This window comes from Okeania sp. SIO2B3 (assembly GCF_010672525.1).
Classification (GTDB): domain Bacteria; phylum Cyanobacteriota; class Cyanobacteriia; order Cyanobacteriales; family Microcoleaceae; genus Okeania.
Genome location: NZ_JAAHGH010000031.1, coordinates 22,670 through 68,760, shown reverse-complemented (window position 1 = coordinate 68,760; position 46,091 = coordinate 22,670). Strand labels below are relative to the sequence as shown.

Below are 46,091 nucleotides of genomic sequence, written 5' to 3'. Positions count from 1 at the left end.
CACGGGAAGACTACCCGTTTATAGGTGTTCGGTGGAAATGCAGCAATGTATGCAGCCTAGACACACTAACAGACCGAGGACTTGACCTCATCATTTCACTTCTTACTTCTGACTATGCAGCCTTCTTTGATTCTTTTTTTATTCCTGGTGTTTCTAGGGCTATGGCTCCACTCCAACTCCATCTCGAACTTGGTAGTGAAACGTAGTACCGGCGAAGATACTTTAGGGGAAGCCCTACGGGAAAATAGCTCGATGCCAGGATGATAATTAGCAAAACCCTCTTTCCAATTTATGGGAAGGGGGTTTTGTTGTTTCCTGAAAAAAAATATAAGCAATTTTTTACTAGGGCGTGTCATCAATTAAGAAGGTTGACAAAATTAGTATTTTATGATGTATGGAGATCGTGGCGATCGCTATGCTAGTAAAATGACTGAGGCTACCTGTAGGAATTCCCCTCAGGAAGTTAACCGAACGTTTATCATATCTAGTCGCGATATAGCTGCCGCTAGGCTCCGCCAACGCGAGGGTACTGTTTGAGTTTAGCGAAGAAATTTTCGATTCATAGACGTGCTTTGTACAATATCTCATTTCCTGTGACGGCTTTCTTTCCGGTTTTTCGTAAGGTGGAATCACTACCTCTATTCCTCTGTTGGTTAAAGGTCCAATTACTCGCTCCTGAGCATCATAAGCGTAATTCAGCCAAAACTGCTTGAGCTTCTACAACTGGTAAGAGAATATCTGCTCCATCTAAGTCGCATGCTTGACCCGGAGTTAAAAAAAATGGGTGGGATTACCCAGAGCATCTACTACTCCATGTATCTTGGGAAATGCCTCTTTTATTTTTTGAAATTCCTATAACTTATGATACAATATCTAAGTATACTTTAAGCTGTTAATTAATTTCTGAGTTTTAATTATGACTCTGACATTTAAGGATGTAAAAGTAGTCGGCTTTAGTGCTAACAACCCAACTGTTAGTTCTTCAGCAACGTTTTCTGGAACTGTTAGCCAAGCAACTGTTGCGATTAAGTCATTTTCTTTGACTAATGACAGAGATCGTGAAGCAAAGTTTATAAAAGTTGGGATTGATTCTACGAGTGTTAATGGTAGTACTGTCAATTTTGTGGCTTCTATGTCCTACCAAAATGCAGGTATCGGAGATAATGATTGCCTAGAGAGTGGAATAATGGATGTAGTTGTTATCGCCGATATTGGTGGGCTTCCATAGGTCAGTAACATCGAGGTAACCTTAAAATGAGCAACCCTAGGTTTCAAACCTTGCTCGTTATCACCCACATTAGGTTGTTCTAATTTTTTTGACCACAATAGAGTCTTTCTAACCAAGGAAAGACCTATTGATAAGTAGAGCAGAAATCTCTGTAGGCTACTTACACTGTCGATATATTCCTACTAGAGAATTCCACAATCTTTCGGCTCCATTTCTAGTGCGATCGCCTAGCCTCCTGGAGGAAAATCGCCAATATCAGCTCCAACAATTGTTTTAGTAACCAACTTTGTTTTTAGTCAATTAGGACTTACGCAGCAATCATACCTGTAGGACACCTGCAACTACCTTACACAACAGTTAGCATATAACACGAGGATTTTGCGTAAGTCCTGCCAATAAAACCACAAAAAATTAATTAGCCTTTTACACAAACAACTTGTTTAAGACTTGCCACAACTTCTACTAAATCAGTTTGTTGATTCATCACTTCTTCAATAGACTTATAAGCACCAGGAATTTCATCAATAACACCTCCATCTTTCCGACATTCTACTCCCTCAGTTTGCTTAACTAGATCATCAACAGAAAAACTCTTTTTAGCTTTAGTTCGAGACATTAATCTGCCAGCTCCATGACTACAGCTACAATAACTTTCATGGTTTCCTTTTCCTTTGACAATGAAAGATTTTGCTCCCATTGAACCAGGTATAATTCCATAATCTTCTTCCTGTGCTCGCACAGCACCTTTACGAGTTACATAAACTTCCTCGCCAAAATGTACTTCTTTTTCCGCATAATTGTGATGACAGTTCACATTTAATAGTGGTTTTGTTGGTTTACCTCCTACTAAATGCTTTTCAACAATTCGCTTAAAACGAGCCATCATTACATCTCGATTAAACCGAGCATAATTTTGCGCCCATTGTAGATCGCGCCAGTAAGCTGCAAATTCTGGTGTTCCAGTGACAAAATAGGCTAAATCTAAATCTGGCAATTTTGTATCTGCCAGTTTTGCTAATTCCTTGGCAGTGTTAATATGACATTGAGCTAATTTATTTCCAATGTGACGAGAACCAGAGTGTAGCATTAACCAAACATTGTTCTCTGTATCCAGACAAAGTTCAATGAAGTGGTTGCCTCCACCAAGAGAACCCATTTGTTTGAGAGCTTTACTTTCTAAATTTTTTACTCCTGGATGTAACTCTTTGAAGTTTTTCCAGCGCTGCCAGTTGGTGACAGATTTTTCGATTTCTTTGTTGTCAGAAAATCCTACAGGAATAGCTGCTTCAATATCTTGTCGGATTTTTTTGAGTTTGCCTTCTAGTTGGTCGGCAACAAAAGGCATTTTTATTGCGCACATTCCGCAACCAATATCTACGCCTACAGCAGCAGGAATAATTGCTTCTTTTGTGGCAATGACAGAACCTACTAATGCACCTTTGCCTAGATGCACGTCTGGCATTAGGGCAACGTGCTTGAAGACAAATGGCAAGGATGCTACATTTTTGGCCATTTGGTGTTCTTGATTTTCTAGGGGATGATTTGCCCAAGATAATACTGGTTTTGGGGTTGAGAGTTTAAGTTTTTCGTATGGCATATTTGATTTTAAGTTACTATTGCTTGTTAATCTATACTACATACTACAATGTAGCATAAAAAAACGGAATGTAGTTCAACAATTAATAATTAATAATTGAAAACGCTCAAAATACTAGCTTTTTGAGCTGACTATGGCAGAAAAATCTTGGCACAATTCTTACTCCTACCCCTCGCTCATTCCCCGTTCCTCCTGTCTCCTGTCTCCTGTCTCCTACTCCTACTAAAAGACTTTTGAGCGCAAACCCTAATGAGTTAGACAAAGCGATGAGGAGATAATTGCTTGATAATTTCATCATTTTCTCCGACTATATAATTAGCGAATCTTTTAGCTAGGGGAGGCACAAATGCAAAGGGACTACTGAACCCAGAAAAAATATGTATCCCTTCTTGATTAGGAATAGCTCCGATGAGGGGTAAGTTATCAGCACTGTATGCTATTAAGCAGTGATGCCAGGTGGCGGTTAAATGTTCTAATGCAGGTAAAATTTTCCCGATCTCCGATCGCATAGCAACTTCACTTTGAACAGGATCAATTTTAGCGTGAGGGTCAGTGAGTACGCGAGAAATTTGACCTATTCTGATGCAACCGTTGTTAAATTGAATTGCGCCAGCATCTAAGCTAAATGGTACAAACTCGTGACCAGGTTCATCCCACATTTGTTCAAACTCAGCTGTACTTGTAGTAGCTTCACATTGAAAACGTTCTTGTACTGCTGGCATTACATTAGTATGTAGTTGTAAGTCTGTAGGAGGAATTTCTAACATCTCGGCATGGGTGAAATAAATACGGGTATGGATACCTACTGATTTTAGGAAATGACGAGAAATTCCACCTGCGCAAATAACAACATTAGCAGCGTGATGAGTTTTGCCTGTGGTGTAAACTCCGGTTATGCGTTCGTGATAGCGAGGGGTTGCATTATCCCCAGTTTTGACTAACCCAGTTACCTCTGCAATTTCAATTTGACCTCCTAACCTCGTAAATGCTTGAGAGTACGCCAAAGTCGTTGCTTCTGGAGAAACATGACCGTTACGAACAGTTAAAGCTCCTGCGATCGCCTCTTTATTGAGTAAGGGTTCCATTTCACAGGCTTCTTGGACACTTATTAGGTGGGGTATGGTATTGTAGTGGTTGAAGGTAGCAGCTATTTTTTCTGGGTCATCTTTGAGGGCGATAGTTAGTAATAAATCTAACTCTCTAAATTGGGTACTTGTTTCTAATTCTTCAGATAGGCAATGATAACGTTCTTTTGCTTCCTGAAAAAGTTGATTGGTCAAATCTGTAGTACTAGACCAGTAGGGTAAAATAGCATAACTATAACGGGTTGCACCTTTTAAAGTAGGGTATTTTTCCAACAGGAGTACGGTAAAACCTTTTTTTGCTAATTCATAACTGACAGCTGCTCCTGTTATTCCGCCACCAACTACAATCCAATCGTAACTTTTCATAAACGATTTACTCTAACATTTTCCTGATATAATAATAGGTATTTAACTAATAACAAAATATTTAGATTATTTAGGCAAATAATTATGCAGTTTTTGAATCAGTTATTCAGCATAAATACTAGACTAAAGAAGCAAATTTATGGGCTGATAATTATATTGCTATCAAGTATAACTTTACCTAGTCTTAGCCTAGCACAATTGCCTCGTTTTGATTCTCAACCTTTAAAACAACCTTCACCAGAAAAACCTTCTTCGACCATATCACCATCAAATACTGTTCAAACTCAGCCTAGTCAACCCTCAAAACAACCTTCACCAGAAAAACCTTCTTCGACCGTATCACCATCAAACACTGTTCAAACTCAGCCTAGTCAACCTCCAAAACAATTAATTGTTAATGACTCTACAGCTCCTTTACCTGGAACCAGACAATTGCCTATTGGAATTATTCAACCTGTAAATGGTTTGGTCAATATCAAACTTGCAAATAATACTGCTGCTACAATTTCTTATGAGATAATTGGAGATACTACACAACGCCAGTTGTCAGGAAAGTCTGAAGTGATTTTAAGGAAATTAAAAGTTCCTATCAATATTACTTTTTATCGGGATAAGGGAGGTTTTTTATTGATACAACCCCAGTTTATTGTTGAAAATGGTCTTTTAAAGTTAACTATGACTGAGACTAATAATTTTAATTTGGATAAATCTAGTTTGTTAATTGAAGAAACTGGAAGTGTCTTTTTAAATTAGATAAGGTTTAAATTTTGGCTTTTTTCAATTATTTTGTTTCTTGAATAAGTTTAATGATAAAAATCCTCAATGATTTTTTATAAAAAATAAACATAAAATTACTAGATATTGATTAGTCTCTTGTATTCATATTTATAATCTGAAACTTCCAGATTAAGTAAATTATTGATGATAATTATCAATTATTTGACCTAGATAAATTAAATTTTTATCAATTAATAGAATTGCCAAAAATATTTGACTTTTTGTCTATAATTATAGACAATACCATAAGTGGTAGATAAACGGCTTTAGGCTTTCAAGCGCGATGTCTGCTTGAATTTCGTCCCTTATCTAGGTATTTAGTTAATATGTATAGCAATGATAGAGAAGATAAAGTTCGGATCGATTTTAAATTAGCTCGCGATAAATGGCAACGCTTCCAAGCAAAATGTAAGGAGAATGATTCTACAGCTTTTGAAGTTTTAAATTTGTTTATAGACCTTTATTTAGGAGAAGAAATAGATGGCGATCGAGGTATGTTGTCGCTTAGTTTGGAAACTAAAATTAATGTGGCAATAGGAAAGTATATTGGAAATAAATTGGATAGTTATATAGACAAATATATAGAAAATAAATTGATTCAAGAAGTTAAAAAAATAGATGATGCTGAAGATTTAGTAACTCCTAAAGAAAATCATAAATTACACAGTATAGAAAAAGAAGACCTTGCATTCAAAGATCGATATGAATATGAACAATCATCAATGACAACAGTTATCGAACAAAAAGAAATGACAAAAAACTTGTTGAATAATGGTGTTGAAGAATTAAAAACTGCGCGGGAATTAGGGAAAGTTTTAGGTTGTTCTCCTGCGTATATAACTACTCTTAATAGATTAGGCGATCTGGAACAAAGAGGGTGGAAAGATTCTGGAAAAAGACAAGGTAAGGCTATTCTTTATCAACGGATAACAACCTAATTAGGGTTTGCTGAAAAAGTATGAGTAGTAGGGCTTAGGAGACAGGAGACAGGAGACAGGAGACAGGAGGAATGGGAATGAGCGAGGAGGTAGAAGTAAGAATTGCCCCTCAATTTTTCTGTCATAATCATCCCAAAATACTAGCATGCATGAGCCTTCTTAGCCGAAAACATAGTACTTTTTTTCAACCTAATAGGGCTGAAACTTTTATATGTGAATACTTTGATAGTTAATCAGCAAGTCCTAATTATTTTCTTGAGCAGGGGAGTGTGGGAGTGGGGGAGTAAGGGAGTAGTGGAGTGGGGGAGAGGGGGAGTAGGGAAGTAGTAAAAATAAGAATAATTCACAATAACTGGCGTGCTAATTATCAAAAAAGTAAAGTTATTCAGCCTGGGTTAATTACTTAATAGTTGAAGTATCACTTAAGCATAGCATTCTTTTTTCACATTGGTATAAGACATGAAGTGGCGTGTCGAAGACTATCCTTCATTAATGGATAATGGATAATGGATAATTACCTCTGGTTAAAACCGTTACGGAATTGAACATAAGGAAATATTATTTCTTTATTTTCCCTTTGTAGAGCGACAGCTCGCGACGCAGCCAAGGGGAGGCAGAGTAAGCTAAATTATTTAATTAATAATGATTAATTATACCAATTCCCATGCATTATTGCTATACTTGGGCAAGACTTCAGTTGTGAACTGATCGGTACAAGCAAAACCACTTTTTTTGCTAATTTCAGCTTGCGTTAATGTTAATTATTCTTATGTTTGTTTCCCCTCCTGGGAGGGGTTAGGGGTGGGTCCACTCCCCCACTCCCCTATTTCCCCTCCTGGGAGGGGTTAGGGGTGGGTCCCCTACTCAACAAAATGTAGAAAAGTTTTTGAGAAATGGTATTATTCGGTAAGCAATTTTTCCTTCTGCCTTCTGCCTTCTGCCTTCTGCCTTCTTCAAGAAATACCTTGGGGAATAAAACCTGCCCAGTAGTAAGGATGAGTAAATGGAAGACTCTGTTGACAAAACCATGATAAGAGTTCTTTTTTTTGTTGTATTTTTTCTGAATTTTCGTGTTTCATGTATTGTTCTAGATATCTTTCTAGCTGCTTTTTATAACTACTAAGCTGAGTTCCTGTTAAATAACGAAGTTGATTTTGTGCTTTTTTAAATGCTTCCGAACGGCTATATTTTTGGCGATGTTGATAGTAGAAAATGCAAAATAATGCTGTGGCTAAATCTTCTACTAACCATAATGAACTAATTACATGACGGGCACCTGCACTAATAAAAGCACTGGCCAATGTGAGAATTTCGTCATAAATTTTAGTTTGATAGAGATTAATTTCGCAACTGGAAAGAAATACATCAAATAATTCTGGTAAACGCCAAGCAAAAACTTTACTAAGAACTATATCTCCATCAAATAATTTTAGTTTTGATGCTAAGGGATTGACAATATTTAGTTGAGAAGTATGACTGGAATGCAGCATTTGTACTTGCTGAATAAAGTTGTGGTAATTATTAATTTTTGCCTGACTATATTGCAGACGCTTTTGGGGAGAAATTAAGTACATATTTGCTAGAGTTTCACATTCATATCTTGTATAAAACTTATTTGTTATAGGAGTTTCCACAATTCCTATTTTGCGGGGATTATTAATTAGCGTTCGCTCTGAGCAATAATTGAGAATTTGACAACTAGGTAAAATTCTTAAACGGAAATAATCACACAAATACTTTGTTTCTTTTTCTCTAGTAACTGGTAAAGCAGCGTAAGGTATTTGATGTAGATATAAATGGGGAATAATAATTAATTCTTTTATCTCATTCAGTTGTTCTATCGGTTGATTTAATTCTAATTTTTCTGATAATTTTGAAAGAAAATCCTCCATTTGATTCTGCCATTCACTGCTATTTTCTGCATGGAGTTTCAACCAATTATCATGTATCCAAGTTTGTAATTTATCAATTCCCTCCCCTTGACAAATATGAACAGTAAGTTGCTGCTGAGTCAGAAGGAATATATAGGTATTATTTCTGGTTGAATAAAAATCTATAATTGCAGTTTGTCCATCCTTTACGAACTGCTGAATATCTGAAAAACTCAGATATGTAACTTGTAATTGTTCTGCTAGTATGCGATCGCTATTCCAAATTTTTTGCCAAATTTTTTGCTGTTTTTCTTTCAGTAAATAAATTTTTTCTTGATTCTCTGATTTAATTTCTTTGATGCTAAACTGACTTCCCACTGTAATTGGTTTATTAATTCTAGTAGTATCAAAATTGAGCTGATTAATTTGTTGTTGTAAATCATAATATTCTTCTAGTTCTGCTGGCTTTTCTTCATTTTTATAAATGTCGTTTATCATCATTAACTCTACTAAACGACGAGAGCGAGAAGCTTCTACATATTCTAATGCTTGTTCATATTCCTCAATTTTGACATAACATTCTACTATGTTGCCATACATATAAATTGATTCAACTAACATCTCTTTGTAAGATATTTCGGTATTTACCAAACTTTGAGTTATTTCTAGCAACTTAATTGCTACTTGATAACTTTCAATAGCAAGTTGCCAATTTTCCTTTTGAAATCCTAAATCGCCTAATTTACGATAAATTTGTAGACATTCAAGTGGAAAATTTTCTACAGTAAAAATATTTAATGCTTGTTGATATGCTGTAATTGCTAATTCAATATTTTGATAAAAATCAGCAATATTTTCTATATTTTCTCTGACTTGATAACTATAAGCATCACCAAGATTTTTGTGAATAATTCCCCACCATAAAGCAAATTTTTCTGGATTAATAACTTGCAGCACTTGTTGATAAACTGCAATTGATAATTCAATATTTTCCACTCTTTCTGCTGTGTCTCGGTGGAGGTAAGCAGTGCCAAGATTTATGGAAATTATTACCCAATCTAATAGAGAATCAATAGGAGTAATTTCTGTTAATGCTTGTTGATAAGCTGTAATAGCTAATTCAATATTTTTGCTTTTTTTTCCTATGAATCTATTTAAGTAAGCAGTACCTAGATTTTTTTGAATATTTGCCCACTGGTAAGGTTGATTTTCCCTATTAATAATTTTTAATGCTTGCTGATAAGTTGTAATTGCTTGCTCAATATTTTTCTCTACATTTTCTGTCATTCTATTTAGATAGGCATTACCAAGATTGCTTTGAGTTACTGCCCAGTCTAGAGAATTTTCTTCCCGATCGATAATTTGTAATGCTTTTTGGTAAGCATCTATTGCTAATTCAATATTATCGCCGACTTTTCCTGCAATTCGCGTTAAGTAGGTATTAGCTAAATTATTTTGAATAGTTGCCCATTGTTGGGGAAATTTTTCTTTGGTAATAATTTCCAATGCTCTTTGATAAGCGACTATTGATTGTTCAATATTTTTGGCTTTATCTCCTTCAATTCTACGACTATAAGCATTGCCTAAGTTATTTTGAATTATTGCCCAATCTTGGGGACTATCTTTTCTATCTATTACTTTTAATGCTGGTTGATAAATTTCTATTGCTTTCTCAATATTTACAGATTTATCTCCATAAATTCTGTTGAGATAAGCAGTACCAAGATTGTTAATAATACTTACCCAATGATGAGTTTTTGAAGCATTATTGTATACAGTTAATGCTGTTTTATATCCCGTAATTGCTATTTCTAAATTATTTGCTTTATCCCCAAGAGTAAACTCTTGTATCTGGTTACTGAAGTTAACTATATCCGCAGCAATACTATGAGCTTCTTCTGGTTTAATTTCTACTAAGGTTGAGGTCGCCCAAGTTTGTAAGATTTCTACTAAACCTTGGTCTAGTTTGTTGAGGTTTTCTTGCAAAATAGGGTGAATAATTTGAGGATTGTTTTTGCTTTCGTGGGTTGCTTGTAATACCTGGGTTAAGAATTCTAAATATTCTAAAGGGGTTGCTGTTGCTGAGGTGTTTTCTGTAATTGAAATGTCTAATTTTTCTGATAGTTCTACTGCAAAGGTGAGTAATAGTTCTTGAGCTTCCTGCTTCCCTTTTTCTGCTGATGTCTGTGCCATCATTATTATTGTTTGGAGTAATCCTTTATCTAGTAATTTTTGGTTAGTTGCTAGGATTTTATCTTTTCTTTCTGTGGGGCTATTTAATAGTTGTTGAATTAGATTTATATAGGCTTGGATGCGGTTTTGATTCATCTTTATATATACTTTTTGTCTACCTACTAATACTTAGGTAGTACAGTTAAGTGACTCTAAAATCCGTAGAATCTATTGTCATGCTTAAAACTTTTGGTTTGGGTTGACCTAGTTGGTGTATTAATATTGAATAAAAAGTCAAGTGTATAGGCGTAGTTACCCTTATAGAATAACTATATCATTATTTTCTGATTTTTCAGCAGATTACGATTTTTGTCGATTTTTTTAAAATTAAAAATAAAAAACATATCAATATTATATTTGTTTGAATAATTATGAGAGGATCATTGTTCTGATCGTAATATCAAGTCTGGGGAAATAAGTAGGAATATTGTTCAATTAACTCAAATCAACTGTTTATCTGTTCATCTTTTGAGTCATCAGCTGTATGTCGTTTCAGTTATCAGTTATCAGTTATCAGCAGCTCGATTTTTCGGTAAAGACCATAACCAGATCCGATTGGTAAAGCAATTATTTCTGGTATTTCATCAGAATGTAATTCTTTCAATTTTGATTCTAGAGTTTCAAATTTATCTAAATCTGTCTTAATCAATAAGTTATATTATGTCCAGTTGAACAGTGATAAATAAATAACTACGGAGGAGTCAGGAGGGAAGAAAAAAGAAGGAAGAGGAAGAACTGGAGTTGAAGGAGAAAGTTTTTTTATAACTAATTATCCGGACATGATATTATAGAAATCTTTCTGAATATACCTCTCATTTTAAATTAGAAATTGAACGAACTGGAAATACAGCAGATTACAGGTAAAATGTTTGTAGTGCGGGCATCTTGCCCGCGACTGGTGTACCTTACTAATATGAAATACGCTGTATATTTACCAAATAATTAAGGTTTAAAGCCTCTCCTTTAAAGGAGAAACAAAAAAAATTTTCATTATTAGTCAATCCTCTTCTTTTCAAGGAGAGGTAATTGTTAATTGTTAATTATTAATTGTTGAAGCAAGGCACTTTTACCTCTATTAAAGATTTGGCAATTTACTTAGCTTTATCTAGATAAATAAATTTACTAAAACAACGCCTCAATTGCTTGTAGTTATAACTAGGGTTTGCTGATTAAATATCAAAGCATTGACTGATAATGGTTTCAGCTTTTTTTGCTCGAAAAAAGTGCAAGCTTTTCGGTCGCTCAAGCTCAAAAAGCAAGTATAGCGCTGTGCGCAGGCAACAGCTCATCTGGGGGAATAAATTACTGATAATATAAGACTTTTAGCTATTTGGCCTCTCCTGCAATTTGTAAATATACCAGCGCTCATTGCTATATTTCGGAATGATTATGGCATAACAATCTTGGGACGATTCTTCTGACTACCTCCTCTATAATTCCCATTCTTCCTAACTCCTGTCTCCTGTCTCCTGTCTCCTACCCCAGCAAAAAGACTTTTTCAGCAAACCCTAACTATATTTTTAACTATTTAACCTGTATATCTATCTTGTCAGTTAATCTTTCAACTCAAGAAAAATTGAGATTAATTAAAAGCTGAATTATCTGGCAGTAGCAAAACTAAAATATAACCTTGTTGATTCTGGTAATGTTGTATTTACGAACTTTACTTTTTCTAGATTTGCTCCGATAAATGTTGCTCCATCCAAATTAGCTTCACTGAAATTAGCTTCATAAAGTTTACTCCAATTCAAATTTGCTCTGACTAAATAAGCTTGTGTTAAATTTGCTTTTGTTAAATCTGCACTATTTAATTTAATACTACGCATTAGAGCATTGCTGAAGTTGGCTGTGATTAAATTTGCTCCTTCTAAATTTGCCCCATTTAACTTAGCTTCACTAAAGTTAACTCCATTCAAGTCTGCTCCACTCAAATCTATTCCATTCAGGTAAGCTTTTCTAAAGTTAACTCCTGTCATTTGAGCTGCAAATAGTTTAGCTGCCATTAATTTTGCGTCGTACATATTAGCCCAATTAAGGTTAACACCCGTGAGATTAGATTCTCGTAAATTAGTAGATTCTAAAGTAGAACTACATAGGTTGGCACTCCATAAATTAGCTCCTGTCAAATTAGCTCCTGTTAAATTAGCTCCTGTTAGATTAGCTCTAGGAAGTTTTGATTTTATTAAAAAAGTTCCACTGAGATTAGCTTTTATCAGGTTAGCATCGGCCATTTTAGTTTCAGCCATTTTGGCAAAGCTGAGGTTAGCTCTGTGTAATAATGCCTGATTGAGTTGAGTTTTTGTGAGGAATGCTCTACTTAGATTTGCTCCTGTTAAATTAGCTTTGGAGAGATTAACGCCTATTAGAATTACTCCTCTCAAGTCAGCTCCCGCTAAATTCAGGCCACTAAAGTTTCTTTCTCCTTGTTCGTATCGCTGGATCAGTTCTTGTTCTTTCATGGCTCTATATTTTCTGACTTTAATGATAAGTTATTCAGTCTTTACTTAATATTTTATTATAGCTTTCTTAATTTTAGAAATAGGTTAATTGTATGAATAGGATAAAATTAACTATAAACTATAGATTGAGTCATTTTTTAAGTATCTTTCTATCAAAATTATCGCGACAATATCATCTACTGGTTTAGGTGGAATTCTCATTCCTAGAGGAATTAGACGAAAAATACCTTGAGGAGGATACATTTGCCAATAGCGATCGCGAGCTTCTAAGCTAGAATAACGTTCATCTATTTTGATTATTGGTACTGTTTTTGAAATTATTTTTGTTAGGTTTTGTTTCCAAGTTTTTGAGGTGGTTTGGTCGCCAATAACTATTAAATCAATGTCAAACTTTTGATGTAAGTTTTTGATTGTTGTGACAACTTCTAGAGATTCTATAACTTGGTGGTAGTGTAGTTGTTTTTCTCTATCCATCAGTGCAATACCACACTTTTGGCTACCTGGATCAAATCCTAAAATCATGTTTGGATATCTTTAATTTGCTGACTAGATTAATCTTTTTTATTGAGATTTTACTTTTTGTTGTAACTTTTCTCAGTTGCATAAATTAAGCAATTAATAATTAACAGTTAATAATTACTTCTCCTGAAAATTCTCGGATTGACGAACGGCTTTTTTATACTAAATGTGATTACCGAATAATTAAGGTAAAAATCCTCTCCTTTCAAGGAGAAACAATGAATTAATTTTCCTTTTATTCAATCCTATCCGTTTTAGGGAGAGGTAATTATCAATTATCCATTATCAATTATCAATTGAAAATTCTCGGATTGACGAACGGCTTTTTTATACTAAATGTGATTACCGAATAATTAAGGTAAAAATCCTCTCCTTTCAAGGAGAAACAATGAATTAATTTTCCTTTTATTCAATCCTATCCGTTTTATACCAAATTAAAATGAAGCTGCATAGAATAATATTTAAAGCATAATTGACCATAGGTAAGCGTAGATAAATATAGATCGATTTAATGAATTTCATCATTCTATGCAACCTCATATAAAACTGGTATTAGGGAGAGGTAATTATCAATTATCCATTATCAATTATCAATTATTGAAAACAACCCCTTGATCGTAGTTAACTCTATTCCATATTATATAAAAAATTTTGTCTACTAAAATAAGGGTGGTATGTTCAACAATTAATAATGAATAATGAATAATTAATAATTACCTCTTTCTCCTTGAAAGGAGAGGCTTTAAACTTTAATTATTTGGTAACCGGATTTAATATTATTTATTCTATAAAAAAAATGCTTTAAACCTTAATTATTGATTAATTCGGTAAAAAAATGTAATTTTAGGGAGTAGATATAAAGGTAAGGTATAGCAGTCGAAGGAAAGGTTAGGACAGTTCAAAAGTTTAACACTCAGACAAAGTAATACTTTTCCTTCTTCCTTCTTCCTTCTGCTATAAAATGCTATATTTTTAATCTTTTAATATTTTTTGACGCTCTATTTGCAATTGTTCAATTTCTTGTCTCAGGGTTTCTTTTTGTTGTATTATACTATTCAATTGATTTTGAGTTAAATTAAGTTCGGCTTCAGTTCTAGCTTTTGCTTTTTGAACTTGCTTTAGTTCTTCTTGAGTACGGGTTTTTACTACTTGAACTTGATTTAATTGCTCTTTGGTTATTTGTAGTTGGAATTCTGTTTCTGATTTTTGGACTAAAGCTTTATCCAAAGACTGATTAACTTGATTCAATTGCTTTAGAGCTAATTCTAAATCAGCTCTTGCTTTTTGTAATTCATTTTTGATTCGAGTTGTTTCAAATTCAGCTTTTGTCACTTCCTTGCGAGTTTCATTAAGTTTGGTTTGGATTTCATCTATTCTGAAAACACCCTTTCTTAATGGTTTGCTCGTTGCAAATAGGATAGTTAAAGTTAAAGCTGAAAGAATACTGCCAGTGACCATGGTCACCAATGCGGCAGTATCGCGGGGCCTAAGATTAAAAAGTCGTAGTCTTGCTTTACCTACTTTTGTACCTAGGCGATCGCTAATAGTAGCGATGACACCGCCTAAAACCAGAATTGCTAATACTAAGATAATACCGGCGGTCATTAATGGCTGCTGGTAGTAGTTTGATTTTGAGGTTGCCTTTAGTTTATTGTCTCAGGCTATATGCCTAATATTAAAAATTATAGACAGTAATTATTTATTTGGCTAATAAATATCATATTTTCTGGTTTTTATAAGGCAATCTTTGTGACTTAATTAATACTTTAAGAGAAAATAATGTTATTTTCTCAGATTGCCATTATAAAACTATTGGAGTTTACCTCAAAAGTTATTTCATTATTTGTGTCTGTAAATCAGGTAAATTGTTGACTTAAAGCCACTGGGTTATGTACTGTAATTTTCTTCTTGTGAATAGATATCATTCCATCTTGCCGCAGGTCTCCGAGCAGACGAGTAACTGTCACCCTTGTTGACCCAATTGCTTCTGCAATTGCTTGGTGAGACAATTTCAGGTCTATAGTAATCCCATCCTTGCTAGGAACTCCAAAATCTCGACAAAGAATTAACAAAAAGCTAACCAGTCTAGACCCCATATCCCGGTGTGCCAAGGTTTCAATCATCATCTCTGTCTGTAAGATTCGAGATGAAAGTCCACGCAATAAAACAACTGACAAATCTGGATCTTCTCTGAGAGCTTTCTCCACCTGGTCAATTGGCACAGATATTAATTCTACAGCGGTAAAAGCTACTGCATGGTAAAAACGGTCAGACTTATGGCCTGTAATTAGAGACAATACTCCAAATACACTATTTTCCCGAAGTAAGGCCACTGTGATTTCATCTCCTGCTTCATACACCCTCGATAGCTTCACTGCGCCTTTAATGAGAACGTAGACGCGCTCTGCAGGGTCTCCTGGAAAAAATATTGTCTTGCCCCGTTCAAAAGTTTCTACAACTGGTGGATATGACCCACCAGATATATTACGGAAAACTGCTGCTAGCGGTCTATCATGCGTCACGACCAATTTCCTTACTCTCTAATAACTAACTAAACGTCTCTTAAACCTTAATAGCTCAGTTTCTGAAATATACTATTAAGTTTCTACATATTGCTATATATCTGTTAATACTTACTTTACCTTTATATTCGTATAGATTAGGGCAGTGAAACTGAGAAATTTAATTTCTAAATTATGGCCATAGGTGCTAATATTATCTATAAATTTGCCTAATGTCAAAGATGCTATGTATTATAGCGTCATAGTATGAAATTAAATTTTAGACTTTTTATTTGATTGAAAATTTTACTATAGTTTCTCTATAAATCAAGGTATTATGTTAGATTTAACAGGAAAAAATGCTCTAGTAACAGGTATTGCGAATAATCGTTCTATTGCGTGGGGAATTGCTCAACAACTCCACAAAGCTGGAGCAAATTTGGGGGTTACTTTTTTGCCGGACGATAAGGGTAGATTTGAAAAGAAGGTTTGGGAATTGGTAGAACCTTTGAGTCCTTCTTTATATTTACCTTGTAATGTTCAGGACGACGAACAGGTGAAGGCTACTTTTGCCCAAGCAGGGGAAAAGTGGGGTAAGTTGGATATTTTGATTCATTGTTTGGCCTTTGCAGGTAAGGATGAATTGTCTGGGGATTTTAGTAATACTACTCGTGAAGGTTTTACTCGTGCTTTGGAGATTAGTTCTTATTCTCTGATTGATTTGAGTTCTGAGGCGAAGGAACTGATGACCGAGGGAGGAAGTATTGTCACTCTGACTTATTTGGGGGGCGTGCGGGTAGTTCCTAATTATAATGTGATGGGTATTGCTAAGTCTGCTTTGGAAATGAATGTTCGTTATTTGGCAGCGGAACTTGGCCAGAAAAATATTCGGGTCAATGCTATTTCTGCTGGTCCAATTAAAACTTTGGCTTCTTCGGCAGTGGGTGGTATTAAGGATATGATTCATCATGTGGAACAAATAGCTCCATTGCGTCGGACTGTTACTCAAATTGAAGTTGGTAATACTGCTGCTTTTCTATGTAGCGATCTGGCGAGTGGCATTACTGGTCAGGTTATCTATGTGGATGCTGGTTATGAAATTATGGGAATGTAGATATTGAACTCAGAACTCAGAACTCAGAAGTGAAGAAAGTATAAATTTCATTAATGGATAATTGATAATGGATAATTGATAATTACCTCTCCCTAAAAGGGAGAGGATTGACGCTTAAGGAAAAGATTTATTTTTTTCCCCTTTATTGGGGAGGCTTCAAGGCGCGAATTATCTAATTATTTAATTGTTTAATTATTAATTATTTCGGTAAGTCAAAAGTCAGAAGTCAGAAGTGAAGAAAGTAAGTAGATAGTAGTAGAGTTTCCTAAATGACTTACAGCAGATTCGATTAAAAAAAGTACAGATAGCAACTGAGTGTCTACAGTGCGTACATCTTGCCCGCTATGGACGCACCTCACGCCTGATGGAATTTGCTGTAAGTTAAAGTTGGGTTTGGTAAGTTGAGGTTAGAATTTGATATTTTGGTAGTCCTGCTTGTGTAATAGTATACAGGAAAAAGGAATATCTGGCACGGGAGCAAGATACTCCCACTGTTCTGGTAACAAAAATAATGACAATGCACGACCATTACAATGCACCATCACCGATATTTTTCATCATTCTCAACCTACCTTCCTTTTAAAAATCAAAATTCAAAATAAAAATCTATATTTATATTATGCAAATAAGCGATCGCCTTTCTCAATCTACTCCGATAAAATTGGATTTACCTGCTAGAGTGGCTTCGGTAAAACGAACTACTGGAGAAACTGATGTAACTGTTAATCTTAATCTTGATGGTGTGGGCAATTGTAAGGCTAATACTGGGATTCCTTTTCTGGACCATATGTTGCATCAAATTTCTTCTCATGGACTAATTGATTTGGATGTCCATGCTGTGGGGGATATTGAAATTGATGACCATCATACTAATGAGGATGTGGGGATTACTTTGGGCCAGGCTTTAAAACAGGCGTTGGGCGATCGCAAGGGTATTGTCCGTTTTGGTCATTTTCTGGCTCCTTTGGATGAGGCATTGGTTCAGGTGGCCTTGGATTTTTCTGGTCGTCCACATTTGAGTTATGGTTTGGAAATGCCTACTCAACGGGTTGGTACTTATGATACTCAGTTGGTGCGGGAATTTTTTGTGGCTGTGGCTAATAATAGTTTGATGACTTTGCATATTCGCCAGTTGGCTGGAATTAATTCTCATCATATTATTGAGGCAGGGTTTAAAGCTTTTGCTCGTTCTCTACGGATGGCTACGGAAATTGACCCCAGGCGAGTTGGGGAAATTCCTAGTTCTAAGGGAGTTTTGTAAGAAAGGAGTCAGGAGTCAGGAGTCAGGAGTCAGGAGTCGGGAGTCGGGAGTCGAGAGAATCATAAAACCGTTGTAGTGTGGGCATCTTGCCCACGAAGTTAGGGGTCAGGAGTTAGGGGTCAGGAGTTAGGGGTTAGGAGTTAGGAGTCAGTTAGTTAGAAGTCAGTTAGTTAGGGCGAATGCCATTCGCCCCTACAAGTCTGGGTGGAGTTGTTAATATTAATGAATTTAAAAAGGAGTACCATTCTAAAATGTTAGATAATATCTTGTTTTAATTTAGGAAGGTATATCAAATGAAATTTAATAGAAAAAGACGATATAGATAATTTACTCATCTTAAAAGATGATTTAAGCTATTAGCCAAGGATTTCAATTCTTGGTGAGCCAGAGGAAAAAGCTACGAATAGATTAATTACTCTATATGTTCTGAAAAGTTTTTTGATACTGAATTTTGCCCCCTAGCCCCCCAACTTTGGGGGGAACAAGAATTAATTTGCTTCTAAAAGTCCCCCAATTTTGGGGGATGCGCGGGGGCTTGGATGTAGCAAATGGGACTTCTCAGACAACCTCTAACTACAATCGATAAAGTTACTGCTCTGATTAATTTCCTTTCGGAAGAGAAACGGGTGGAACTCTTAAACTTTGCTCTAGGTCTAATTGAAAAATTCTAGAAAAAACTTTCTGCGTTCGATTTGCTATTCCTAACTTGAGGTTTAATTTATGTTAGATAATATTGTTAAAACGATTATTAATACTGCTAAATCTGCTGTTCCTCAAGCGATCGATGCAGCTCAACGAAATGAACTTGTTGTTAATACTTTAAAAAAATTAAAGCTTGACCCCACACAACCTCCGAAAGATGTTGATGGGGTTTATGTTTATGCTTTGGTGGAATATGGTGTGGATAAAAATGAGCCTATTTTGAAGCTTTTTCGGGAAAAGGAAATAAAAAATGCTTTTTGGAGTGCCTATACTTCTAATAATCCAATGGGTTTTTATAATAAAGTTGAGGAATTTCTAGACTGGAATATTTTAGGGGATGAAATACGAGAATTGGGGGTTGATGTTCGGTCAGAATTAGAAGAGTTTGGTCGAAAATTTATTGATGTGGCGAAGCGGACTAAATCTCCAGAATTTCGCCCTTATCCAGATTGGAATTTTGACGAATATCCGGCAGAATTTAAGTCTTTAATTATGGAAAAAATTAAGGGTTTTTGTGGTCGGGAATTTGTGTTTAAGGAATTTGGGAATTTTATCAATAAAAATTCTAATGGTTATTTTACTGTGGTTGGGGATGCGGGGATGGGGAAAAGTGCTATTGCTGCTAAATATGTTTATGACCATAAGTCTCCCTGTCATTTTAATATTCGTGCTGATGGTCGCAATAAACCTGAACTTTTTCTAGAGAGTATCCGCAAACAATTAATTAGACGCTACGAGTTGCAAAATACGGATAAGGTGAATTTGTCTGCTTTGCTGCAAAACGTTAGTGAAAATCTTGGGGGGCAAAAGTTGGTTATTGTGGTTGATGCTTTGGATGAGGTGGAGCAAAGTGGAGGCGGTAATATTCTCGATTTTCCGACGACGCTGCCTGATGGGGTTTATTTTTTCTTGACTAGGCGACCTTATGAACGTGATAACAAACGTTTGAGTGTTTCTCCAGGGGTGGGGATGACAGAATTAGATTTGAGGGGGAGTGAATATCGGGGTTTGAGTCGGGATGATGTGAAAGAATATATCGGTTTTATGTTGAATGCAGATCCAGACTATGGGGTTAAGTTGCAAAAGTGGGTGGAAGAGCAGAAGATTAAAAAGGAAGATTTTATTGAGCAGGTGGCAGACAAGAGTGAAAATAATTTCATGTATCTGCGTTATGTGTTACCGGATATTGCTAAAGATATTTATCGAGATTTGAGTTTGAGGGAATTGCCTGATGGTCTGCAAGATTATTATCAAGACCATTGGAAGCGGATGGGAATGGAGGATAGACCCCAGAAGGATAAGGTTATTGTTTTGTTTATTTTGGTGGAAAGTCGGACGTTGCCTAGTCTGGAAGTGATTGCTGAGTGGGCCCGACAGGATGAGTCTGATGTGGAAGATGTTCTGAAGGAGTGGGTGGAATTTTTGAGTAAGCAGGAAGTTGAGGGGGAGGTTTGCTACAGCATCTATCATGCTAGTTTTCTTGATTTTCTCAAGGGGAAAAGGAAGTTGGATAGTGCTCGCAAGTTGTTTGAGGAAGTGAATGCACGGATGGCTGATGATTTGTATTCGGATGTTTAGAGGTTGTTCTGGAAGTGCTACATGGAACTGAATTATACGCCATCTGTAGGGGCGAATGGCATTCGCCCTAACTAGATATAGTGCTTCTGTATAAGTCTTGAGTTTCTTAGAAAGGAGTAATATTATGGGGAAATTTGCTGAAAAATTAGCTTCTGCAACGCCTGCGCGTCAACGTGCGATGTTGGGTAATATTCATACTCTGGTGGAGTCAAAGCAATTAGAGAAGTATTGCAAACTCCTGACTAATTTTGATTTCCTGGCAGCAAAAATTAAGCATCCTGACTTTGGCGTGCAGGGGTTAATTGAAGATTACGATCTGGTTAAGGATAACAATGAGAAAGTTAAAACTTTGAAATTAATTCAAGGAGCGTTGCGACTGTCTGCTCATGTTTTGGCAAGGAATGAGAAACAACTGGCGGGTCAGCTATTGGGGCGGATGCAGCATTTAGCAGGGCTAGAAATTCAGGAGTTACTGTTAGAAACAAAACAGAACAAACAAAATATTTGGTTGCGACCTTTGAAAACAAGCTTAACGCCTCCCGGTGGTCCGTTAATTCGTACTCTCCAAATTCATATTGGCTATGTAAATGCTGTACCAGTAACCCCCGATGGCAAGCAACTGATTTGTTCAGAGGACAATACTATCAAAGTCTGGAGCTTGGAAACCGGGGCAGAAATTCATTCCCTTACTGGTCATAGCAACTGGGTAATGGCTGTAGCAGAAACCCCCGATGGCAAACAAGTTATTTTCCGTTCAAGAGACAATACGATCAAAGTCTGGAGCTTGGAAACCGGGGCAGAAATTCATTCCCTTACTGGTCATAGCGACGAGGTAAATGCTGTAGTAGTAACCCCCGATGGCAAGCAAGTTATTTCCGGTTCAAGAGACAATACGATCAAAGTCTGGAGCCTGGAAACCAGGGCAGAAATTCATTCCCTTACTGGTCATGGCGACTCGGTAAATTCTGTAGTAGTAACCCCCGATGGCAAGCAAGTTATTTCCGGTTCAAGAGACAATACGATCAAAGTCTGGAGCCTGGAAACCGGGGCAGAAATTCATTCCCTTACTGGTCATGGCGACTCGGTAAATTCTGTAGCAGTTACCCCCGATGGCAAGCAAGTTATTTCCGGTTCAAGAGACAATACGATCAAAGTCTGGAGCCTGGAAACCGGGGCAGAAATTCATTCCCTTACTGGTCATCACAATGTGGTAATAGCTGTAGCAGTTACCCCTGATAGCAAGCAAGTTATTTCCGGTTCACATGACAATACGATCAAAGTCTGGACCCTGGAAACCGGGGCAAAAATTCATACCATTTCTGGTCATAGCGACCAGGTAAATGCTGTAGTAGTAACCCCCGATGGCAAGCAAGTTATTTCCGGTTCAGATGACGGTACTATCAAAGTCTGGAGCCTCGAAAGCCTGGAAACCGGGGCAGAAATTCATACCATTTCTGGTCATAGCGACTCGGTAAATTCTGTAGCAGTTACCCCCGATGGCAAACAAGTTATTTCCATTTCAGATGGCAATACTATCAAAGTCTGGAGTCTCGAAACTGGGGCAGAAATTCATACCCTTTCTGGTCATAGCGACTGGGTAATGGCTGTAGCAGTAACCCCTGATGGCAAGCAAGTTATTTCCATTTCAGATGACAATACTATCAAAGTCTGGAGTCTCGAAACTGGGGCAGAAATTCATACCCTTTCTGGTCATAGCGACTGGGTAATGGCTGTAGCAGTAACCCCTGATGGCAAGCAAGTTATTTCCGGTTTATATGATGACGATACTATCAAAGTCTGGAGTCTCGAAACTGGGGCAGAAATTCATACCCTTACAGGTCATGGCGAATTGGTAAGAACTGTAGCAGTAACCCCCGATGGCAAGCAAGTTATTTCCGTTTCACATGACAATACTATCAAAGTCTGGAGCCTAGAAACTGGGGCAGAAATTCATACCCTTTATAGCGAATGGGTAATGGCTGTAGCAGTAACCCCCGATGGCAAGCAAGTTATTTCCGGTTCAGAAGACAATACGATCAAAGTCTGGAGCCTGGAAACTGGGGCAGAAATTGCCAGCTTTACTGGGGAAAGTCCTATAAAATGCTGTGCTGTTGCCCCAGATGGAATAACTATTGTGGCAGGAGAGACTTTAGGAAGATTACATTTCCTCCGCCTCGAAGGAATGGAGACACAACCATGAACAACCAACCTCAACTTCCAACTCCACCCTCCCCCTACCCAAAAATATTCCAAAAATTCATTCGACAAAAAACCGAGAATTATCTCGATCGCCCCCTCATCTCCACCACCATCAACAACTTCCTCCAAAACCACAACAACGGTTACTTCACCCTCATCGGTTCCCCCGGTAGCGGTAAAAGTGCCATCCTCGCCAACTACACCATCGAAAACCCCCAAACTGTTTATTACACTGCCGAACTTGAGGGCAAAAACCGCGCTGACGAATTTCTAATTACCATTTGCACCCAACTCATCCAAAAAATAGACGACCAAAACCCCACCCTTCCCGATAACGTTACGGAAGGCAGTTGGTATCTATCCCTATTACTCCAGAAAATTAGCGACAACCTCACAGCAGAGGAAAAATTGATCGTAGTAGTGGATGGATGCGACAACCTCGATCGCCAAAGTCAACCACGAGACTCCAATATATTCTACTTGCCCAGATATTTGCCGAAACAAGTCTATTTCCTCCTCGCGCGCAGACCATTTCTGAGAGCAAAGTCTGGTTTATTAATTGAAACTCCTGCGGAAACACTGAATTTAGAAGAATATCCAGAACAAAACCGGGAAGATGCACGAGCTTATGTTGAGCATTATTTGGCAATTCCGGGAGTGGGAGCAAATATTAAATCTTGGGTTGCTGAAAATTATCTGAGTGAAGCGGAATTTTGTCGAGAGTTGGTGGTTGAGAGTGGGAATAATTTTATGTATTTGAGTCGGGTTTTGGGTGTTATCCCCCCTAACCCCCCTTTGGAAGGGGGGGACCGGAATTCTAACCTCCTTTTGGAAGGGGGGGAGACGACTGTAGGGGCGAATGGCATTCGCCCTTATGGCATTCGCCCTTGGGAGGTTCCATGGAACGTCCTTACGGCAGGTTTAGAGGAATATTATCAGGGTTTGTGGGAAAAGATGGGAGGTGAGGGTTTGTCAGAAATTGAGTTAGGAGTGCTGAAAGTGTTAGTGGAGGAAGAAGAAGCAGTTTGTGTGGAGGCGATAGAGCGATCGCTATGTTCTGGCAATGCTCAATTCATAGATGTGGATGAATATGATATAGAAGAGGTGATGGAAAGTTGGGTGGAATTTTTACATCAGCAAGAAATTGGGGGAGAAATGTGTTATAGTTTGTATCATTGGAGTTTCCGTAACTTTTTGCGGCTTAGGGTTTAGTATTCTCTACGATAAAAGTCTTTTAGTAGGGGTAGGAGACAACCCACCCCTAACCCCTCCCAGGAGGGGGAGACAACCCACCCCTAACCCCTCCCAGGAGGGGGAGACAACCCACTCCTGACTCCTCAGTATTGCTGGCCACTACAGCTATAATGCTCCTTTGACTCGCTCAGTTTGTCTGACATTAGTTTGAGAATTTTGCTGATTATTGTTATGAAAAAAACCGCCCTGACGCATTTCTGATACACTTTCTTTGACAGCAGAAATAATATAATCAATATCCTCATCTGTATGAGCTGTAGAAATAAAACAAGCTGGTCCGTTTCTTCCTTCCCACATATAAACACCCTTTTCTATTAGTTTATAGAATAGTATGTCTAATTCTATTGGTTGAGATAGATAGCTATAATTACTTAATGGTACAAACCTAAATACTGAGCCAAAATTTATCATTTTTATTGGTAAATACTCTTGTTCAAAATAAGTATTTAGTCTTGTTATAAACTTTGAGGTACGTTGATTTAGATTTTCTTGTAATACTTTTCCTTGACTTTTCAAATGTTGCAGTACTGCTCGTGCTGCTGCCATGGTTAAAGGATTTTTATTGAAAGTTCCAGCGAAAAATGTCTGTAGTGCTTCTGGATAGGTGTCATCTCCATAATTCCACAAACCTCCATCTATACCATTCATATAATTTGCTTTACCAGCAATTACCCCAATAGGTGTACCACCACCTACGCATTTACCATAGGTAGCAATGTCTGCTTCAACACCAAACCACGCCTGAGATCCTCCCTGATGAATACGAAAACCAGTGACTATTTCATCAAAAATTAGCGGAATACCAGCTTTTTTCGTAAATTGTCTCACTTGTTGCAAAAATTCTTTTGGTTGTAAATCTAGTCGCCGACTTTGAACGGGTTCAACCAGAACAGCAGCTAATTCATCGCTATGAGTTTTGAGAATGTCTAGGGATTCGTTTGTACCATAAGTTAGAACTATTACATCATCAACCATACGTTGCAATATCCCAGGTAGTACTGGCATTGATGCTATCTCTTTTTCGTTGCTTGTTGCCATAGCTAAAACTCCATCAAATTGACCGTGATAAGAATCATTAAAGATCACAATTTTGTCACGACCTGTAGCTAGTCTGGCTAAACGTAATGCAGTCATAACTGCTTCTGTACCAGAATTACAGAAGGCAACTCGTTCCATACCTGTTAGTTCGTGAATTAACTGCGCTACTTCTCCAGCAAGTTTAGCTTGTGGACCAATTTGCATTCCTTGTTTGATTTGATTTTGCAGAGCTTCAGTAATAAATGGTGGTTGATGACCCAGAAGATGTACGCCAAACCCCATAGAAATATCTATATATTCGTTACCGTCAATATCCCATATTCGAGAACCACTGGAAGATTCTCCAATAATAGGATATTTGATTTCTTTGAGTTCAATGCGAAATCCTACTGCTGGTCTTTTATCCGCTAGCACTGGACGACAAGTTATAGCTGTTTGCTTAGATTTTTGAGTTTTTTTGGTGTAGGTAGTAATAAATTTCTCTAGATAACTCTGTTGCTGTTGATTCAGTGCTATTTTATTGGCAGTTCTAGTCTGAGAACGAACTTTTTTTTCTCCCATTGCTTCTGCTTGAGCAATAATCACTGCTTCTTGAGATAAAGCTGTAGATGTTCCCTCAATTTGAGGAACAATGACAACTTGAGTAAAACCATTTTCACTTAGGAATTGCTTCCACTTGGATTTACTTAGTAAGGGATAATTAGGACGTAAGTCTCGATCGCTGAATTTCTGCCATCCTTCTAATAACCCAAAGATTAAATCTAAGAACCTCTGGGGAGTTGTCTTTTCCCACAACACTAATATTCCTCCTGGTGCTAACAGTTGTCGCACGTGGGATAAGGTCTCGCTCATGGAAGTGGTAGCGTGAAGCACATTGGCAGCAATAATTATATCATAGGACTGAGACTCAAACCCTTGATTTTTTGGATTTTTCTCAATGTCTAGAGTTTGATAAGAGATATAAGGGTAATCTGGGAATTTCTCTCTAGCTCTGGCATTGAAAAAACCTCCTATATCTGTGAATACATATTTGGTTTGACTGGGATTGAGATGAGGCAGAATATGACTTGTAGTCCCTCCAGTACCTGCTCCTATTTCCAAAAATCTTACTCCACGATCTGATGGTAATTTCTCTATAGCTATAGCGATCGCTTTTTGTGCAATATTGTTCATTACCTGAGATGGAGGAGATTCTTGATAGAATTGAGTTGCAGTAGTTAAGTCTCCATCTGGGAAAATTAGTTCTAATGGATTTAATTTTCCTTGCAGTACACTACTTAATTGTGAAGCACAGCGATGAAGTAGGGTAAGTTCAGCGTGAGCATTGGGATATTGGTTCAATAACTTTTGACTTTTTTCTTTGGGATTATTTCCCTCTAAAGTTTTCATTACTTGCCATTGCTGCTGGTTTAACTGTAAGATTCCTACTTCTGCTAGTATTTCTAGGAGACGTTTGAACAACCGCTGATGATTGCTGACTATACCTAATTTTTGGAATGCTGATTCTGTAGAAAAGCTTTCTCCTAGTTGGTAAGACCAACCCATTTCTTGTAGTCCCTGCACTATGTAATCTACACTCAAATTTTCTAGCTCAGTTGGCATTTCCCGATAACTGTCTAAATCTGACTGAGCAATTAATTCTGGCAGAATTGAGTTGAGTCGCTGCTCAATTTCTACTGGAGTTCGTAAATAATCTCTGGGTGATAATTTATCAAAACTAACGGTTGAAATTTCTTGTTGGAGTTTAGGAGATGTTGGAGTAGATTTTGATTTTGGTTTGACTGGAGGAGCAGAATATTCTCTTTTGTTCTGATTGAGTTTTGGTTGTGGAATTTCGTGAAGAGAATCATCTAAGACAGGTTGCTCATTGTTCGATACATAAATCTGCTTCTGTTGTAAAACTTCTAACTGCTGAGACATAACCTGGAGTTGCTGCTCCATAATTCTTTCGATAACAGTTGGTACTCCCGATATCTCCGATTTGACAGGTGTCAATTTTAGATTAGATGAGGGAAGTTGTTGTAACACAACAACTTCTTCTGATTTCGGTTGTAGCGATCGCTGCTCAGGAGTCTCTTTTTCCTCTGACTCAGGCGGTAAATTTTTATCTATGTACTCTGCTAAATTAGCAACTGTTGTTAATTCTTCAAAAAATTCGCGAATAGTAATATTAATTCCATAGTTTTTTTCTATCTTCTTTCCTAATGCTATGAAAGTTAAGGAATCTGCTCCCAACGCCAACAGTTGATTATGAATATCTATTTGTGATGATTCCTCAAAACCTAACTCCTTGGCGATAATTTCACAAATTTCTGCTATGATTTTCTCTTGGCGTTTGTGTGTTTCTATTGGTGTTTTCATTTCCATAAATTTATCTTGAATAGGTAAGGTATTTTGTTCTAAATTTGTTCCTTTGTCTTCACTCCAATAATTGCTCGTTTGAATATCCAACCAATACCGTTTTCCCTGGAATGGATAAGTCGGTAACACTACTTTCTGGTGAGGATAATCTTTGTAAAATTCTAACCAATTTATCTTCATCCCTTTGACATACAACTGCCCCAAACTCTCCAACATCTGCTGCCAATCTCCTTTTTGCGGACGCAAAGAAGGCAACCATAAACCTACATCCCCAGGCAAACATTGCCTTCCCATCCCCAATAATATTGGTTTCGGTCCGATTTCTAGAAATAACTCATACCCCTGTTGGTGTAATGTTTTCATGCTTTTGACAAACATCACTGGTTGTCGAACATGATTTACCCAATATTCAGCTTGAGTTATCTCCTCTGTTACTTGTTCTCCAGTGACATTAGATATTAGTGGTATCTGAGGCAAACTATAGCTAATTTCTTTCGCTACTTCCTCAAATTCAGACAACATAGGTTCCATCAACGGCGAATGGAAAGCATGAGAAACCTGTAAACGCTTAGTCTTGATTCCCATACTGTCTAGCTTACTACAAATAGTAGCGATCGCTCGACTCTCACCAGAAATTACCACACTTTCTGGTCCATTAATAGCAGCTTTTGTTACTTGGGAACTATAATTCCCTATAACCTCTGTTACCTGAGACTCTGATGCCATCACAGAAACCATTTCTCCACCACTGGGCAACTGCTGCATCAACTGTCCGCGGGTAGCAATTAATTTCAAACCATCTTCCAAGCTGAAAACTCCTGCAACGCAAGCTGCCACATATTCGCCCACGCTGTGACCCATCACTACATTAGGTTTAATCCCCCAAGATTCCCATAATTTAGCTAGACCATACTCAATAGCAAACAAAGCAGGTTGAGTATAAGCGGTCTGGTCTAGCAAAGAAGAACTTAAGTTTTGTACATCTTGAGGATACAGAATTTCTAGGAGCGGATGTTCTAGATACTGACTTAGGATTTGGTCACATTTATCTAAAGCTTGACGAAAAGTAGGCTGAGTTTGATAAAGTTCCCTTCCCATGTTGATATACTGGGAACCTTGACCTGTGAATAAAAATCCTACTTGTATAGAACTACTGCTATTGGATAGTTTTCCTGAAAACACCCCCACCAGTTCTTCCCCTACTTTTTGTTGCTGTAGTTTTTCCCTTAACTGTTGTTGGTTTGAAGCAATAACAGCGAGTCGATGGTTAAAGTGAGCGCGTCCAGTGTTAGCTGTATAACATACATCTGCCAATTCTAATTCGGGATTAATTTCCAGATAATTTTGATAACAACTAACTAACTCATCCAGAGCTTTTTCAGTTTTTGCTGACAAAGTTAACAAATAAGCTTTTCTCTCTTGCTTTTGACTCTTAACCTGAGTTGGTACTTCCTCCACAATAACGTGAGCATTTGTTCCACTAAAACCAAAAGAACTTACTGCTGCCAGACAACTCTCATCTCCATCATATTTTTCCCACACTTTCCCCTCAGTGGGGACCGCTCCAGGAATATCTGCCAAACTAATATAAGGATTCAATTCTTGCAAATGTAAATGAGGGGGAATATATTTATTTTGCAGTGACAACACTACCTTAATTAACCCGGCAATACCTGCTGCTGCTTCAGCATGACCAATAATTGTTTTCACCGAACCAATTGTTAAAGGTCGATCCATGCCACGATTCTTTCCATACACTGCTTCCACAGCTTTAATTTCCACTGGGTCTCCCAAGGATGTACCAGTACCATGAGCTTCTAGATAAGATACTTGGTTTGCCGAAATTCCTGCGACAGACAAAGCTTTCTGAATCACTGCTTCTTGAGCTGATTGATTTGGTGCCGTTATTCCATTGCTAGCACCATCCTGATTAATTGCCGTGCCTCTGATAACTGCTAAAACCTGGTCTCCATCTGCTATTGCCTGTTGCCAAGATTTGAGGACTACAACTCCACACCCTTCACTCCGCACATAACCATTAGCAGAAGCATCAAAAGTTTTACAGCGTCCATCTGGCGATAACATCCCTGCTTGAGAAAAACTAATACTCAATTCAGGAGACAACAAGAAATTCACCCCTGATGCTAAAGCTAATTCACATTCACCATTGCGTATACTTTGACAAGCTAAATGAACCGCACTCAAGGATGAAGAACAAGCAGTATCTACTGTTATTGATGGTCCGTTCAATTTGAAAAAGTAGGATAATCTTCCGGCACCGATAGCGCTAGAACTACCTGTAGCAAAATGAAGGTTTAAATCTTCATCCTGACGATATTTGTACTGTAGCTGTTCATAATCATGGAAAGCAAGACCCACAAATACTCCTGTTTCTGTTCCCGCTAGAGATTGTGGATTTATTCCCGCATTTTCTAATGCTTTCCAGTTCTCTTCTAATAGAATTCGCTGTTGTGGGTCTATGTATTTAGCTTCACGAGGTGAAATTTGGAAAAATTCGGCATCAAATTTGTCAACATTAGAAATGAAACCCCCATAACGACTGGATATTTTTCCTGGTTGATTTTTATCGGGGTGGTAATATTGTTCAATATCCCAACGACTCGGAGGTACTTCCGTAATTCCATCAATACCATCACGGAGCAATGACCAAAACTTTTGGGGGTTATCAGCACCTCCAGGGAACCGACAAGCTATACCAATAATTGCTATCCCGTTTTCTAATTCACCTATCGGTCTTTTGATTAGCATCTCTTCTTTGCTTGAGAATGAGATAGTGTCTAATGCTGTTTGTTCTGGTAATAACTGAAAATTCTGCTTTTGTGTAACTGGTGTTTCCCCTTTAAAATAACTAGCGATCGCTTCTACTGTTCCATATTTAAAGAAGAAATTTGGCTCTATTTCTACCTCAAGCTTTTTCTCTAATAAATATTTTAATTCTAATAATTCTAAGGATTCAATCCCCATCTCCATCAGCGCTCTACTTGAGTCTAAAGAGAATTTTGGGTTCATCACTTTCCTGACACAATCAGCCACAATTTCATCTATATTTGTTATTAGCTTGACTTTCTCAGGCTGTTTTTTAGCAACTATTACACTATCAAAACGCTGACGGTGTTGAACATCATACTCTACTAAAACCCCATAACCTTGATTTTCTATATCTTGGGGACGATATCCAGGCATAACTTTCTGAATTTTTGCCCCATGAAGCTGATGGAAACGCAAAAGTTGGTCTACCAATAACCCCGATTCACTTTTATGATGGATATATTCTGTGATTGACATTGAGGAATGGTCTTGATAGTTGCGACAAAGAGTCACTGCCACAATTTTTTCCGCATTACCCATCAATGTACAATACTGAAGCATAAATTCTAGCAGGCGATCACCTAATCCCTGACTTTGCATTTCCGGCAAGATATTCACTGCCAAAAGTTGAATAACATCTCCTGATTCAGTATGTAGTGATGGCACTTGTAGATAAGTTTTCCCCTCCAAAAGCTGAATGCTATTAATTCGTTGGGAATAGATTGCACCTATAATTTTATTCTCAACTGCTAAAACAAACTGTCCTTGTGGATACTGTAAAATTCGCCTCTGGATTTCCTCATTGTCAACCCGAATATTTTCTGGCCAACATAATGCCTCTAGTGCAATTAAATCTGGTAAGTCTTCAATTGTGGGATGGCGCAACTGGTAAAACTTGTTCTCAAAACAATTTAAACTAATATTCCTGATTAGAGTTCTCTCTACTAGAGATTTACCGACAGCAGTCAAACCTAAATAATTTTCACCGGACTTACGCACAGATGCTAAATTTGGTGAGGGCGAATGCCATTCGCCCCTACAGATGGGGTTTTCAAGGTTAATTTCCGTAGTTCCTGTTTCATCCTGAATTGACTTTTCCTTCTGTTGTTCAACTATTCTGACATTTGGTTGCGCTAATCCTTTCATCATCAACAGTGCTGACAACTCTTCCCGCACCAGGATATTCAAATTAGGAAATAAAGGAGCTTGTTCCTGGTAAACTAACAAATTATGTTTGTGCAGTGCTAGCATAATTGATATTATTAGCACCCCATCTAGGAAATCTGCCAGAATTCGATCTTTAAGATGCCATTGTTCCTGGGAACGAGCAAGCCAATTTTTGAGAAAACCTGGTTTTTCTTTGCCTAGTAAATATGAATCCAGGGGCAGATTATATAACTCTAGGATGTCTTTGGGAATCGAAAGGTAAGCTTGAGATTTTTCTATAAAGAAGTATTCATTAGCCTCATTTCTCGATAACCAACCTAGAGATTCCATCATTCTTAAAGCTACTTGTAAATTATCTGTATTAGCTCCCAGAACATCAGCTATTTGCTTATGGGTCATTTTTTGACGTTTTAATAATTCAAATAACCCTTTTTGTCTGCAAACTAAAATTACAGGAATAGAAACAAAACCTTGTTCATAACGATCGATTAAGTCTAACATTTTATTTCACTGCCTCAATTATTTTTTTGCTTTTGCTTTTTCAATGCAAGCCATCAGGTTTTCAGCTAAAATTTGAACATTTGGCTCCGTTATCATTGAGAGATGATCTCCTGGAATTTCATAAATATCTACTGTTTTAGGAGAAAAAAGACCCCATCCCAAATCAGGAGCGCTTCTATTTTTAGGACGAATAGATTCATCAAAATTATCCTTACCCGTGAGAATTTTAGCTATCAAACTATTAACTTTTGTCGTTTCTGCCGATTTTTCTTTGCAGTTAAACACACTAATTTTAATAGGAGCAACTGTCTCTGGAAAATAAGAACATAAAGCATTTCCCTTCATCACATTCAGATAACCATGAAGTTGTTTACTGCCTTTTCCAGGAGGGAAAAAACTAATTTCTTGCAGGCGATCGTAGACATAGTTAAATTGTTCGTCCGGAGTCAGTTTTGTAAGTGCTTGATAATATGTTTCTGGCTCCCCCAACATCAAATCTGTGCCAAATAAAGTGCCGAGAAAATCACTAATTATAGTTAACCACAGAGCATTATCGTTACAATCTAAAAATGGATTTACTTGATTTTCTATAGGTTCTGGTGCAGCAACATCTATTATTGCTAATAAAGCTACTTCTTGTCCCTGTTTGTGTAACTGTTGAGCCATTTCAAAAGCAACTGTACCACCAAAGGAATGTCCTCCTAAAAGATAAGGACCTTGAGCTTGAATTGATTGTATTTCTCTAATATTGTGAGCCGCTATGTCCTCAACTCTGGTGTGAGGTTCTGATTCTCCATCCAGACCAACAGACTGTAAACCATAGAATGGTTGGTCTGAACTAAAATATTTAGCTAACTGAGAAAAATAGATGACGTTGCCTCCTCCTCCAGGGACTAAAAACAAAGGCGGCCGAGACCCACGAGGTTGAATAGGTACAAGGGAAGACCAAGAAATAGAATCTGTTGACTGACGGAGAACATCTGCAAGTTGTTCGATAGTCGGAGCTAGAAATAAGGAGACGAGGGGGAGATTTTTGCCAAAATGTTTCTCAATTTCAGCCATTAAACGCACAGCTAAAATGGAATGACCTCCAAGAGCAAAGAAATTGTCTTGAAGTCCTACTAATTTCAGGTCAAGAATTTCTGACCAAATTTGTGCCAATTTTCTTTCCACCGGATCGCGAGGTAGAACAAAACCTTCTGTTAACTGTTCTCCATCTAACTTAGGCTGTGGTTTGACTTCTGGAATTTGAGTTTCAGGAATTATACTTTTGAGAGAAAAGAGGTTTGACTCTGGCTTTTGGGCAATTTTTTCTAACACATTCAGAAAATGCTCAAGAATTTGAATAATACTGGTATTATCAAATCGATGTGTGCGATAAACCATAACTAACTCTAGTTCAGAACTAGGCATGGCAAGAATAGTTAGAGGATAGTTAGTTTGCGCCCCTAGAGCAAAGGATTGATTGAGGTTCATCTTCAGACTAGGAACTTGTTCTGCTGATGTATTAATTGGATAGTTCTCGACAACCAAAATACTCTCGTACATAGGTAAAGAACTTGATAATTCACTCCAGTTGTGAATTTGTCCTTGAGAACAATATTCATAGGATTTTTGTGGCAATTGTTCCTGCTGTATCTCTTGCAACCATTTCCAAATAGAGGCATCAGGATCTATTTTACACCGTATGGGAACAGTATTAATAAACATTCCTGCCATTGATCCAATACCAGAAATTTCAGACGGACGACCAGAAACAGAAGCACCAAAAATTACATCTAACTCCCCACTATAACAACTCAATAATAAAGCCCATACTCCTTGTAAAACAATACTTAAAGTCAGACGATTTTGTTTGACTAAAGACTGTAGTTTAGCCATAGTTGAGGCTGACAGATAAGCAGTTTGCCGACCATAGGATTGTTCTAGCACAGCACAATTATCTACCGAAACAGTTTTCCCTAATGCAGTTGGATTAGTAAATCCCTTGAGTCTGTCTTGCCAAAAAGTTTGAGCTGCTGCTAAATTCTGCTGTTGTAACCAAGTAATATATTTCCGATAAGGATGAGTCGGTTTTAATGACAAATTTTGCCCCTGACTCAATTCTTCGTAGCACTGCTGCACTTCCTGCATAATTATTCCTAAAGACCATCCATCCAAGAGAATGTGATGAAATGTCCAGACAAACTGATAAGTATCGTCACCAACTTGAAAAAGAGCTAAACTCATAATCGGTACTTGAGTAAGATTAAACCCCTGCTGACGTTTTGTCTGGATATAGTCGGTTAATTTTTCTTTTTGATGAGAGGGTGAAAATTCTCGCCAGTCTTCTGTTTCCAGTGGAATTTTCACTGTCTGTAGAACAAATTGAGCAGGTTGGTCTTGATTTTTCCAAACAAAACCAGTTCTCAGAATTGAGTGTCTCTCTATGATTATTTTCCAGGCTTTTTCCCAAGCTATTAGGTTGAAATTTCCCTGTAAACTCAGAACGGTTTGTTCAATATGTATTCCTGACCCAGGAGAGGCAAGAGTCTCAAAGAGAATACCCTGTTGTGAAGGAGAAAGAGGATAAATTGCTTCAATTTTTTTTGTGTTCATTGTTTAGATTTTTAATTAAGGTTTGCTGAATAAAGTATGAGTGCTAGGGATAGGAGTCAACCCACCCCTAACCCCTCCTGGGAGGGGAAGTTAGAAGTTAGTCCAGTAGGGTGTGTTAGCGACAGCGTAACGCACCGAAACTCTATTGTCAGTGTGTAATTCCTGATAATGATATCTATTGTCAGTGCGTAATATCATGTTCGGTTGAATAGTTATGATTAGGGTATAGATGGAAGAGAAATCTCAAGCCCTTGAGATTGCTTCCTTCCACTGCGTTCCAGTCGCAATGACTTTATAGTTAGTGTTTAACCGAACATAATATAATTACTCCCCTAATTCTATTTCTGCTAAAATCTGGTCTAGTTTTTCTTGAGTTAAATCTAGATCGGAAAAATCTGAAGGAGTATACCCTCCGGTATTTGGAGATTGACAGTGGCTAATCAATGCCTGTAAATTTTCTATATACTTTTGTGCAAGAGTTTCAATTGTAGAACGCTTATGGATATAACTACTGTAAATCCAATTAATTCCTAACTGACCCTCTACTACCAATCCAGTTACATCTAATATATAGGAACGAATGCCTTGAGAATTTTGGATTAAACCCGTTGACTCAGAGGCAAACTGCCAACTTTCTTCTTGAGACTGGTCTTGGTTAAATTGACCCAAGTAATTAAAACTAACTTCTGCTTGAGGAATATCTGTTAATTGGCGACGAATTTCGCTGTCTGTACTCAGATAACGTAAAATTCCATACCCAATGCCACGATTAGGAATGGCTCGCAATTGTTCTTTGATGGATTTTAGACTTTCCCCAGGATCGTTGTTTGCGGACTGTTGTAATCTTGCGGGAAAAATACTGGTAAACCAACCTACTGTGCGTGATAAATCTACATCCACAAACAGTTCTTCTCGCCCATGTCCTTCTAAATCGATAATAATATTTGATTCTCCTGTCCACTCAGTTAAGCATTGTACTAAAGCAGTCAAGAGTACATCATTAATCTGAGTATTATAAGCAGAGGGAACTTCCTGCAACAGCGCAGTTGTCTGTTCTACACTGAGTTTTACAGATACATAGTTGGTACTGCCTACAATATTCTTGGGTTTGCCATCAGTATAATCTACGGGTAAGTGAGTTTTACTTGACTCAGAGTGGTGCAACCAATAATCTAATTCTTCTAGCGGTGCTTCTGAACGACCGTAGTCTAAAAGACGCATCGACCAATCTTGAAAAGCTGTAGTTTTCGGGGGTAGTTGTATCTGTTCTCCTTTCTCCAATTGTTCATAAGCTGAAAATAGGTCTGCCAGCAAAATTCGCCATGAGACACCATCCACAGCTAGGTGATGAATGACTAATAGTAAACGAGCTTCTGTTTGATTTAATTGATATAAAACTACTCGCACCAGAGGACCGTGGGAGAGATTCAGACTTTGTTGTTGCTCGGCGATCGCTGCCTCTAAAACACTTGTTTGTTCTATTGGCGACACCTCGGATAAATCTACAAGATGGAAAATAGTATTATCATCTTGTGCCTCATTAATTTGTTGCCAAGTTGTATCTTTCATCAAAAATCGCATCCGTAAAGCATCATGGTGAGTTAATAATTTATCTACAGCTATAGATAATAATTCTGGCTGAAGATTCGCAGACACTTTCAGGAGAAAAGATTGATTATAATGGTGAGATTGAGGTAGATTTTGGGCAAAAAACCAATGTTGAATGGGAGTTATAGGTACTTCTCCAGTAACTAAACCTTGTTGAGCAGAAATTTTAGTTGTCGAACCAGCTACAGTTGCTAATTTAGCGATCGTCTGACATTCCAAGACTTGTTTAACAGTAATTGAAATATCTGCTTCTTGAGCGCGAGCGACTACTTGAATGCTAATAATAGAATCCCCTCCTAGCTCAAAGAAATTATCGTGGATACCAACTTTTTGGAGATTAAGAATATCTTGCCAAATTGAAGCTAAAGTTTTTTCTATTGTATTGCTGGGAGCCACAAATTCTTCTGTCTGCATCAAATTTCGGTCTGGTTGCGGTAAAGCTTTGCGGTCTACTTTACCATTAGGAGTCAGAGGTATAGCATCTAACCTGACAAAAGCTGATGGCACCATATAATCTGGTACTTGCTCTTGTAAAAATTGACGCATTTCTTGGGAATTGAAAGTTAGATCCTCACTAACAATATAAGCCACCAGTTGTTTTTTACCGATTTCATATTCTTGGGCAACGACAACCACTTGTTTGACTAGAGGATGTTGAGCCAATGTTGCTTCAATTTCTCCTGTTTCAATGCGGAAACCCCGAATCTTCACTTGATGATCGATGCGACCTAAAAATTCAATATTCCCATCTGGTAAATAACGTGCTAAGTCTCCCGTCCTATAGAGGCGAGCATTTGGTTGCTGACTAAATAAATGAGGAATGAATTTTTCTTGAGTGAGTGTAGGGCGATTCAGATAACCCCTGGCCACACCACCACCACCAATGTACAACTCTCCAGGAACGCCCACTGGCATTAGCTGACTGTTCCGATCTAACACATAAGCTTGCATATTGTCAATGGGGCGACCAATGACACTGCCTTTGTTCTCCTGAAGTTTTGCCAAAGTAATAGGGTAGTGGGTGACGTGTACTGTTGTTTCCGTAATCCCATACATATTAACTAACTGGGGTGAAAGATCCCCGTGGCTTTCAAACCAGGGTTGCAGACTGTGAAAGTCTAAAGCTTCTCCGCCAAATATGACCAGTCGCAATGAAAGATTACTTGACTTAATCAAATTTTGCTCAATATAAATCAGTTGCTCAAAAGCAGAAGGTGTTTGGTTGAGTATGGTGACTTTTTCTTGGCAAAGTAACTCATAGAAAGCATCAGGGGAACGGCTAATCCAGTAAGGTACGATAACTAATCGTCCACCATACAATAATGGTCCCCAGATTTCCCAAACGGAGAAATCAAAAGCGAAGGAGTGGAACAGAGTCCAGACATCTTGAGAATTAAATGAACACCAACTTTCCGTTGCCGAAAATAGATGAGTAACATTTTCATGTTGAATCATTACCCCTTTAGGTTGACCTGTGGAGCCAGAGGTATAAATGATATAGGATAGATGATGGGGTTGTACGTTACTATGAAGATTAGCTGGATTATTTTGAGCAATTTCCGACCAAGCGGCATCTAAACAAATTATTTGTGCCTCGTGACTTGGTAATTTTTCTACTAATTTTTGTTGCGTCAGGAGTACTGGCACAGCAGCATCAGCAATCATGTATGCAATGCGTTCTACCGGATAGTTGGGGTCTATGGGAACATAGCCTCCTCCAGCTTTGAGAATACCAAGAATGCCAATCAGCATTTCTAATGACCGCTCTACACAAAGGCCAACTGGCATATCTGATTGAACACCAAGGGTTTGCAGATAACAAGCTAGTTGATTTGCTTTACTATTTAACTCAAAGTAAGTTAGCTTTTGTTCCTCAAATACTACTGCTATTGCATCGGGAGTTCGTTCCACTTGTTCCTCAAATAACTGATGGATGCACTTAGAATCATTTGAAGGATTTATTGTTGTTTGATTCCATTCTACCAACAACTGCTGTTGCTCTGCTTCTGTTAACAGCGGTAATTGAGCTAACTCCACATCTGGGGTCGTTACCATTGCTGTCAACAAAGTTTTGAGATGGCCTAACATCCGCTCAATAGTATCAGTTGCAAAACGACTGGTATCATAACTAATCTTCAACAGTAAATCTGCATTCATTACTACTGATGTTACTGTTAGGGGGTAGTGAGTTTCTGTAAAAGGTTCTAATCCTGTTATCTGTAGAGGAGAATTAGACTGTACTCCAGAGCTATCTATGGGATAGTTTTCAAAAGCTAAAATGCTATCAAATAGAGCAACTCCAGCGGGAATGTCACTCAACCGTTGAATTTCAACTAAGGGAGTGTAAGAATATTCTTGTAACTCTAACTGTTTTTGGTTTAACTGCTGTAACCAGGCGATCAGTTTTGTCTGTGCTGGTACTTGCACCCGTAGTGGCAAGGTATTGATAAACATTCCTACCATATTTTCTACTCCCACCAAATTGGCTGGACGACCAGAAACAGTTAACCCAAAAAGGACATCTGATGTGTTACTATAGCGACTGAGTAATAAAGCCCAAGCTCCTTGCACTAGAGTGGCCATTGTCAGACGATTCTGCCGAGCTAATGATTGGAGGAGTTGAGTAGTTGTTGTGCCTAGACTCAGTTTTTGTTCTTTGTAAGATGAAGATTGTTGTGATAAACTCTGTCTGGGCGATCGCTCTACTGCTAATGGTGTAGCTTCTGTAAACCCTCGCAAACTTTCTCGCCAAAACTCTTCTGCATTCTTGGAGTTTTGTTGCTGTAGCCAAGCAATATAATCTTGATAGGGGCGCACAGGGGGTAAATTAATACTCTGAGCTTGGTTATCAGATTGGTAGTAGCTGAGAAAATCTTTAAAAATTATCGGCCAGCACCAACCATCTATTATGGTATGGTTTATGCTCCAGAGCAACTTATAATTGAGATTGCTCAACCGAATGAATGTAAATCGCATTAGAGGTGGCAGATCCAGTTGAAAGCCTTGCTGACGGTCTGCTTTCAATAACATTTCCAGGTTTTGCTCTTGCTCTGTGGAGGGTAGGTTTTGCCAATCTAGATAGCTCCAAGGCAACTCAACCTGTTTTTGCACTACCTGCAAAGGTTGTCGAATACCTTGCCAAACAAACAAAGTACGCAAAACTCCATGTCGCTGCACTACTTGTTGCCAAGCTTGTTTGAATGCTTCTACATTCACTTCTCCAGAAAACCCGATTAACATTTGCTCGATGTACACTCCTGTATCGGGAGCATAAAGAGTGTGAAATAGTATCCCCTTTTGCCCTGGAGAAAGGGAGTAGATCGATTCAATATTCTTGCTGTTAATTTTGGCAACTATCTTGTCAAGCTCTGGTTGAGTCAGATCGACTGCTGAAAAGTCGGAAGGGGTAAATCCTCCCGTGAGGGAAGACTGACAGTGAACAATTATATTTTGCAGAGCCTCTGTATACTTTTCTAGCAGATTAGTAATAGTTGCATCTTGATGAATGGAATTATTGTAAGTCCAGATAATTTGTAACTCACCTTCGACAATTAAAGCATTAATATCTAATAAATGGGCACGATTTCCTTGAGGACTTTGATTTGCTCCTGCCGACTCTTCTGTTCCTTGCCAACTCAACTGTTGGAATCGATCGTTATTAAACTGCCCCAGATAGTTAAAACTAATTTCAGGGTGGGGTAATGCTGCTAACTGAGTGCGGATTTTTTCATCCTGACTCATGTACCGCAAAATACCATAGCCAATGCCGCGATCGGGAATCCTTCTTAATTGTTCTTTGACTGATTTGAGTGCTTCTCCTATATCTGCTGATGAAAGTTGCAGTTGCACTGGAAATATACTGGTAAACCAACCTACTGTCCGAGATAAATCTACCTCTGGAAACAACTCTTCTCGTCCGTGTCCCTCTAAGTTGATCGACACTGTTTTAGTTCCCATCCAGTCGGCTAAACTTATAACTAAGGCAGTAAGTAATACATCATTGATTTGAGTATTGTAAGTTGAGGGAACTTCCTGTAGTAAAGCTGTTGTTTGCTCTTTAGTTAATGATTTGCTAATATTAACTGCATTGCCTACAATGTTATCTGCCTTTTTGTCTGCATTATCTACAGGTAAGGAAACTACATTATCCCAAGGTTGATTTAACCAATAATCAAGTTGTGCTTGGAGTTCCTGAGATTGTCCGTACTCCAGCAAACGAACCGCCCAGTCTTGAAACGCTGTTGTTTTTCCTGGCAGTTGTACGGTTTGTTTCTGCTCCAGTTGTTGGTATACCTCAAATAAGTCTTCCAACAAAATGCGCCACGAAACACCATCGACTGCTAAATGATGAACGATAATTAGTAAACGTCCTGGAGTTTGGCTACCCAACTTAAACAATATTACTTTAATTAAAGGACCATTGTTGAGGTCTAAACTTGCCTGTTGTTCTATTGCGGTTTGCCCTAACAGGTTGAATTGTTCTGGCGTTGATAGTTTTGATAAGTCTACCACCTGAAATGGAATACTTTCAGGTTTACCATAATTGATTTGCTGCCAAGATTTGGAGGTTTTATGGAAGCGCAGACGCAAAACATCGTGATGCTCTAGAATTTTTCCTACTGCTGTTGATAGTAGCTCGGGATCGAGTTGGGGTGAAACTGACAACATGAAAGATTGGTTGAAGTGGTGCATTTCAGCAAGATTTTGCTCAAAAAACCAATGCTGAATAGGAATTAGAGGTATTTCTCCTGTGACTAAACCCTGTTGATGTTGAACAATATCGATCGTACCTGCTACTGCTGCTTGTTCGGCGATGGTTTGATTTTGGAATAGCTGTTTGGTTGTCAGTTTTATTCCGGCTTTTTGAGCCAGAGCTACTATTTGAATGCTAATAATTGAGTCTCCACCTATTTCAAAGAAATTGTCATGAATACCTATCTGTTCTAACCCTAATACCTGTTGCCAAATCTGAGCTAAAGATTCTTGAGTAGGAGTCTGAGGTGCGACAAAATCTGTGGAGATGGTACTGGTGTTATCTTGTGCTGGCAATGCTTTGCGGTCGATTTTGCCATTGGGAGTCAGTGGTAGTTGTGCCAAGACTACAAATGCAGAAGGCACCATATAATCTGGCAACCTCTGTTCCAGATATTCTCTCCATTCTGGTATGAGTTGTTTCACAGTCTGAGTCTGCAAGGGATTATTGCCGTAACGATGCCAGTTAGTTTCTGCGATCAATTGTTGAGTTAATGGTGTTAACACTATTGCTTCTGCTGCTAACTCATCGCGCACGAACACTGCATCAAAATCTCCTATTTTACCCTCGGGCGACCAACATAACTCTAGTTTATACCCCAGTTTAGTGCTTAGTTGATGTAGTTGTTCCGGATCTACTGTCTCAATTTGCTGTTGGTGTAATTTTTGTCTAAACTGTTGCACGTTCAGTTTTAAATCTGGTTGTGAGAGTAATTCTACTGTACTCATGTCAGCAGCTACCCTACTATTAACTAGACTACTAAAACAGATCGATTCTGGTTGCTTTTCTCTCAGATATGTCTCAATTTCCCCTGTTGACATACCAGTTTTTTCCGAGATTTGTGTAGCGATCGCCGATTTATTTTGCGATTGAATGTGTAAGAACACACTATAGCGATATTTATTAAGTTCATTAAGTTCACTGCCTCTCTGTAAACGTATTTGTACATGAGTAATTTCTGGATATTTCTCTTTGAGGGCGACAAAAAATTCCGGCGATACAAACAATTCATTTTCCTGCTGGATAAGTCTGTCTATGCGTTCTTTTAGTTGGTTCGCTGACAGAGATGGGGTAGCTTTATAGAGTTCCACTGAACTATGAAATGCTTTCATTAGTGGCAGACTACGAATATCTGCGAGTACAATTACTCCACCAGACTTAACTACCCGAATGCTGTTTTCTATAACTTCCAACAGATAATCTGTACTGGGGAAATACTGAACAATAGAACTCAGAAGCACTACATCAAAGCTATTGTCACTAACATCTGCCATATCTTGTGCTTCTTTCTGAGCCAGAGTTACATGAGCATATTTATCTGGATGTTGTGCTATTTGTTTTTGAATATACTCCAGAGACACATTAGAAATATCTGTACCATAATAAACTTCCGCGTGGGGTGCAATTTGGAATAGTAGCATTCCGGTGCCGCATCCTACTTCCCATACCCTCTGAGGTTTGTTGGCTAATACTTGGCTGACAATATCTTTAGCCCAAACTCGCATTTGAACTTCTGGTATGGGTTGGTTATCATAGTGGCTTAACCAACCTTCGCTATTAAACAGAGGATCGGTGATTTGAGTAAGTTGAGAGTAGACTTGCTGGTTGAATATTTCTTGCCAACTTTTAAGTTGAGTATCTGATAATTCTAGGTTAGCAGTAGTAGTTTCGTTTTCCGGCACTATATATGCTACTAAACGTTTGTCCCCAGGGTTGTCTTCCCTAGCTACGACTACTGTTTCTTTAACCGTGGGATTTTGACTGAGAGTCGCTTCAACTTCCCCTATTTCAATACGGAATCCACGAATTTTTACTTGCTGGTCAATGCGACCGAGAAATTCGATATTTCCATCAGATAAATAACGTACTAAATCTCCTGTCTTATATAATTTTGTAACTTTTGAGCGATCGAAGGGATTAGAAATAAATTTAGCTGTTGTGAGTTCGGGGCGATTATAGTAGCCTGTTGCTAGTCCATCTCCAGCAATATGTAGTTCTCCTGGCACTCCTACAGGTACTGGTTGTAAACATGAATCTAGAATATATACTTGGGTATTAGATATGGGTTTACCGATAGGAGGTGATAATTTACTAAGTGGATCGGGAGATACCCATACCGAAGTAGTAACAACTGTATTCTCTGTCGGGCCGTAGTTATTAACTACACGAAAAGGTAAGGAAGCAGGTGGACGATGATGAAGCTTATCCCCACCTGTTAACACAGTTCTCAATGGGATGTTTGCCGGCCATTCCAGGACATACAAGTTTTCTAATAGAGGGGTTGGTACGAAACTAATACTGATTTTTTCTGAAATTAGCCAATCTCTAAGTTCTTCTGCTGAAAGACGAGTTTCAGAGTCGATCAAGTGTAAACTAGCACCAGCACTTAAGTAAGGCCAGATTTCCCATACAGAAGCATCAAAACCTACTCCAGCTATTTGAGATGCTCTATCTGATGGAGATACTTCAAAAGTACGTTGATGCCAGAAAACTAGATTTAATAATCCTTGATGGGGAATGGTTACTCCCTTTGGTTGACCTGTAGAACCTGAAGTATAAATGACGTAAGCAAACCGATCGACTGTTACCAGAGTTCCTAAATTTTCAGTGCTTTCTTGACTAATCATTTCCCAATCTGTATCTAGACAAATGACAGATTCTATGGTATCTGGCAAATAATTTAGCCATTGTTGTTGAGTTAGCAATACAGACAGTTGTGCGTCTTCAATCATATAATTGAGGCGCAATTGTGGATAACTTGGATCTAATGGCACATAAGCTCCTCCGGCTTTGAGTATGGAGAGTATACCGATTATCATCTCCACCGAACGCTCGACACAGATACCCACTAGCACTTCTGGGCCTACGCCCAACTTTTGCAAATAATGAGCTAGTTTGTTAGCTTTCCTATTCAACTGAGAATAAGTGAGCTTTTCTGCTCCAAATGCTACTGCTACTGCATCGGGCGTTGTTTCTACAATGCTCTCAAATAATTCATGGATACATTTTTCCGATGAGTAATCTGTTTTTGTATTATTCCATTCTACCAACAACTGTTGCTGCTCTGTCTGACTCATCAAAGGCAGTTTCCCAATAGGTAACTCTGGGTTCTCCACTGCTGCCGATAACAAGTTTTGATAATGTGACAACATTCGGTTAATAGTTTCCGCCTCAAATAAATCTCTATTGTAAGCACATAATCCTTTGATTTCTTCTCCCTCTACCCACAGGTGTAATTCCAAATCCAACCGCACAGTCATTTCTCCCCCTGTTCCTTGATACCAACTCACGTCTAAATTCGGTAAGCTAAAGGATGGCTTTCCTACTCCAGACTGCTGCACAGCAAATGATACCTGAAATAGAGGATTTTTCGAGAGAGAACGTTCTGGTTGTAACTCTTCTACCAGTTTCTCAAAAGGCAAGTCTTGGTGAGCATAAGCTTCTAAAGCTGTCTGCCGCACTCTTTTGATAACTTCTATAAAACTTGGTTCTCCCTCCAAGTCTGTATACATAACTAGGGAGTTAACAAAAAAACCGATTAACCCTTCTATTTCACTGCGGTTACGGTTCGCAATGGGTGAACCTACTGCTATTTTTTCTTGACCACTATACCGATGTAGTAATACTTTGAACCCTGCTAAGAGGGTCATAAATAGAGTTACACCCTGCTGTTGAGTCAGTTGTTTTAATTTTGAGGTTAGTGATGGTGATAAATTTATTGGTAAACCTGCTCCTTTGAAGCTTTCCACTGCGGGACGAGGATAGTCTGTGGGTAGTTGCAGTTGAGGTATTTCTTTGAGCTTTTGTTTCCAGTAGTCTATTTGTGTTTCCAGAGTCTGACCTTGTAAATAATTCCGCTGCCAGACCGCAAAATCAGCATATTGTATGGGGAGTTGTGACAGAGGGGATGGTTTTTTAGTTACTGCTGAAGTGTAATTAGCTGATAGTTCAGATGTCAATACATTCAGAGACCAACCGTCAGAGGCGATGTGATGTAATGTAATTAAGAGTACGTGTTCGGTAGCTCCTAGTTGAAATAGTCTTGCCCTTATAGGTGGTTCTACTTCAATATTGAATGGTTGCTCAATTTCTTGTTGAAGTAAAGGTTGTATTTGTGCAATTTGTTGAGAAGGGGTTAACTCACTGAGGTCTTGTAATGGTAGTAAAAGTGCAAAAGGAGGTCTAATTACTTGTACTGCTTTATCCTTGATAGAACTAAAAGTAGTTCTGAGAGTTTCATGGCGAGCAATGATTTGATCGAGACTTTGTTGTAAAGCAATTTTGTCTAATTTACCCACTAAATGTAGAGTTAAAGGCATATTGTAGGCATTACCACTTAACCCGGTTTTTTCGATAAACCACAGTCTTTGTTGAGCAAATGACAATGGTAATTCTTGTTCTCTTGATACAGGTTTAATAGATGTTACTGTTTTCCGACTAACCTGTTTGAGAAAATCAATAATCTCTGGCTTTTTCTCCTTAATTTGTTGTAGTAATTCAGGAGTCATTGTCCCTTGAGGTGCAGTGTAACGTAAACGTTCACCTTCCAGCCACAATTTGATTTGAAGATTACGAAGTTCAGTTAAAAAAGTTTGTATATTGCTATTTTCTTGATTCATTTTTACCTTTAATAATTGAATTGTTTATTGATCTAGTTTTTCGAGGTCATATCTAAGGAGTCAACCCACCCCTCGCCCCTCCTGGGAGGGGGAGGGGTGGGTTAGTTATATCATGTCCGGTAGCATCGGAGCGTGTATAAAATTAAGGTGACACTCTTGAGAAAACCTCCTGCCTCCTGCCTCCTGCCTCCTGCCTTCCTTCCACCAAAGTCTAATTATTCAACCGGACATGATATTATTTATTTATAACTGTTCAACCGGACATGATATTACCTCTTTAGGTTATCAAAATCATAAGGGTCTAAAACCCCGCCTTAAAAGGCGAATTTTTTTTGAATCCTTGCTCAAATACCCGTTACAAAAATCACTTCTGACTGTCTTGAGTGTGTCTTACATTCTGAGGGAACCTCAGAATTACACACTCGCTTCTGACTTCTGACTTCTGACTTCATTAAATTTCTCCTGATTCTAAAATATCGCGATCGCCTGAAACTGTAGCCGAATCTGCCCAAATCATATTATCAATGATGTTGGATAATTCTTGAATAGTAGGTGACTCAAACAAATTTATCAAAGGAAATTCGACTTCAAAAGTATCACAAATTCGAGACACAATTTGAGTCGCGATCAAGGAATCTCCCAAATCAAAGAAGTTGTCATGTATACCTACCTTTTCTAGATCCAGAATTTGTACCCATATATGTGCTAATTCCTTTTGCGTTGCTGTTTCCGGAGCCACAAAATCTTGTGACAGACTGCCAAAATCGATTACTGGCAATGCCTTACGGTCAACTTTACCATTAGCAGTTAAAGGTAAATCCTCAAGCAAAACATAAGTAAGCGGAACCATATATTCTGGCAACTTCTGCTTCAGGTAAGACCGTAATTTTTGTGCTGGCAATACCCGCAGCTGACTACTACCATTCTCCTGATTTT

Annotated in this window: 20 protein-coding genes and 1 rRNA gene; 9 read left to right on the top strand and 12 right to left on the bottom strand. The window is 38.0% G+C overall.

The window, feature by feature from the left end:
• Positions 1-143 precede the first annotated feature (143 nt).
• Together rrf and F6K15_RS20220 are read left to right on the top strand one after the other, a co-directional pair.
• Positions 144-261: ribosomal RNA gene (rrf, locus tag F6K15_RS20225) — 5S ribosomal RNA — on the top strand.
• 655 nt (positions 262-916) lie between these two features.
• Entirely contained in the window at positions 917-1,228 is a 312-nt protein-coding gene (locus F6K15_RS20220; RefSeq protein ID WP_293063631.1) for a hypothetical protein, read from the top strand.
• Between the two features lie 415 nt (positions 1,229-1,643).
• Here the strand turns inward: F6K15_RS20220 and F6K15_RS20215 are convergent, their stop codons facing one another.
• Complete coding sequence (locus F6K15_RS20215) at positions 1,644-2,825, bottom strand: RtcB family protein (RefSeq protein WP_293063630.1); 1,182 nt, start codon at positions 2,823-2,825, stop codon at positions 1,644-1,646.
• A gap of 254 nt (positions 2,826-3,079) precedes the next feature.
• The gene (locus tag F6K15_RS20210; RefSeq protein ID WP_293063629.1) at positions 3,080-4,276 is read right to left on the bottom strand and encodes an FAD-binding oxidoreductase; all 1,197 of its coding nucleotides are present in this window, start codon (positions 4,274-4,276) and stop codon (positions 3,080-3,082) included.
• Positions 4,277-4,432: 156 nt separating this feature from the next.
• Between F6K15_RS20210 and F6K15_RS20205 the strand changes: the two genes are divergently transcribed.
• Positions 4,433-5,029, top strand: a complete 597-nt coding sequence (locus F6K15_RS20205) for a hypothetical protein (protein ID WP_293063628.1) — start codon at positions 4,433-4,435, stop codon at positions 5,027-5,029.
• Between the two features lie 350 nt (positions 5,030-5,379).
• Complete coding sequence (locus tag F6K15_RS20200; protein WP_293063627.1) at positions 5,380-5,991, top strand: hypothetical protein; 612 nt, start codon at positions 5,380-5,382, stop codon at positions 5,989-5,991.
• A gap of 953 nt (positions 5,992-6,944) precedes the next feature.
• On the opposite strand, the gene F6K15_RS20195 is transcribed toward F6K15_RS20200, so the two are convergent.
• The 6 genes from F6K15_RS20195 to ntcA form a co-directional block, all read right to left on the bottom strand.
• On the bottom strand, positions 6,945-10,190 hold the full coding sequence (locus F6K15_RS20195) for a CHAT domain-containing protein (RefSeq protein ID WP_293063626.1): 3,246 nt from the start codon (positions 10,188-10,190) through the stop codon (positions 6,945-6,947).
• A gap of 403 nt (positions 10,191-10,593) precedes the next feature.
• Positions 10,594-10,743: a divalent cation tolerance protein CutA gene (gene cutA / locus F6K15_RS20190; RefSeq protein ID WP_293063624.1), complete on the bottom strand. Its 150-nt coding sequence runs from the start codon at positions 10,741-10,743 to the stop codon at positions 10,594-10,596.
• Positions 10,744-11,692: 949 nt separating this feature from the next.
• The gene (locus F6K15_RS20185; RefSeq protein ID WP_293063622.1) at positions 11,693-12,553 is read right to left on the bottom strand and encodes a pentapeptide repeat-containing protein; all 861 of its coding nucleotides are present in this window, start codon (positions 12,551-12,553) and stop codon (positions 11,693-11,695) included.
• Between the two features lie 111 nt (positions 12,554-12,664).
• Entirely contained in the window at positions 12,665-13,075 is a 411-nt protein-coding gene (locus tag F6K15_RS20180) for a pre-16S rRNA-processing nuclease YqgF (RefSeq protein WP_293063620.1), read from the bottom strand.
• A 969-nt stretch (positions 13,076-14,044) separates the two neighbouring features.
• Complete coding sequence (locus F6K15_RS20175; protein ID WP_293063618.1) at positions 14,045-14,677, bottom strand: DUF3084 domain-containing protein; 633 nt, start codon at positions 14,675-14,677, stop codon at positions 14,045-14,047.
• 251 nt (positions 14,678-14,928) lie between these two features.
• Positions 14,929-15,600, bottom strand: a complete 672-nt coding sequence (gene ntcA, locus F6K15_RS20170) for a global nitrogen regulator NtcA (RefSeq protein ID WP_293063616.1) — start codon at positions 15,598-15,600, stop codon at positions 14,929-14,931.
• A 310-nt stretch (positions 15,601-15,910) separates the two neighbouring features.
• On the opposite strand from ntcA, the gene fabI reads away from it, so the two are divergent.
• The 5 genes from fabI to F6K15_RS20145 all read left to right on the top strand — a co-directional run bounded on the left by fabI (position 15,911) and on the right by F6K15_RS20145 (position 23,639).
• Positions 15,911-16,687 (top strand): enoyl-ACP reductase FabI, encoded by a 777-nt coding sequence (gene fabI, locus F6K15_RS20165; RefSeq protein WP_293063614.1) that lies wholly within the window; start codon positions 15,911-15,913, stop codon positions 16,685-16,687.
• A 619-nt stretch (positions 16,688-17,306) separates the two neighbouring features.
• The gene (gene hisB, locus F6K15_RS20160) at positions 17,307-17,948 is read left to right on the top strand and encodes an imidazoleglycerol-phosphate dehydratase HisB (protein WP_293063612.1); all 642 of its coding nucleotides are present in this window, start codon (positions 17,307-17,309) and stop codon (positions 17,946-17,948) included.
• A gap of 720 nt (positions 17,949-18,668) precedes the next feature.
• Entirely contained in the window at positions 18,669-20,228 is a 1,560-nt protein-coding gene (locus tag F6K15_RS20155) for an NACHT domain protein (RefSeq protein WP_293063610.1), read from the top strand.
• 124 nt (positions 20,229-20,352) lie between these two features.
• On the top strand, positions 20,353-22,428 hold the full coding sequence (locus F6K15_RS20150) for a hypothetical protein (protein ID WP_293063608.1): 2,076 nt from the start codon (positions 20,353-20,355) through the stop codon (positions 22,426-22,428).
• Positions 22,425-23,639, top strand: a complete 1,215-nt coding sequence (locus F6K15_RS20145) for an AAA family ATPase (RefSeq protein WP_293063606.1) — start codon at positions 22,425-22,427, stop codon at positions 23,637-23,639. The genes F6K15_RS20150 and F6K15_RS20145 overlap by 4 nt, the downstream gene beginning before the upstream one ends.
• A gap of 147 nt (positions 23,640-23,786) precedes the next feature.
• On the opposite strand, the gene F6K15_RS20140 is transcribed toward F6K15_RS20145, so the two are convergent.
• The 4 genes from F6K15_RS20140 to F6K15_RS20125 all read right to left on the bottom strand — a co-directional run.
• On the bottom strand, positions 23,787-31,577 hold the full coding sequence (locus F6K15_RS20140) for a type I polyketide synthase (RefSeq protein ID WP_293063604.1): 7,791 nt from the start codon (positions 31,575-31,577) through the stop codon (positions 23,787-23,789).
• An 18-nt stretch (positions 31,578-31,595) separates the two neighbouring features.
• Complete coding sequence (locus F6K15_RS20135) at positions 31,596-34,175, bottom strand: condensation domain-containing protein (RefSeq protein WP_293063602.1); 2,580 nt, start codon at positions 34,173-34,175, stop codon at positions 31,596-31,598.
• Positions 34,176-34,499: 324 nt separating this feature from the next.
• On the bottom strand, positions 34,500-45,155 hold the full coding sequence (locus F6K15_RS20130; protein ID WP_293063600.1) for a non-ribosomal peptide synthetase: 10,656 nt from the start codon (positions 45,153-45,155) through the stop codon (positions 34,500-34,502).
• A gap of 451 nt (positions 45,156-45,606) precedes the next feature.
• Positions 45,607-46,091 (bottom strand): phosphopantetheine-binding protein (locus F6K15_RS20125; RefSeq protein WP_293063598.1); only part of this gene is annotated, 485 nt, incomplete at its 5' end.

Excerpts from the sequence above, each read along its gene's own strand:
- F6K15_RS20200 (WP_293063627.1), top strand. The coding sequence starts at position 5,380 with ATGTATAGCAATGATAGAGAAGATAAAGTTCGGATCGATTTTAAATTA.
- F6K15_RS20185 (WP_293063622.1), bottom strand. The coding sequence starts at position 12,553 with ATGAAAGAACAAGAACTGATCCAGCGATACGAACAAGGAGAAAGAAAC.
- F6K15_RS20175 (WP_293063618.1), bottom strand. The coding sequence starts at position 14,677 with ATGACCGCCGGTATTATCTTAGTATTAGCAATTCTGGTTTTAGGCGGT.
- hisB (WP_293063612.1), top strand. The coding sequence starts at position 17,307 with ATGCAAATAAGCGATCGCCTTTCTCAATCTACTCCGATAAAATTGGAT.
- F6K15_RS20130 (WP_293063600.1), bottom strand. The coding sequence starts at position 45,155 with ATGAATCAAGAAAATAGCAATATACAAACTTTTTTAACTGAACTTCGT.
- F6K15_RS20145 (WP_293063606.1), top strand. The coding sequence starts at position 22,425 with ATGAACAACCAACCTCAACTTCCAACTCCACCCTCCCCCTACCCAAAA.
- fabI (WP_293063614.1), top strand. The coding sequence starts at position 15,911 with ATGTTAGATTTAACAGGAAAAAATGCTCTAGTAACAGGTATTGCGAAT.
- F6K15_RS20210 (WP_293063629.1), bottom strand. The coding sequence starts at position 4,276 with ATGAAAAGTTACGATTGGATTGTAGTTGGTGGCGGAATAACAGGAGCA.
- F6K15_RS20155 (WP_293063610.1), top strand. The coding sequence starts at position 18,669 with ATGTTAGATAATATTGTTAAAACGATTATTAATACTGCTAAATCTGCT.
- F6K15_RS20140 (WP_293063604.1), bottom strand. The coding sequence starts at position 31,577 with ATGTTAGACTTAATCGATCGTTATGAACAAGGTTTTGTTTCTATTCCT.
- F6K15_RS20215 (WP_293063630.1), bottom strand. The coding sequence starts at position 2,825 with ATGCCATACGAAAAACTTAAACTCTCAACCCCAAAACCAGTATTATCT.
- F6K15_RS20220 (WP_293063631.1), top strand. The coding sequence starts at position 917 with ATGACTCTGACATTTAAGGATGTAAAAGTAGTCGGCTTTAGTGCTAAC.
- F6K15_RS20180 (WP_293063620.1), bottom strand. The coding sequence starts at position 13,075 with ATGATTTTAGGATTTGATCCAGGTAGCCAAAAGTGTGGTATTGCACTG.
- F6K15_RS20150 (WP_293063608.1), top strand. The coding sequence starts at position 20,353 with ATGGGGAAATTTGCTGAAAAATTAGCTTCTGCAACGCCTGCGCGTCAA.
- F6K15_RS20135 (WP_293063602.1), bottom strand. The coding sequence starts at position 34,175 with ATGAACACAAAAAAAATTGAAGCAATTTATCCTCTTTCTCCTTCACAA.
- F6K15_RS20195 (WP_293063626.1), bottom strand. The coding sequence starts at position 10,190 with ATGAATCAAAACCGCATCCAAGCCTATATAAATCTAATTCAACAACTA.